The sequence below is a fragment of the Kineosporia sp. R_H_3 genome (assembly GCF_002198675.1).
GTDB lineage: Bacteria > Actinomycetota > Actinomycetes > Actinomycetales > Kineosporiaceae > R-H-3.
On record NZ_MWLL01000187.1, the window covers coordinates 1 to 57671 of the forward strand.

The following is a 57671-nucleotide window of genomic DNA, read 5'->3' on the forward strand; positions in this document are numbered from 1 at the left end:
AGCAGACGCCGGCCCCGGCGCCCGCCCCGGCACCGGAGCCGGCGTCTGCTCCACCTCCGCCGCCGCCCGCCGCCGGAGGCGGGGCGCTCCCCGACGCGGTCGGGACGACGACCGTCCCGTTCATCCCGCCGTGGAAGGTGCAGAAGTAGCCGTAGCTACCTGCCTTGGTGAAGGTGAACGAGAACTTCTGGCCCGGCTGCATCGTCGCGCTGCGGAAGGCGCCGGAGGTCGACGTCACGTTGTGCGGCATGGAGTCGTTGTTCGTCCACGTCACCGTGCCGCCCGGCGCGACGGTCACGGAGACCGGGCTGAAGGCCTTGTTGGCCATGGACACCGTGGCCGTCTTCGGAGCGGCGGGCGCGCCGCCCCCGCCGCCTCCGCCGCCTCCGCCGGAGCCGCCGCCCGGTGCCGACATCGACACCGTCACCGAGCCGGTGAGGGCCTTGTTCCGCTCGTCGGTGTAGGCGTACGACCCGAGGGTGTCGAACGTGTACGACCACGAGCCGGTGAAGTTCCCGGAGTCGAACTCGACCGGGCCGGTCCGGCTGCGCACGCGGTGCTCGCCGCCGTCGCTCTCCCACGTGACCGTCGTGCCCGGCAGGACGGTGAGGTCGGCGGTGGACAGCGTCGCGCCGATCTTCACCGTTCGCGTCGCCGAGGCGGCCGGCCCGGCGACGCCGACGAGCAGCGCGAGCAGCCCGCTCACGAGGACGAGCAGGGCGCAGGTCGCCGCGGCGAGGTGCCGGGTGGACAGGGCCGGCAGCGCGCCGGTCCGCTCACCGCGGCGGAGGCCGGTGGTCCGGCTGGTCTGGGTGGTCATGGTCGCTCCCTGGTGGAGGTGCACGAGCGGGTCAGGCGGACTGGGTGGTGGGCCGGCCGGCGGTGGCGGGCTCGGTGGCGGGCACCCGGCGGACGACGCGCCGGCGGCTCACGAGGAGCACCCGCGCGACGGTCGTGAGGAGGGTGACCCAGACCGCCCCGACGACCGCGAACAGCACGGTCGGGGTCACGGCGCCGACGCCCTCCAGCGGCTTCGGCGCCGCCGGGGTGTAGGCCGAGACGGCGGCGGTGACGTCGACGTCGACGCTGCGCTCGAGCGGGGTGTCCCCCACCTGCGCGGCGTACGAGGCCGTGAACTCGGTCGGACCGACCTGGGTCGGCCGGTAGCCGCCGGAGTGCGCGCCGTCGAGGACCATCTCGGCCACGCCCTTGGTCACCGGCACGCTGCCGAGCGGGACCGCGCGCGGGCCGAAGACCGTCGTCATGACCGAGAACGTCACCGTGCCGGCGGCGGCCGGGGCGCCCTTGGCGTCCTTCACGGACGCCTTGAGGTGGACGAGGCCGTCGGTCTGCGTCCCGGCGAGCTCGATGCGCGGGCCCTTCGGCGCCTGCGCCGCCTGCGCGGGTGCGGCCCGCCCGACGCCGAGCACCCCGAAGGCACCGGCGAGCAGGAGCACCGCGAGTCCGGCGCCGACGGTCCGGGCCGCCGGGGACGACACCCGCGGCTCGCCCGCGGCGCGCAGCGCGGCCAGGGCCTGCGTGAGCGTGCGCCGTTCCTCGAGCTCGACCTCCTCGATCTCGTCGACCGAGAGGATCGGCACGACCCGGAACAGGAGCATGAGCAGCAACGGCACGGCCGCCACGGCGGCCAGCGTGATGCTGGCCCGCACCCAGGTGAGGTGGTAGGCGCCGTGGCCGCCCGTGACGACGTCGTGGTTCGCCGGGGTCACGACCATGAGGTAGCGCTTGAGCCAGAGCATCGGGACGACGAAGCTCGCCGCGACGACCATGCCGGCCGTCGTCCGGGTCGCCGGGATAGCGACGAGCAGCAGCGGGATCACCGCGCCCCCGACGACGAAGAGCCAGAACCAGCCGGCCATCCGGCCGACGAGCAGGTCGGCGAACACCGTGCTGACGGCGTTCTCGCCGACGTAGGCGCCCGGCAGGATGTCCGCGAACGTGAAGTACACGTACCCCGCGCCGAGGGCGGCCATGAGGAAGCCGAGCCGGACGAAGTGCCGCGGCGTGATCCACTGCTGCAGGCCGTACCCGGAGCGGAACCCGGCGACGACGAGGATGACCAGGGCGACGCCGGAGTAGAGCGCCGCGACGACGAACTGCGGGGCCCAGATGCTCTCGTGCCACCAGGGCCGCGAGGTCGTCGCGAACGCCCACGCGAGCACCGAGTGCACCGAGACCGCGAGCGGGATGATCATCACCGAGACCAGCGTCAGCGCCTTGCCGAGCACGTGGTGCTGGCGCGGTGCACCCGTCCAGCCGCGCGCGATCCGGCGGTACAGCGCGGTCCGGAAGCGACCGAGCCGGCCGTCGTCCGCCGCGAGCAGCGCCGCGCTGTCCGGGATCAGCGGCATCGCGAAGAAGGCGACGGAGGCGAAGCCGTACGTGGAGACGGCGATGAAGTCCCAGAAGACGGGGGCGCTCGTGTTCGGGTGCGTCACGAGCTCGTAGAGCCGGACCGGGTTCCCGATGTGCGGCACGATGAGCGCCATCCCGACGAGGACGGTGCAGACCGCGGCGCCCTCGGCGATCCGGGTCAGCGGCGCCCGCCACGTGGCGCCGGTGAGGCGCAGCACCGCGGAGACGACGGCGCCTCCGTAGCTCACCCCGATGAGGGCGATGACGTCCGCGATGTCGGCGGCCCAGAAGGCCTGGTCGTTGAAGCCGGCCGCGCCCATCCCCCGGCGGAGCTGGACGGTCCAGGCGTAGACGCCCAGCGCGACCACGGCGGACAGGACGAGGACGACGACCCACCAGCCGGCGCCGGGCCGGCGCAGCGCGCGCAGGCTGGTGGCGCGCACGGTCTCGGTCGTCACGGTCCCGGTCGTCACGGTGGACATCACGCCCCCTGCAGCTTCTGGCCGTGCCCGAGGATGTACCAGACGCGCGGGTGGGTCCCGAGCTCCTCCTTGAACCGCACGGCGTCGTTGTCGGCGAGGAACTGCGAGAGGACGACGCTCGCGCCCTGGGTGTTCACCGCGACGTCCGCGACGAGGTCGCCGACCCACAGCACGCCCATCGGGCAGGCCTCGACGCACGCGGGCAGCTCGCCGAGCGGCAGCCGGTCGGCGCACAGCACGCACTTGCCGACCGTGCCGCGCCGGGCGACCGGCATCTGCGGGGTGTTGGGCATCCCGAGGTCGACCGGCGGCCTCGGCTCGCGCCAGTTGAAGTAGCGCGCCTCGTAGGGGCACGCCGCCATGCACGCCCGGGACCCGACGCAGGTGTCGGTGTCGACGAGGACGAGCCCCTCGTCGGTGCGGATCGTCGCGCCGACCGGGCACACCTTGAGGCACGGCGGGTCCTCGCACATCATGCAGGGCCGCGGCATGTGGAACGACCCGCCGCGCTCGTCCTCCATCTCGAACACCTGGATCCAGGTCTGCTCGGGGCGCAGCGAGTGCCGCTTCTGGCAGGCCTTCGTGCACGACTTGCAGCCGTCGCAGTAGCGCAGGTCGATGACCATGCACCAGGCGTGCTCCGGTTGCGCCGCAACGGGTCCGGCGGTGTCGTCGGCGGCCGCCGGCGTCGCGCCGTGGCCCGCGTGGTCGTCGGGGGCGGGGGTCGTCGCGGCGTCGGCCCGGTAGGCGACGAGCGGGACGGCGGCACCGCCGAGCGCGGCGGCCGCGGCGAACGCCGCGAGCACCGTCCGGCGGTCGGGGCCGTCCCGCAGGTCCGGGACGGCGGTGGTGGTGGGCATCTGCGGCCTCCTCGGTGGACCGGCCTCGGGGCGGAGGCCGGGGGTCCAGATGACAAGGAGGTCATCACGAGCCGCTTCCCAGGTCGGGGGGACCTGAGTCCTTGGTTGAAACCGCAACGGCATCGCCGTATTGCCCTTTGGTACACCTACCAGGACGTAGGGCCCGGCGCCGTCACGGCGGGCACGGCCGGGTCCCCCGGCAGGACCTACGACCCCCGGGGAAGTAGTTGAAGGATTGATAGACCGGTGCGTGAACGGATGCCCCGCCGGGCGAAGGCGGGGACGTCTGACGCGGAGCCGGGCGAGGCGACGCGATCCCCGTACCGAGGCGGACGTGTTGCGTCCCAGGAGGTTCCCGTGCCCGGCCAGCCCTGTGTCCGTGTCGTCCACCGACGGCCGCTGCGCCACGTCGTCGTGGCCGCCCTGCTCGCCGTGCCCGTCACGGTCGCCCTGACGTCACCGTCGGGCGCCTCGGACGGCGGCTCGTCGTCGTCGACGACCAGGCCGCCGTCGTCGGCGTCGAAGTCGGCGTCCAAGTCGGCGAGCGAGTCGGCGAAGTCGGCGTCGGCGTCCTCGTCCAAGGCGTCCGCGTCGAGGTCGTCGTCCACGTCGGGCGGCGGACACGGCTCCTCGACGACGACCCGCCCCGCCGCCCGGACGACGACCGCTCCCGCGGCCCCGCAGCCGACCGGCCGGTCGGCCCGCGCCGGGACGACGAACCGTGCGAGGAGCACCTCCGCGCGGACCGGGCGCGGTGCCGCCGGCGGGGCCGGCCCGGCCGCACCCGTCGTGGCCGCCGGCACCGGTGCGGGCGCCGGGTCCGGCGCCGGGCCCGGGGCCGGCATCTGGGCCGGCAGCGGCACGACGACGGCCGACGTCCGGGCTCTGGAGGCCGAGCTGCGCCGCCTCGACGCGCGGATCCGCTCCGCCCGCGACGAGCTCGACGCGGCGCGGGCCCGGCTCGAGCGCGCCGCCCTCGTCGCCGGCAAGGCGCTCGAGGACGCGAGCGTCGCGGCCCTCGCCCTGCGCGACGCCGACCTCGTCGCCGCCCGGGAGCAGGCCCGCCTCGCGGACACCGAGGCCGCGCTCGCCGCGGCCCGTGGGCAGATCGGCCGGCAGGCCCGGCAGATGTACGTGGAGGGCGTCGCGGTCGCCGACGACGCGACGCTGCCGGACACCGGCACCGTCGCCGACCTCGAGCAGGCCGTCGCCCGGCAGCGGTCCGCGGCCGACGGCGCGACCGCGGCGGNTCCGCGGCGGCGTCGGCCCGGGCCGCGGCCGAGACGGCGGTCGCCCGGCACCGCACGACCCTGGCACGTCTCGAGACGGCGGTCGCCCGGACGACCGACAAGGCCCGCTCCACCCGGGACCGGCTCACCGGCGCCCGGGCCTCGCTCGCGGCGCAGCGCCGGGCCGCACGGTCGGTGGCCCGCGGCGGACGGCCGCCCGCGCTCGGCCCCGTCGGCCGGTGCCCGGGCGGCCCCGCGAGCGCCTACCCGAACGGGCGCATCCCGCTCGACGCCCTCTGCCCGTTGTCCTTCGCGCCCGGGGAGCACCTGCGGGCGGACGCCGCGCACGGGTTCGAGCAGCTGGCCCGGGCCTACTCCCGGCAGTTCGGCGCGGCCCCGTGCATCACCGACTCCTACCGGCCGCTGTCGGTGCAGGTCACCCTCTCGATGACGAAGCCGCGCCTGGCCGCGCGCCCCGGCACGAGCAACCACGGCTGGGGCACGGCGCTCGACCTGTGCGGCGGCGTCCAGAGCTTCGGCACCGCCGAGCACACCTGGATGCTCGTGCACGCACCGCTCTACGGCTGGTTCCACCCGGCGTGGGCGCAGCAGGGCGGTTCCAAGCCGGAGGCCTGGCACTTCGAGTACGGCGGCTGACGGGGACCGACGGGCTGACGGCGGTGGTCCGCCCGCTCAGGCGGGCCGCTCCCCCGCCGGCCGCGTCCGCCCGTACCCGCGCCGGGTCATCTGGGTCGAGACGGCGGCCAGGTCGGCGGCGGACAGCTCGCGCGGCGACCCGGCCGCGGCCGCCCGCAGCCATACGTCGCAGGTCCACTCGAGGACCTCGGCGAGCATCGCGGCCTCCGCGAGGTCGGCGCCCCAGGTCACCGCGCCGTGGTTCGCCATGAGGGCGCCGCGCCGGTCGCGCAGCGCCTCGACGACGGCAGCGGCGAGCTCGGGCGTCCCGAAGGGCGCGAACGGTGCCACCCGGACCGGGCCGCCGAGCTGCAGGGTCGCGTAGTGCACGGCGGGCAGCTCGTCGACGAGCAGCCCGGCGGCGGTCGAGGCGGGCGCGTGGGTGTGGACGACGGCGCGGGCGGGGGTCCGCGCGTAGACCGCGAGGTGCAGCGCGAGCTCCGACGTCGGCTCGAGCGCGCCCTCGACGACCGCCCCGTCGAGGTCGACCACCGTCACGTCGTCCGGGGTCGCCGTCCGCAGGACCACGCCGGTCGCCGTGACGGCGACGAGGTCACCGTCGCGTGCGGAGACGTTGCCCGCGGTGCCCGGGACGACGCCCTGCTCGGCCAGTCCGCGGCACACGGTCGCGATCTGCCGTCGCAGTGCCGCCGTCCCGCGCGGCAGCCTGCCGCCCGTCCCGTTCACGCCGTCCCCCCGCCCGCACCGTCCCCGGGCCGCCGGCCCGCGGAGACCTCGAGCACCCGGGTCTGGGTGACGAGTGCGGTGACGAACCGGGCCGGGGTCACGTCGAACGCCGGGTTGTGCCCGCGCGTCCCGACGGGAGCGGTCCGGACGCCCGCGTGCACGAGCACCTCGTCGCCGTCCCGCAGCTCGATCTCGATGGCGTCGCCGTCCGCCGTCGCGAGGTCGAGGGTGGACTCGGGGGCCGCGACGACGAACGGGATCCCGGCCTCCCGGCAGGCGAGCGCGACGCCGAGCGTGCCGACCTTGTTCGCGACGTCGCCGTTCGCCGCGACCCGGTCCGCGCCGACGACCGCGACGTCGACGAGGCCGCCGAGGATCGTGCCGGCAGCGGCCGAGTCCGCCTGCACGACGTGCGCGATGCCGTCCTGCGCGAGCTCCCAGGCGGTGAGCCGGGCGCCCTGGAGGAGCGGGCGGGTCTCGTCGACGTAGACCTGCTCGAGCACGCCCCGGCGGTGCAGCTCGCGGACCACCCCGAGCGCCGTCCCCCACTGGGTCGTCGCCAGGAAGCCGGCGTTGCAGTGCGTGAGGACCCGCAGCGGCCGGCGCGCGACGTGTGCGAGGAGCCAGTCCGCGCCGAGCCGGCCGATGGCGTGGTTCGCGGCGCCGTCCTCGGCGACGAGCCGCTGCGCGGCGACCAGGACGGCGTCCTCGCCCTGCGCGACGAGGGGCTCGACGAGGTCGACGGCCCACGCCAGGTTGACCGCGGTCGGCCGGGCCGTGCGGACCCGGTGCACCTCTGCGGCCAGTTGGGCGGCGTCCCAGCCCTCCCGGCGGCCCTGCCGCATCGCGACGAGGACCCCGAACGCACCGACCGCACCGAGCGCCGGGGCGCCCCGGACGACGAGCCGCCGGACCGCGTCGACGAGGGTGTCGACGTCGGTGACGTCGACGTGGACGACGCGTCCGGGGAGCAGGGTCTGGTCGAGCAGCCGCAGTGCCTCGCCGGTCCACCCGACCGGGCGCCCCGGCGGCAGCCCGGCGTCCCCGGTGGTCGACGCGGCGGCAGGGACAGGGTCCATGCCGCAGACTCTGTCAGGCCGAGCGGACGCCGACCATGCCCGGCAGGTCCGCGGGCGCGGCACCCGTGGGCGCACCGGGAGGCGGCAGGGCGAGCCCCGCGGCCGCCGCCGTCCGCCGGGCGGCGTCCTGCGCCGGTCCGGCGTCCCGGCCGGTCGCGCTGCGGAGAGCGGCGACCGCCGTGAGGCGCCAGATCCGTTCGACCGGGCGCTCGCCGTCCGCCCCGAGGAGCTCCTCGTACCGCTCCAGCATCGTGGCGGCACGTGCCGGGTCACCCTCGACCGTCACGGTGAGGGCCGCGACGGTCGCGCACGCCTCGGGCAGGACGAGCCGGTCCGCCCGGGGGTCGCGCAGGAGCCCGCGCAGCAGCCCGAGACAGGCCCGCGGCTCCCCCGCCGCGAGGTGCAGCCGCGCGGTCGCCAGCCGCATGAGCGAACCGTGGAGCGGTTCGGCGTACCCGCCCCAGGTCGCCGCGAGGAGCAGCGCCTGCTCCCCGCGCGCGGTGCGGACGAGGAGCGGGGCGGCGAGCCAGGCCTCGTCCCGTCCGAGCGCCGCGACGACCGCGTCGACGCGGTCCGTGTCGGGGCGGCCCGGTGCGGCGAGCAGGGCGAGCGCGCCGGCACGGGCGCGCAGGTCGGCCGGGCAGCGCGCGCCCCACCGGGCGCACTCGGCCTCGAGCGCGGCCGCGGTCCGGTGGAGGTCGCCCGAGGTGGTCCCGAGCAGGGCGTCCGGCAGGAGCTCCAGCGTCGCGGCCCGCAGCCGCCCGACGGGGTCCTGCGCCGTCTGCGCCGCCTGCCGGGCGAGGGCACGGGCGGCGTCGAGCCGGCGGGCCGCGAGCGCCGCGAGGGCGCGCCGGTAGAGGTCGGCCGCCGGATCGCCGGCAGGGTCGGTCGCCGGGTCGGGGTCGACGGCAGGAACGGCGTCCGGGACGACGTCGCGCGCAGCGGCGGCCCGGGCCACGGCGGCCGTGGCCCGGCGGGCGAGCGCCTCCCGGCGTCGGGGCCGCAGCCACTCGCACAGCGCCCGCCGCAGGACCGGGTCCGCGAGGTCCAGGGCTCCGTCGGCGCGGCCGGCGAGCAGGCCGAGGTCGGTGAGTCGCCCGAGCGCGGCGTCGAGGTCCACCTCGGCACCGGCCAGGTCGCGCAGCTGCCCCGGTGTCAGCGGCTCCCGGGCCGTGGCGAGCAGGTGGAGCACCTCGAGCCAGGCGTCGGGCAGCTCGGCGTGCAGGCGCCGGAGCAGGCCGGTCGTCGCGAACGGGCGCCCCGGCCGGGTGTCCGTGGGGGTGGGCGCGTCGCCCGGTCCCGCGAGCAGCCGGGCGTGCAGCGCGTGCGTCAGCGGCGAGGGGTCGGCCCCGAGCTCGTCGGCGAGCGCCCGGCGGCAGGTCTCGTACGCCGCGAGGGCCAGGCCCGTCTCGCCCAGCGCGGCGTACGCCTCCATGAGCCCGCGGTAGGCCCGCTCGCACAGGGTGTCGTCGAGCAGGTAGGAGCGCAGCAGGTCGACGGCCTGCTCCGGCCGGCCCACCGTGACGGCGGCCTGCCCGGCGTCGAGGATCACGTCGCGGCGCAGCCGCTCGAGGCCCTGCACCCAGTCCCCGACGAGGATGGCGTCGGTCGCGCGCGGCGCCACCGGCCCGAGGTGGAGCGCCTCGGCCTGCCGGGCGAACGTGAGGCACGATGCGGCGAGCCCTTCGGCCGCCGCGTGCCGGGACTGGACGGCGAGCGCGCGGTAGGCGTCGACGTCGACCCAGACGTCGGTCAGGTGCAGGTGCTCGCCGGACCGGACGACGCGCCGCGCCCCGACGAGGCGGCGCAGCTCGAAGACGGCGGTCCGCAGGGACGCCGCGGCGCGCCGCTCGTCGGCGTCCGGCCACAGCGTGCGGGTCAGCTCGTCCACCCGGACCGGCCGTCCGGCCAGGGCGAGCATGCGGAGCACGTCGAGGTTCTTGGCGCTGCGCCACCGGGCGTCGGCGACCGGGACCCCGTCGGCCAGGCGCACGACGAGCGGGCCGAGCAGCCGGACCTCGACGACGTCACCGGACCCGTCGTGCGGCCCCGCGCCGGGCGACCCGCCGGCGTCCGTGCCGTCGTCCGGCTCCGCCGCGTGCCGCAGCCCGCGCAGCCGCCGGTGCCCGGCGGCGACCGCGCCGCCGAGGAGCACCTCGGTCGTCAGGGCGTCGACGAGGGCCGCGCAGGCGAGCCCGCCGGCGACCGCGGTGAGCAGCGTCATGACCGCCAGGGCCGCCGTCCTCGCGACGAGGAAGGTCCCGACGGTGCACCCCGCGACACCTGTCGCCGTGAGGAACCGTCGCGCGTACCGCCGAACCATCGCCGCCCCCGACCCCCGTCGCACCCCGGTCCCGGCCGCGAGCGGTCCCGCCCCGGCGCGGATATGGAGCGAAACGTCGCACACGTACCCTCTTGATCGGCGAAACGGGAATCACGATCAGCCGTTCGTACGACGGCCCGGATCGGCCTCCCGGAGGAGGAGAGAGGTCATTTGACGGGCCGTTGACGCGCCCCTTCCCACGCTCTGCCTGCGGCGCGGATGCACCCGGGGCGAGTGCCCGCCGCGACCGGCACGACCGCCGGCCACCGGGGCGAGGTGAAGGGGACGTCATGACACGACACGCACGACGGGCCGGCAGCGCTGCCGGCCGGAGGCGCCCGGTGCGGGCGGGGATCGGCGCAGGGCTCGTCGCGGCGCTCGCCGCCGGCGGGCTGCTCGCGACGCCGGCCGCGGCCGCGGTGCCTCCGGACGGGGTCCCGGGCGGCTTCCAGCTCGTCGAGGAGGACCTGCGCTTCATCCTCGACCAGATCAGGATCGCCGAGGCCCGCCCGACCGGCGCCCCGGCGCTCGGCACCGGCCCGGGGCAGGTCGTGAGCCGGCTGTCCGGCGACGGTCTGCGCACCGTGACCGGCGTCCACAACAACCTCTACGACGGCCAGAGCACCTTCGGTGCCGCCGACGAGACGTTCCCGCGGCTGCTCTCGCCGCAGTTCCGTGCCGCGGAGCAGGCCTGCGTCGGGCCGCCCTCGGCCGCCTCGACGTCGTACACCCAGACCATCGGCGTCGTCTGCGACAGCGGTCCCCGCACCGTGAGCAACCTCGTCGTCGACCAGACGACGAAGAACCCCGCGGCCGTCGCCGCGGCGACCCGGCAGGGCACGCAGGACGACCTCGTCGACGTCGACGGCGATCCCGCCACGCCGCCGGACGGGCTGTTCATCCCGAACACCGCGACCGACGCCGGCCTGTCCGCGCGCTTCAACGCGTGGTTCACGTTCTTCGGCCAGTTCTTCGACCACGGCCTCGACCTCGTCGGCAAGGGCGGCAGCGGCAGCGTCGTCGTCCCGCTCCAGCCCGACGACCCGCTGTACCAGGACCCGGCGGGCCCGGACGGCCTCCCGAACACCGCCGACGACGTCCGCACGAACTTCATGGTGCTCACCCGGGCGACGAACCTGCCGGGCCCGGACGGCGTCCGCGGCACCGCGGACGACGTCCGCGACCACACGAACACGACGACCCCGTTCGTCGACCAGAACCAGACGTACACCTCGCACCCGTCGCACCAGGTCTTCCTGCGCGAGTACGAGAACGTCGGCGGCGTCCCCGTCGCGACCGGGCGGCTGCTCGACGCCCCCGTCACGGGCGGCGGCCTCGCGACGTGGAAGGACGTCAAGGACCAGGCGCGCGACCTGCTCGGCATCACGCTCGAGGACACCGACGTCTTCGACGTCCCGCTCGTGAAGACCGACCTCTACGGCAAGTTCACGCCGGGGGCCGACGGACGGCCGCAGCTCATGGGCGGCGGCACGCGGCACGCGTTCCTCGACGACATCGCCCACCACGCCGTGCCGGACACCCACGACACGGACAACAACCCGGCGACGCCGGGCGTCCAGAAGGTCCCGGACGCCGACTCCACCCGCGGCGACGACGGCGACCCCGCGACGTACGACGACGAGACGCTCGACCGGCACTTCGTCACCGGCGACGGCCGTGGCAACGAGAACGTCGGGCTGACCGCCGTCCACCACGTCTTCCACTCCGAGCACAACCGGGTCGTCGGCGACGTCAAGGCGCTCGTCGACTCCCTCGAGGACACCGCGTTCCGGAACGAGTGGAAGCTCGCGGGCGGTGCCGACGGCTGGCACGGCGAGCGGCTCTTCCAGGCGGCCCGCCTCGTCACCGAGATGCAGTACCAGCACCTCGTCTTCGAGGAGTTCGCGCGCAAGATCTCGCCGGCCATCGACGTCCTGCCGCTCAACGAGAGCGGCTACAACCCGACGCTCGACCCGGCCATCACCGCCGAGTTCGCCCACGTCGTCTACCGGTTCGGGCACTCGATGCTCACCGAGGACGTGCCGCGGACACTCGCGAACGGCCAGTCCGCCGACCTGTCGCTCTTCGACGCGTTCCTCAACCCGGTCGCGTTCACGAACGACGGCACGCTCACGGCGGCGCAGGCCGCCGGCGCGGTCGTGCGCGGCAACATCCGCGAGGTCGGCAACGAGATCGACGAGTTCGTCACCGACGCGCTGCGCAACCGGCTCGTCGGCCTGCCGCTCGACCTCGCGACGCTCAACCTCGCCCGGGCCCGGGACACCGGCGTCCCCGGCCTCAACGCCGCGCGCCGCCAGCTCTTCGCGGCCTCGGACGACGGCAACCTCGAGCCGTACACGAGCTGGGCCGACTTCGGCGCCTCGCTGCGCAACCCGGAGTCCCTGGTGAACTTCGTCGCGGCCTACGGCACCCACCCGGTGCTCGAGGGCGCCGACACGCTCGACGCGAAGCGGGCCGCGGCCCGGCTGCTCGTGGACGGCGGCGCCGGGGCCCCCGCCGACCGCGAGGCCTTCATGGCCGGCGACGGCGCGTGGTCCGACCCGACCTCGGTCGGCCTCGAGGAGGTCGAGCTCTGGGTCGGCGGCCTCGCGGAGAAGCCGGGCCTGTTCGGCTCGATGCTCGGCTCGACGTTCAACGCCGTCTTCGAGACCCAGCTGGAGAACCTCCAGTTCGGCGACCGGTTCTACTACCTGAGCCGGCTCAACGGCACGAACCTGCTCTCCCAGCTGGAGAACAACTCCTTCGGGGCGCTCATCTCGCGCAACACCGACGCGAAGGACCTGCCGTTCGACGTCTTCGCGACCCCGGACTGCACGATCGACCTGTCCGGCGTCGCCGCGGGCGGCGCGCTGCCGTCCGTCGCGCACTGCGGCGAGGGCGCGAGCCTGGTCCGCGAGCCCAACGGGACGATCCGGTTCCGCGGCCCGCAGCACGTCCACGTCGTCGGCACCTCCGGCGACGACCGGCTGCAGACCGACGAGGGCGACGACACCATCCACGGCACGGGCGGCAGCGACCGGCTGGAGGGCGGCGACGGCGTCGACGCGCTCCTCGGCGGCGACGGCCCGGACTTCATCACCGACGCCTTCGGCGACGACGTCGTCAAGGGCGGGGCCGGCAACGACCGGATCAACCCCGGTCCCGGCATCGACCTCGTCTTCGGCGGCCCCGGGCGCGACTTCGTCGTCCACGGCACGGACGGCGACGAGAGCTTCGCCGGCCTGCACGACGACTTCGTCCGCGGCGGCTCCGGCAACGACGTCATCGCCGGCAACTACGGCGACGACTGGCTCGAGGGCGGCAACGGGTTCGACCTCATCCAGGGCGACAACGCCAACAACATGCAGGACGACCCCGCCGGCGGCGACGACGTCCTGTCCGACACCGCGGGCAACGACGACTACGACGCCGAGGGCGGCGACGACATCATGCTCGCCACGCCGGGCGCCAATCGGAACCACGGCATGCTCGGCTTCGACTGGGTGACGAACGCCCGGCAGACCCTGCCGGCGGACGACGACATGACCCTGTTCGGCGAGCTGCCGTTGCCGGGCAAGCCGTTCGCGGACCGGTTCGACCTCGTCGAGGGCCTGTCCGGCTTCGACAAGAACGACATCCTGCGCGGCGACAACCGCAGCGCGGCGACCGAGGACGAGCTGTCCCTGCGGGGTCACGAGCTCACCGACCCGGCGCGGATCCGCGGGCTCGACTCGGTGCTCCCGGCGGGGGCGACGTCCTTCACCGGCGGCAACATCATCCTCGGCGGGGCGGGTGCCGACCTCGTCGAGGGCCGCGGCGGCGACGACGTCATCGACGGTGACGCGTGGCTCGACGTCCGGCTCGAGGCCGGCGGTCAGCGGTGGACGACCCTGGGCCAGATCCAGTCCGCGGTGTTCGCGGGCACCCTCGACCCGGGGACCGTGGAGATCGTCCGCGAGGTCGTCCGGCCGACCGGTCAGGACGCCGTCGTCGACACGGCGAAGTTCTCCGGCAACCGCGCGGAGTACACCTTCCCGGACGGGCAGAGCCGCACCCTCATGCGGGTGCAGCACACCGGCGGCACCCAGGCCGACGGCACGGACCTGCTCCGCAACATCGAGCGGCTCGAGTTCGCCGACGAGACGGTCGACCTCCTCGCCGGGGCGGCGAACCGCCCGCCGACGGGGACGATCACGATCAGCGACACCACGCCGACCGAGAACCAGGCGCTCACGGTCACGCACGACGTCACCGACCCCGACGGCGTCACGGCGGGCTCGCTCGTCGTCCGCTGGCAGTACGAGTCGGCGCCGGACACGTGGACACCGTTCGCCGAGGGCACGGACTCCGGCCCGCTCGGGGACGCGGTCGTCGGCAGGGCGCTGCGCGTCGAGGTCAGCCTGGTCGACGGGCTCGGGGTCCCCCAGACCCTGGCCTCGGCCGTGACCGCCGCGGTGGCGAACGTCAACGACGCACCGACCGGTGCACCGGTGCTGTCGACGACGGACGTCCTCGAGGGCGAGACGCTCACCGTCGACACCTCCGGGATCGTCGACGCCGACGGCCTCGGGGCGCTCACGGTCCGCTGGCAGTCCAGCGCGGCCGGCGGCGGCGGGGCGTGGACGACGCTCGGCGGGGCGACAGGGACGTCGTACACGCCGGGTGCGGCCCAGGTGAACCGACGGCTGCGGGCGCTCGTCACGTGGACCGACGGCTTCGGCACCGGCGAGCAGGTGGCCTCGGCACCGACGGACGTCGTCGGCGACCTCTACGTCGGCACCACCGCGGCGAACACCTGGAGCGGTACCCCGAGCCGGGACCGGGCCGAGGGCCGGTCCGGCAACGACACCCTCAACGGGCTCGGCGGCAACGACACGCTCGTCGGCGAGGCCGGGAACGACACCCTCAACGGCGGCGCCGGCGACGACCTCTTCCTCGTCGTGGGGACGGGCCAGGGGTCCGACAGCTTCAACGGCGGCCCGGGCCACGACACCGTGGTCGCCGGGGCGCCGGGGACCCGGCTCGGGGTGCTGCTCGGGATGACCGGGATCGAGGAGATCAGCTCCGGCGGCTACGCCGGTGTGACGCTCAACGGCTCGGGCAGCAACGAGGTCATCGACCTCACCGGCGTGACGAACAGCGGCGTCGCCGAGATCCTCGGCGGCGGCGGGTCCGACACGGTCACCGGCACGACGGCGGACGACGTGGTCCGCGGCGGCGCCGGGGACGACACGCTGAACGGCGGGCTCGGCAACGACCAGCTGTTCGGCGACGGCGGGATCGACACCCTCACCGGTGGTGCCGGCGACGACACCCTCACCGGCGGTGCGGGGCTCGACGTCTACCGGTTCACCGGCCCGACCGGCTTCGGCACCGACACCGTGGCCGGGTTCGACTCCAACCCCAGCGGTGGCCAGGAGCGGCTGGACATCTCCGGCCACGGAGTGACGACGGGCAACTTCGCCGCCCGGGTGGCGATCTCGTTCACCCCGGGTGTCGGGACGACCGTCGTCGTCAAGGACGCGGGTGGCGCGGTCCGCGGCACGATCCTCCTTCCCGGGATCGGCGGAACCACGGCCACCGCGGTGACGAGCGCAGACTTCGCCCTCTGACGCTCGGCTCCCGGGCCCCGTGGGGCCGGCCCTGCCCCGGCCGGTCCCACGGGGCCCTCTCCTGTCCCGGCGCGCCGGGATGACGAGGGCTACTCAGGCCCGCCCGGCGGGCGGCCGCGCCGGAGGCCCGGCCGAGGACGCCGACCGTCGGCAGCAGCCGGACGGTGTCGTCGTGGCCGTGCGGGCAGGGTGCGGGCTCGTCGGCCTGCGCCATCGGGCGGGAGACCTCGAAGGTCGTCCCGCAGGCGCGGCAGCGCACGTCGTAGGTCGGCATGCAGCCATCATGCATCGTCCGCGGCCGGTGCGGCACGGGTGCGGCACGGGTGCGGCACGGCTCGGCCGGTCCGGCCCGGTCGGGGGCGGCGGCGCGCTAGCGTGATCGCCTGGTGCCGCAGGCGGGCGCCCCGGGTGATTCGTCGTCCGGGCGTGCAACGTGCGGCACCGGCGCGGCGTCGTCCGGTCGTGAGCGTCGACACCGCGTCCCTCGAGCTTCCGTGGCTCGCCGGCCGTCCGGGACAACCCCGGACGCCCGTCGTGCGTGCCACGGGTGCCCTCGGGGTGCAGGCACCGGACCGGCCGGTGCCCGGAGCGGGAGGTGCGCGCGGCGTGGCGGTCGATGCGGCGGTCGCCGAGGCGTTCAGCGCCTGGGCCGCCGAGCGCGGCCCCGCCCTGGTGCGGCTGGCCCGTGGCCTGCTGCGCGACCCGCACCAGGCCGAGGACGTCGTCCAGGACGTGCTCGCGAAAGTGCTCGTCCAGTGGTCGCGGGTCAGCGGCGCGGACGACATGGACGCCTACGTGCACCGGATGGTCGTCAACGCGTGCACCTCGTTCTTCCGCCGCGCGTCGAGGCGCCGCGAGTTCGCCCACGGGCCGGACACGCTGCCCGACCGCGGCGTCGCGGACCCGACCGGCGCCGTCGACGACACCGACCGGCTCGTCGGCCTGCTGCGCCGGCTGCCGACGAAGCAGCGCACGGTGCTCGTGCTGCGGCACTACGAGAACCTGCCCGACGCGCAGATCGCCGCGATCCTCGGGACCAGCGAGGTGACGGTGCGCTCGAACGCCCACCGCGGGCTCGCGTCGCTGCGGACGATGGTCGAGGCTGACCGTGCGCTCGAAGCCGCGGCGGAGCGCCGGGACGGCACGAGCAGGGACGGCAGCACGAACGGTGACGGACGAGGGGCGGGTGAGCGGCGGTGAGCGGTACGGCTCCTCGCGGCGGTCCGCTCGGCGACGACGAGCTCGAGCGGGCGCTGTCGGCCGGCCTGAGCCGGGCCGTCGACGGCGGTGTCGACACCGCGGCGCTCGTCCGCGGTGCGCACGCCGGTGCCCGGCGGATCCAGCGGCGGCGGACGGCGGTCCGCGGCACCGTCGCGGCGCTGTGCGTCGTCGCGGTCGTGCCGTTCGGGGTCTCGGCGCTCGGCGGCGGCGGCCTCTCGGTCACGGCCTCGGACAGCGCGGCCGGTGGTGCGGCGGCCCCCGAGGCGTACTCGGGCGCGGCCACCTCGGCGTCCGGTGAGTCGGCGGGCGGTGCCGACGGCCCGGCCTCGGTGCCCGGTCCGCTGGACAGCTCCGTCCGTGCCGCCACCGGGGCCACCAAGGACGACGACCTGGCCGGTGCGCCCGAAGGGGAGCAGTTCTCCGGTGCCGCCGGCCTGCGCCGGTCCGGCGGCGAGGTCGTCGTCGGCGACCCGGCGATGCTCACCGCGGGCGACCTCGGCCTGGCCCCGGTCTCGGTGACCGACGACACCGCCGGGGCGGCCTCGACGAGCACGACCGTCGTTCGGCTCTGCGGCGCGGGCACCCCGGGCGAGGCCCTCGCTCGCGGCGGCCGGACCGTCACGTGGGCCGGCCCACCGGTCGGCGACGGGGCCTGGACCGTCGCGACGTCGGTGCGGGTCTTCGCCGGCGACGGCGCCGCCGAGCAGCTGGCCTACCTCGAGCGCAACGTCGGGCCCTGCGCCCAGTCGCCCGGTGTCTCGCGCGCCGGTGTCGACGGGCTGCCCGGGGACGACGTCCTCGTCGCGGTCCTGCCCGAGACCACGGACGGCGCCGTCACCGTCGTCGGTGCGGTCCGGCGCGGCAAGGTCACCGCGGGCGTCGAGGTCGTCGTCCCGCTCGGCGCCGCCGCGACCTCCGAGGCGCGACGGGCCGCCGGGGTGGCCCGGGTCGGGACGCTGCTCACGACGGCGCACGAGCGGCTCGCGGAGCTCTCCGCGGCGGCGGACGAGGACCCGGCGCTGCGCTGAGCCGTGCCGACAACTGCTGCCGGTCAGCAGGCAGGTGGCTCGTCATCATCGGCCGGGGGTCAGGCGGCTGCACGTCACCTCTCGCTCCGTACCGGTGCACCTGGATCTTGTGAGGAAGCCGTGGAGGTTGTCCTGGGCCGGCGCTGAGCCGGAGGACCTCCGGGCTGTCGTCGGCTGAGCTCGCGGTGCGGGCGGGCGCGTGACCGGCCGCGGAGCGCGAGCGGCCCGCTGACTGCGCAGACCCGCGCGGGTCACGGGGCAGTTGCGGCCCCTGGTCCGCAGCATCACGCCCTGCGATCATCGGCCGGTGCCCGAGGCATCCCAGGAGGACGGCGGCACTGCGCCGTCCGAGATCGTCGTGCGACCCGTCGTCAGGCTGCGCGACGTCATCGTGTTCCAGAGCACCTTCGGCGTCCAGTGGCGGGGACGCCTCAGGGCGCTCGCCCGTGACCTGGCGGCGCTCGCCGTCGTCGCTGCCGCTGCGTGGCTCGTGACCCGCGACCTCCCCGGGTTCCGGCCCGTGTACCTCGTCCTCACCGCGGCCCTGCTCGCCGGTGCGATGTCGGTGCGCCTCGGCGTGCCGCTGTATGCGGGGGTGACCCGGCGCGGTGACCTCCGTGTCGGGTCCGCGGACGTGTGGGTCTTCGACCTCTGGGGCGGCCGTCGGAGCGACGGCGACGTCGAGGTCGGTGTCGCGTGGGAGCAGGTCGAGCAGATCGGCGTCTTCGCGGGGGTCCTGTGCATCCTGTACGGAGAGGTGGACTCCGCCGGGTTCAGCGCAGATGTCCTGCGAGCCGGAGAACTCGACCAGTTGCGTGCCTGGCACCGTGCGGCTGGCGACCGGGACCGGGCTGTCCAGAGGACCGTGGTGCTGCCCGCACCCCTCCGTGAGGGGCTGGACACGGCCGCGCAGGCGTCGGCAGAGCGAGCGGATCGGGCCGGTCGCCGTGCTGCTCGCGGCGACCTGCCAGTGATCGTGCGGCACCAGTACCTCACCGCCGTCGACCGTCGCGCTCTGCCCCGCGCACTGCGGGCCTACGCACGTGTGCCCTGGGAGATCGACCACGTGGTCGTCCTCGACCGGCAAGGCGTGTGCGCGGCAGATCCGCTGTGGTTCACCGACGCCCGCTGGCGAGGAGTGAAGCGGGTGCATGTGACAGCCGACTACGTGAGTGTCGTGCTGCGCAGCGGTGCTCGTCGTGCGCGTCTGCTGGCCCGGGACCAGATGTCCTTGCAGGACGTCGACCAGATCGTCGAATGGGCGCGCACCTGCGGCGTCCGGGTGACCGGCCGGCCCGGCATGATCGCGCCGACGTGACCGGCGCCTACGGGGGCGTCAGCGACGTCGTGCAGCCGATCGAGGTCCTTGTCACCCTGACCCGCCGCGAGGCCGTGGCGGTCCGGCGGGCGACCGGGTCGCTCGTGCTGCGGATCCTGCGCTGGGCGGCCATGGTCGTCGTGCCGTCGCTGGCCGTCGGGGGCCTCATCGGGCTCGAGACCCGGGCCGGGGGACTGGTCGTCGGGGGCGCCTGCGCGCTGACGATCGCGGTGACGGGGTTCGGCCCGGTCGTGCTCCGGCCGTGGTGGGAGCCGTGGCGGTCGCCGCGGGCCTGCGGGGTCGGCGTGCCCGTCCGGTGGGTGCTCGGGCCGGACGGTCTCACGCTGGAGTCGGAGCTGCCGTCCGGGTTCATGCCGTGGCGCATGGTGCGGGACGTCCGGGTCGCCGGGCCGCTCCTCGTGCTCCGGCAGCGGCGCGACCGGTGGTGCGCGGGCGTCCCCGTCGCGGCGCTGGGGCCGGGCGGTGCCGAGCGGGTCGTCGCGTGGTGGGAGGCCGGGCGGTCGCGGGCGGCGTCCGTGGTCGGGCCGGTCGCGCAGACGGACGTGCCGCCGGAGCCGGTCGCCGTCCCGGACGGTTCCGGGGACGTCGTCATCCTGCGGGCGCCGGTGACCCGTTCGCTGGCGCGGCTCCTCGTCTGGAAGGACTGGGTCCTGCAGCCGGTCCTGAGCACGGTGATCCCCCTGGGCCTCATGGGCGTCCTCGTGGCCTCGATCGCGTCGCACGAGCCGCCGGCCTCCGTCGGCGTCGTGGGCAGCGGCCTGGGGCTCGGTCTGCTGGCAGCCGGCGCGGTCCTCGGCGAGGTGGGCGCCCGGAGCGCGGCAGCCCGGTCGGCGCCGCCGCAGTCCTGGCGGATCGGCCCGGCCTCGGTCGGTGTCGCGGTCGCCGACGCGTGGAGCCACACGCCGTGGAGCGACGTCGTCGTGGTCGTCGCCTCGCCGTGGGGCGTCCTCGTGCGATGCCGGACCCCGGAGCACGTCCACGTCGTCCCCACGGCGGACCTGCCGGCCGCGGACGTCGACCGCATCGTCGGCTGGGCCCGGGCCGCCGGGGTGCCCGCCGCCGACCGGCGCACCCTGCGGACGGCGCTCGCCGCACGGCGGGTGACCCCCGACCGGTGACGCCGGTGCGTGCGCGGCCGGCGGCGCACGGGACACTGGGGGAGTGCCCCGCAGCAACCAGCCCCGTCGCCGCGGCCGTCGTCCGGCGACGGCGCCCGCCGACGACGAGGCGCTCGCCGACCGGGACCGGCTGCTCGCCGGGGTCGGCCGGCGGGAGACGCACGCGGACGGCGAGTGGTTCGTCCGGACGGTGAGCGGGGCGGCGTCCACGAAGACCTACCGCTGCCCCGGCTGCGACCACGAGGTCGTCCCCGGGACGCCGCACGTCGTCGTCTGGCGGGCGGACGCGGTCGTCGCGTTCGGCGGCCTCGACGACCGCCGTCACTGGCACACGCCCTGCTGGTCGGCACGCGCCCGCCGCGGCCGGCGCTGATCGCTGTCTGCGGGGACTCCCCGACGGCGATCTGCCGCTCAGATCTCCCCGTAGGCGGGAGAAGCCGGGCCCGGCTGCGTGGGAGCGCGGTGTCACCGGGACTAGATTCGGTGGTCGTGAACGGTGACCCGGGGGTGCTGCAGGTCCGGACCGCGACGTACGGCGACGTGACGGCGGACCCGCCGCTGGTGCTGCTGCACGCCTTCCCGCTCGACGCCTCGATGTGGGACGGCGTGGTGCAGGGGCTGCGCGGCCTCGGCCGGGTCGTCACCGTCGACCTGCCGGGGTTCGGTGCGGCGCCGCTGCCGACCGCCGCGCCGTCGCTCGACGCCGTCGCGGACGCCGTCGTCGCGGCGCTCGACGCGCTCGGTCACCCCCGGGCGACGTTCGCCGGCTGCTCGATGGGCGGCTACGTCGCGCTCGCCGTCGCCCGCCGGCACCCCGACCGGGTGGCCGGGCTCGGGCTCGTCGACACCAAGGCGGAGGCGGACGGCGACGAGGCCCGGGCGAACCGGGAGCGGATCGCGCTGGCCGTCCTCGGCGAGGCCGGGACGCGCGCGCTGCTGCCGATGCTCGACACGCTCCTTGGCGCGACGACGCACGCGGGGCGGCCCGACGTCGTCGCGACCGTCGGAGCGCTCGTCCGCGGCGCCGACCCGGCCGCCGTCGCCTGGGCCCAGCGCGCGATGGCGGGCCGCCCGGACTCCACCGCGCCCCTGCCCGGGCTGCGCGTACCGGCCGCCGTCGTCGTCGGCGAGGAGGACGGCGTCACCGGGCCCGACCAGGCCCGTGCGATGGCCGCCGCCCTGCCGGACGCCGTCCTCACGGTCCTGCCGGCGGCCGGGCACCTGTCGCCGGTCGAGCGGCCGGAGCCGGTCGCCGCGGCGCTCGCCGGGCTGCTCGTGCGGGTGCGCCTCTAGGGTCCCCCTGGGGCCGGCCGCCGACGAGCGGGAACGTGGCCCAGCGCTCGGGGGCCATGCAGCGCAGCCCGGGCCGCTCGACGTACCGCGACCGGACGACGTCGAGCCGGGCGGCGGTGAACTCCACCGGCGGGACCGACCGGTGGGCCGCCACCCAGTCGACGAGGCCACGCGGGTCGAGGACGTCGTCCGCGAGGTGCAGCAACGTGCTGTGGACGATCGTGCGCGTGCCCGGCGGCTCGAACGCCCCGTCCGCCCCGAGCTCGGCCGCGAGGTCCGCCGCCATCGTCGCGAACGTGCCGTCCACGGGTTCGAGCTGCGCCATGACCGCGATCGGGGCGAGCGTGACCCCCGTGACCCGCAGCGGCACGGGCGGGGTGCGGCCGGCGACGCGTGCGACGGCCTCGATGCACCTGTGCAGGAACGGGTCGTCGGGGCGGGCCGCCTCGCGGTAGGCCTCGAACGCCCGCACCGTGACGTGGACGGCGTCCGGATGGCCCGTGCGGAAGTGCCCGGGGCCCGCACAGGCGGCCGCCGCCTCGGTGAGGCCCGCGAGCACCGCGGCCGCGTCGTCCGGCACCCGCAGCACGGCCGTGACGCCCCACCGGCCGCCGTCCACGGGTACCTCGTCACGCCGGTGCCGGCCGGCGAGCACCAAGGGGGCGGCGGCCTCGAAGAGCGCGTCGAAACGGCGGACGGCGCCGGCCCCCGAGGGGAGCCGGCGCCGTCCGTCCATCGTCGGTCCGGGCCGGGGCCCGGTGCCTGTCAGAGCGTCACTTGGCCGGGACCGAGTCGTCGGCCGGGAGGACGATCGTCTGGTCGCCGTCCGCGATGTCGCCCGCGGTCGGGACGTCGTTGTTGCCCTGGCCGGGGACGGCCGCGGCGGCAGCGGCCAGGCTGGCCAGCTGCGGAGCCGGGCCGGCACCGAGCAGGTGACGGAGCTGGTCGAGGTGACCGGTGATGCTGTCGCGCTGACGGATGAGCTCGTCGACCTGGCGCTGCGCCGCACGGCGGTTGCGCTCGGCCTCCGCCTTGGCCTCGGACAGCGCCTTGTCGGCGTGCGCCCGGGCCTCCGCGATGACCTGGTCGGCGTTGCGGCGCGCGTTCGAGACGAGCATCTTCGCGTGCTCGTCGGCCTCGCGGCGGACCGTCTCGGCCTGCTCGAGCGCCTTCGCGGCACGCTGCTCCGCCGCGGCCGCACGCTGCTCGGCCTCGGCGACGAGCTGGGTCGCCTGGGCGACGGCCTGCTCGTGGCGCTCGGCGTCGAGCCGCTCGGCCTCCTCGCGACGGGCGGCGAGCTTGACCTCGAGGTCGGTGCTCATCTGCTCGACGCGGGCGCGCGTCTCCTCGTGGTGCGCCTGGGCGGCCGCGCGGAGGTCGTCGGCCTCCTTCTTCGCCGCGGCACGCAGCTCGTCGACCTCGCGCTTGGCGGCCGCACGCAGCTCCGTGACCTCGCGCTCGGCGGTCGCCCGCATCCGCGCCAGCTCGCGGTCGACGGTCGTCCGCTTCTCGCTCGTCTCGTGCTCGGTGACGCTCTTGAGGCGGGCCGCGTCGCGCTCGGCGATCGCGAGCATCTCCTCGGCCTTGCGCGTCGCCGTCGCGACGATCTCCTCGGCCTCGGTGGTCGCCGACTGGCGGACCTCCGCCGACTCCCGCTGGGCGGTCGCCGTCATGTCCGCCGACTCGTTCTGGGCGGCGGCGCGCATCTGCGCGGCCTCCACCCGGGCGGCGGCGATCATGTCCTCGGCGTCCTTCGTGGCCGCCGCGATGACGTCGCTGGCCTGCTCCTCCGCGAGGCGCAGGAGCTGCTCGATGCGGGCACCGAGACCGCTGTACGACGGCCGCTCGACCTCGCGGAGCTGGCGGTGCGCCTCGGCGACCTCCCCGGCGAGCTTCATGGCCCGGGCGTCGACCTCCTCGACCCGGGCACGGGCGTCGCGGAGCGCGGCCTCGAGCACCGAGATCCGCTCGTCGACCTGGATCTTGTCGTACCCGCGCATGACCACGGTGAAGTTCTGCTGGCTCTGGTCGCCGGCCACGTTCGAGACCTCCTCGGCCCGCGCAGTGGGCCTATACGTTCCTGAATCGCATGATGGCCTCGAGATGACGCTCGCGGGTCACCTCGTCACGCACGCCGAGTCCTTCACCCGGCGCCAGGCAGATTACCCCGACCTTGCCCTGGTGGAGGTTGCGATGGACATCAAATGCCGCTTCCGGCGCAAGATCGAGTGGGTATGTCTTGGACAGCGTGGGGTGAACGAGCCCTCTTGCTACCAGATCGTTAGCACGCCATGCCTCTGAGTAGTTGGCGAAGTGCGAACCGACGATCCGCTTGAGGTTCATCCAGAGGTAACGGTTGTCGAACTCGTGCATGAAACCGGACGTCGAGGCGCACGTGACGATGGTGCCGCCGCGCTTGGTGACGTAGACGCTCGCGCCGAACGTCTCGCGTCCGGGGTGCTCGAAGGTGATGTCGACGTCCCGGCCGCCGGTGAGCTCGCGGATCCGGGCGCCGAGGCGCTTCCACTCCTTCGGGTCCTGGGTGTGCTCGTCCTTCCAGAAGCGGTACCCCTCGGCCGCCCGGTCGATCACGAGCTCGGCGCCCATCTTGCGGCAGATGTCGGCCTTCTCCGGGCTGGAGACGACGCACACCGGCGTCGCGCCGGACGCGAGAGCCATCTGGGTCGCGTAGGACCCCAGACCGCCCGAGGCGCCCCAGACGAGCACCGTGTCGCCGAGCTTCATCGCGGCGCCGTTCGTCGAGACGAGCTGGCGGTAGGCGGTGGAGTTCACCAGGCCGGGGGAGGCGGCCTCCTCCCACGTGAGGTGTGCCGGCTTCGGCATGAGCTGGTTGGACTTCACGAGCGCGAGCTCGGCGAGGCCGCCGAAGTTCGTCTCGAAGCCCCAGATCCGCTGCTCCGGGTCGAGCATCGTGTCGTCGTGACCCTCGGGCCGCTCGAGCTCGACGGACAGGCAGTGCGCGACGACCTCGTCGCCGGGCTTCCACATGTGCACGCCGGGGCCGACCCGCAGGACGACGCCGGCGAGGTCCGAGCCGACGACGTGGTAGGGCAGGTCGTGCTTCTTGGCCAGCGGCGAGGACCGGCCGTACCGCTCGAGGAAGCCGAACGTCGAGACCGGCTCGAAGATCGACGTCCACACGGTGTTGTAGTTGATCGAGCTCGCCATGACCGCGACGACCGCCTCGCCCGGGCCGAGCTCCGGCGTCGGGACGTCCTCGACGTGCAGGCTCTTGCGGGGGTCCTTGTCGCGGGTCTTGAGCCCCTCGAACATCCCGGCCTCGTCCTTGTGGACGGTCAGCCCGCGGTAGTGGTCGGGGACGGCGATCGCCGCGAAGTCCTCGCTCGTCGCTGTGCCGGACACGATGGCGTCGCGGATCTCTTTCACGGCAGGGCCTCCAGACGGTCTTGGTGCCGGGCTCGTTCGCGAGGGCGGAACGTTCACGCCCTCCTCTGCGAACGTAGCCAGGGCACGCGGACGGCGACACGGACCTACCGGTGACGAGGGTCACCAGATCGGTGGTTTGCCCGGGGCCCTCAGTCGGCGAGGTGCGGGGCGACCTGCGCGGCGAGCGCGACGAAGGCCTCGTGGTCGGTGACGTCGCCCGTCGGCTGGAGGATCACGGCGTCCGCGCCGGCGTCGGTCCAGCGGCGCAGCCGCCTCGCGACCTCCTCGGCGTCGGCACCGTGGACGCCGACCTCGCCGTCCGGGTCGATGCCGGGCCACAGCCGGGCGTCCGCGCGCAGCCGCTGCTCGGCGTCCGCCCCGACGGCGGCCATGACGAAGACCGTGACCCGGTGCCGGTCCGTCCGGCCGCCGGCCGCGCGGCCGGCGTCGATCGCGGTGCGGGCGGCGCGGACCTGGTCGGGGGTCGTGCCGCCGGTGAGGACCGTGCCGTCGCCGAGCTCGCCGGCGAGCGCGAGGGTCTTCGGGCCGGTCGCGCCGACGTGCACGGGGACGGGGGCGGACGGCGGCCAGTCGAGCCCGACGTCGTCGAGCCGGACGTACGTGCCGGACGTCGTGACGCGCCGCCCGGCGAACAGGTCGCGGTAGGCGGTGAGGTGCTCGCGCATGAGCCCGAGCGGGGACGCCGGCCGGGCGCCGACCTGGGCCATCCAGTCCTGGACGCCGTGCCCGACGCCGAGGACGAACCGGTCGGGGAACAGCCGGGCGAGCGTCGCGACCTCCATCGCGGTGATCGCGGCGTTGCGCAGCGGCAGCGGCAGGATGCCGATGCCGAGCCGGACGCGCGTCGTCCAGGCCAGGGCCGCGGCGGACGCCGTGAGGCCGCCCTCGCGGAAGCAGTCCTCCCAGAGCCAGAGCTCCTCGACGCCCGCGTCGTCCGCGGCGACGGCGACGGAGCGCAGCCGCTCGGGCGGCAGGGCGGGGACGAAGATCGCACCGACGACGGTCATGCCGTCATCGTGTCAGTGCGTGTGCTCCTTCGCCGGTTCGACGAGCTCGACGAGGACGCCGCCGGCGTCCTTCGGGTGCACGAAGTTGATCCGGCTGTTCGCCGTGCCGCGCCTGGGCTCCGGGTAGAGCAGCCGGACGCCGCGCTCGCGCAGGGTCGCGCAGACGGCGTCGACGTCCTCGACCCGGTACGCGACCTGCTGCAGGCCCGGCCCGCTGCGGTCGAGGAACTTCGCGATCGTCGACTCCGGGGTCAGCGGCGCAAGGATCTGGATGCACGAGCCGGACGAGCCGACGCCCATCATCGCCTCGTGGACGCCCTGCTCCTCGTTCGTCTCCTCGTGGAGCAGCTCCATGCCCATGACGTCGCGGTAGAACGCGACGGCGGCGTCGAAGTCGGGGACGGCGACACCCACGTGGTCGATCGCGGTGAAGAGCTCCTTCATGGCTTCACCGTAGCGAGGCCGCCGCGGACCTCCGTGTGACGAACGTCGCTGGGCCGGGCATGGTCGTGGGAGGGCACGTCGTTACGTTGGAGGCAGCTGCCGTCGACGCCAGGAGGACCTCATGACCGACCCCGCCCGCACGTCCGTGATCGTCGCCGGGGCGCGGACCCCGATGGGGCGCCTCCTCGGCTCGCTCAAGGACTTCTCGGCCACCGACCTCGGCGGCGTCGCCATCAAGGGCGCGCTCGAGAAGGCCGGCATCTCCGGCGACCAGGTGCAGTACGTGATCATGGGCCAGGTGCTCGCGGCGGCGGCCGGGCAGATCCCGGCGCGCCAGGCGGCCGTCAAGGGCGGCATCCCGATGAGCGTGCCCGCGCTGACGATCAACAAGGTGTGCCTGTCGGGCATCGACGCGATCGCGCTCGCCGACCAGCTCGTCCGGGCCGGCGAGTTCGACGTCGTCGTCGCGGGCGGCCAGGAGTCGATGACGCAGGCGCCGCACGTGCTCACCGGCTCGCGCGAGGGCTTCAAGTACGGCGACACCAAGCTCACCGACACCATGGCGTTCGACGGTCTGTGGGACATCTTCACCGACCAGGCGATGGGCGGGCTCACCGAGAGCGCGAACGAGGCCGACCGCGCGTTCACGCGCGACGAGCAGGACGCCTTCGCGGCGCGCTCGCACCAGCTCGCGGCGCAGGGGTGGAAGAACGGCGTCTTCGACGACGAGGTCGTCCCGGTCGAGATCCCGCAGCGCAAGGGCGACCCGGTCCTGTTCAAGGAGGACGAGGGCGTCCGCGGTGACACGACCGCCGAGTCCCTCGGCCGGCTGCGCCCCGCGTTCCGCAAGGACGGCACGATCACCGCGGGCTCGGCGTCCCAGATCTCCGACGGTGCGTGCGCCGTCGTCGTCATGAGCAAGGCGAAGGCCGAGGAGCTCGGTCTGACCTGGCTCGCCGAGATCGGCGCCCACGGCAACGTCGCGGGCCCGGACTCGACGCTGCAGGACCAGCCGGCGAACGCGATCCTCGCGGCCTGCGCGAAGGAGGGCATCACGCCCGCCGACCTCGACCTGCTCGAGCTCAACGAGGCGTTCGCCGCCGTCGGTCTCGCGTCGACGAAGAAGCTCGGCGTCGACCCGGACAAGGTCAACGTCAACGGCGGCGCCATCGCCATGGGCCACCCGCTGGGGATGTCCGGTGCGCGGATCGCGCTGCACCTGGCCCTCGAGCTCAAGCGCCGCGGCGGCGGCGTGGGTGCGGCCGCGCTGTGCGGCGGCGGCGGGCAGGGCGACGCGCTCATCGTGCGCGTGCCGAAGGCCTGAGAACCGCTGCCCCGCATGGAAGGGTCGACCTCGTGAGCCGACCCGTCGACGTCCCTGCCCTCGTCGGGGGAGCGCGCGCGGGGAGCCCGCGCGCGCTCGCCCGGCTGCTCTCGCTCGTCGAGGACGCGCACCCCGCGCTGCGCGAGGTGATGGCCGCCCTCGCGCCGTACGGCGGCCGGGCCTGGGTCGTCGGACTGACCGGCTCGCCGGGCGTCGGCAAGTCGACGACGACGTCCGCGCTCGTCGGCGCGCTGCGGGCCGAGGACCTGCGGGTCGGCGTCCTCGCCGTGGACCCGTCGTCCCCGTTCTCCGGCGGCGCGCTCCTCGGCGACCGGATCCGGATGCAGGACCACGCGACGGACCCCGGGGTGTTCATCCGCTCCATGGCGACCCGTGGTCACCTCGGCGGTCTGTCGTGGGCGACGCCGCAGGCGTTGCGGGTCATGGACGCCGCGGGCTGCGACGTCGTCCTCGTCGAGACCGTCGGCGTCGGGCAGAGCGAGGTCGAGGTGGCCTCGCTGGCCGACACGACCCTCGTGCTCCTCGCACCCGGCATGGGCGACGGCATCCAGGCGGCGAAGGCCGGGATCCTCGAGATCGGCGACGTGTTCTGCGTCAACAAGGCCGACCGGGACGGCGCCGACGCCACGGTTCGCGACATCGAGCACATGGTCCGGCTCGGCGGCGACGGCCGGGCGCCCGGGGCGTGGCGGCCGACCGTGGTCAAGACCGTCGCGGCCAAGAACGAGGGCGTCGCGGAGCTCCTCGCGACGCTGCGCTCGCACCACACGTGGGCCGCGTCCTCCGGCGAGCTCGACCGGCGCCGCCGCCGCCGGGCCGCCGGCGAGATCGAGGCGATCACCGTGACCGCGCTGCGGCAACGCATCGGCGACCTGACGACCGGTCACGGGCTCGAGGACCTCGCCGCCGACGTCGTCGCCGGCCGCACCGACCCGTGGGCGGCGTCCGACCGGCTGCTCGCGCACCTCACCGCCGGCTGAGCCGGCGCTGCCCGCACCACCCTCACACGTGAGGGCAGAGCAAAGCGTCCGCACGGTCGACCTGTCGACCGGGGCTCGGCCCGGGCGGTTTGGGGTCAGTCGCCGGGGCGGTTGGCGAGCCAGCGCAGGCCGAAGGCGGAGTCGCCGGGGCCCACGACGCGGTTGCCGCCGAGCTGGCGGGCCTCGTCGAGGGCCGAGTCGGCGGCGATGAGGAGAGTCTCCGCGTCCGTGCAGCGCTCGTCGAGACCGGCGACGCCGACGGTGAGGGCGAGCGGCGGCAGGCGGTCGGCGACCTCGGTGCGCAGGGCGTCGGCGAGCAGGAAGGCGTCGTCCGGGCCGATCCCCGGCAGGACGACGGCGAAGACGTCGCCGCCGAGCCGGTAGACCCGGTGCGGGTGACGCTCGTGGAGCAGGGCGGCGACGTCGGCGAGGAACGCGTCGCTGCGCCGGCGGCCGAGGGTCGAGGTGACCGCCTCGAGGCCGCCGACCTGGGCGACGAGGACCGACAGGGACTGCTCGTCCTGGCGGACGGCGGTCACGACGGCCTCGAGGTCGACCGGGAAGGCCCGGCGGGAACCGGTGCCGGTGAGGTCGTCCGTGCCGGACAGGTGCACCTCGTCGCGGTGCCGGCGCAGCAGCCTGCGACCGCCGAGCAGGAGCATGAGGGGGACGGCGCCCAGGGCGCCGAGACCGAAGACCATGAGCAGGCTGCGGCGCAGCGCCGCGGACCGGCTGCGGGCGTCGTCCTCGTCCAGGGTGACCTGGAGCCCGACGACCTCCGTCCGGAGCCGGACCGGCACCGTGACGACGAGGACGTCCCGGCCGCGGAGCACCGCGGCCCGCACCGACGTCGCGTCGCCCGGCGGGGCGTCCACGACGGTGGCGCCCTCGATGCCGCGCTCGGTGGCCAGATCGGTGACGTCCGCCTCCAGGGCGGCGCGGTCTCCCGGGCCGTCGGCGAGCCGGGCCTCGGCTCCCGCGGCGACGTCGACGACACGGCTCACGGCCTCCCGCTCCATCGCCCGGACCGTGAGCCGGTCGGCGAGGACGGACTGCAGGCCGGCCGTCACGAGCCCGGTCAGGAGCACCGCGAGGACGAGCCGGGTCGCGAAGGACCCTGCCCGTCGTGCCCATGCCGCGTGACGCATCCGGCCCTCCATGGCGATGCTCGTCGCGGACCGTCCTGGTCCGCGGCTCGCGGGCCGTCGTGGCCCGCTCGGTGCGTGAGCCGTCCTGGCTCACGCGAGACCTGTCGGCGGTCGTGACGGTTGTATGAGGGTCCACCTGGGTGGCGCCGAAACACTCACGCAACGTCGAGCACGTGCTCACGCGGCGTCGATGCCCGGCGTCGCGTGGGTCACATCGGCCGTGCTCCTGCCGCCGCGCGCCGAGATGTGGGTCAAGACCGCTCGGTTACTGTCGTGACCATGCTCGTCGCTTTCTCCGTGGCCCCCTCGGGCGTCGGCGACTCGGTCAGCGAGGCCGTCGCCGATGCCGTCCGCGTCGTCCGCGAGAGCGGCCTGCCGCACCGCACCGACTCGATGTTCACGACGATCGAGGGTGACTGGGACGCGTGCATGGACGTCGTCCGGCGGGCGGTCGAGGCGTGCCAGGCCCACGGCGACCGGGTCTCGCTCGTCCTCAAGGCCGACGTCCGGGCCGGGCGCACGGGGGAGATGCAGGCCAAGCTCGACCGGCTGGAGGCCGCGATCGAGCGGCACGGGCCGGCCGCCGAGCGGCAGGGGACCGTATGACGGCCGGCCGCGGGGTCCTCGTCGCACGGCTCGCGGCAGCGGTCGCGGCCCTCCTCGGGCTCGTCCTGCTCGTCGTCGGGGCGACCCGCGGCGGCTCGGACGGCGCGGGCGACCAGGCCTCGGCCGGTACCACCCGCCTCGACGGCGTCGTCGCGGTGACCACCCGCCCCGACGTCCTCGCCGACGGTGCGAGCCGGGTCCGGCTGGGGGCGTCGGCGACGACCTCCGGGGCCACCGTGTTCGTCGGTGTCGCGCGGGCGGACGACGTCGCCGCCTGGGTCGGCGACCTCGCCCGCGTCGACGTGCTCGGCGCCGGCGAGGAGGGCGCCCTCGACATCGCCCGCACCGGCACGACGACGACCGCCCCCGACCCGGCCCGCGCGGACATCTGGGCCGCCACCGCCACCGGCCAGGGCGCGGCCCGGCTCGACTGGACGCCGGCCCCCGGGCAGTGGCGCGCCGTCGTCGTCGCGGGGACGGCGGCCGGCGGTCTCGAGCGGGTCGACGTGGGCTGGGTCCGCCCGGCAGGCGGCTCGTCCGCGCCGGCGTTCGTCGCGACCGGCCTCGTGCTGCTCGTCGCCGGTGCGGTCGCGCTCCTCGTGCTGCGCCGGCGCGGCGGCCGGTCGGACGACGAGTTCTACGACGACTTCAGCGGCTACGACGACGACACCGACGACACCGACGAGACGGACGACACCCGCGGCGGCGGGGGCACCGGCGCCCCGCGCGGGCCGGGAGCCGGCGGCCCGGCCACCGCCCACGACCCGGACGCCACGACGACGATCCCGCGCGTGCACGGCCGGCGCCGGGCCGGGACACCGCCCTGGGCCCGCGTCGTCCCGCTCGCGCTCGCCGTGTCGCTCGGTGCGACCGCCTGCAGCGCAGGGTCGTCCGGCGGGACCGCGACCGCGGCCGGCCCGGCCGCAGCGGCGGGGACGGCGTCCGGCGCGTCCGCCGGGGCCGCGGTCCCCGCCTACCCCGCGGTCCTCGTCCCGCAGGCGGAGAACGTCCTCGACAAGGTCGACGCGGCCCTGGCCGCCGCGAACCGTTCGGGCAAGGTCGCCGACGCCCAGGGCCGGGTCGTCGGCCCGTACGCGCGGCGCCTCGCCGCCGAGCTGAAGATCCGCGAGAAGGCGGGGACGCCGTCCACGAACGCCGCCGCGAGCCCCACCACGAGCGCCTCGGAGAGCGCCACTGCGACCCCGACGTCGACGGCCGGGATGGCCCGCGACCGGCTCGTCCTCACCCGTCAGGCCGGTTGGCCGCGGTTCTTCGTCGTCGCCGGCTCCGCGCCCGGCCGCCCGACGCCCGTCGTCCGGGTGCTCGTGTCGCCCGCCGCCCGGGACCCGTACGGGGTCTGGGCCGAGCCGGTGCTCCTGCCCGGGGCCTCGCTGCCGGGCGTCCCGGCCGCCGCGCAGGGCGCCGAGGTGCTCGCGGCGGACGCGACCGGCCTCGTCGCGACCCCGGAGCAGGTCGCGAAGGGCTACGCGGACGTCCTCACGAACAGCACGAAGAGCACCTCGTCGAAGCTCTTCGCCCCGGACGAGTTCCGCCGGCAGGTGTCGTCGCGGGTCGCCGAGGACCGCCGCGGCGTCGCGGCCGTGGGCACCGTGACGAGCACGCACACGCTCCTGCCGGACGGGGTGCTCGCGTTCCGGTCCGCGGACGGGGGTGCGGTCGTCGTCGCGGCCGTCGAGCAGAAGTACACGGTGACGGTGAAGGCCGGTGCGGGCTCGGTGCGGGTCGACGACCGGCTCGAGGCGCTCGGCGGCAAGCGGTCGTACGCGAAGAAGCTCGAGCGCACGTCCGTCGAGGTCGTCGTCCTCACGGTGCCGCCCGCGGGCGGCGGACTCGTGCGCGTCGTCGCGGCGTCCAAGGACGACGTCGCGGTCTCCGGCTCCTGACCGGGCATCCCGGTCACGGGTCGTACCCGCTCCGTGGCACCATCGTCCCAGCACATCGACGCGGAGCGACGCCGCCGCCGGTCGGACCGGTCCGGCGGCCCGCGTGCACGGACGGCGTGGACGCCGGTAGAGAGGACCCGAGGACCATATGACCACCCAGCCCGGACCCGGACGGCCCATGTCCCTGCGCGGGGCCGTGGACCTGTCGACGCTCGCCAAGCCGCAGCCCGCGGCCGGTGCCACGGGCGGGGGAGCGGCGGGCGGCGGGTCCGCCGCGTCCGGGTACGTCATCGACGTCACCGACGACTCGTTCGTCGCGGACGTCGTCGAGCGCTCCTCGACCGTCCCCGTCATCATCGACTTCTGGGCCGAGTGGTGCGGGCCGTGCAAGCAGCTCTCGCCGATCCTCGAGAAGATCGCCGCGGACCTCGACGGCCGGCTCCTCGTCGCGAAGGTCGACGTGGACGCCAACCGCCAGCTGGCCCAGGCCTTCCAGGTGCAGTCGATCCCGACCGTGTTCGCCGTCCTCAAGGGGCAGCCGGTCGCGCTGTTCCAGGGCGCGCTGCCGGACGCCCAGGTGCGCGAGGTCGTCGCCCAGCTCCTGCAGGCCGCCGAGGCGAACGGCGTCACCGGCCGGATCGAGCTCGCCGCGGGCGACGCGGACGAGGCCGAGGACGCCGAGCCGGTGGAGGAGCCGCTGCCGCCGCACCACCAGGCCGCGTACGACGCGATCGACGCCGGGGACTACGACGCCGCGATCACGGCCTACGAGGCCGCCCTCAACGAGAGCCCCGCGGACGAGATGGCCCGGGTCGGCCTCGCGCAGGTCAAGCTCCTGGCCCGGACGGCGGACGTCGACCCGCAGGTGGCGCGCGCCGCCGCGGCCGCCGACCCGACCGACGTCCAGGCGCAGATCCTCGTCGCGGACCTCGACCTGCTCGGCGGGCACGTCGACGACGCGTTCTCCCGGCTCGTCGACACCGTGCGGGTGACGGCCGGCTCGGACCGCGACACCGTCCGCGTCCACCTCGTCGAGCTCTTCGACGTCGTCGGGGCCGACGACCCGCGCGTCGCCCAGGGCCGGCTCGCGCTGGCGAACGCGCTCTTCTGACCCGGCCTCTGACCCGGCCGGGGCGTCAGCGGCCGAGCGCCGCCCGGAGCCGGGCGAGCAGTCCGCCCTGCGGCCGGTACCGCGGGCAGCGGTCGCACAGCGAGCACTCGCTGCCGGCGCGGTAGTGCTCGTGCGCCGGGCGCGGGTGCCCGCAGCGGCAGACGGCCGCGTCGGCGCCGGCGGGGGTGCTCATGGGCCAAGCCAACCACGCGACCGCCGCGCGACGGACGGCGGCCCGGCGGCGGCGGGGCAGCGTTCCTGCCCGACGTGGTGACAGAAACGGCGTACGCAGGTGCGCTCAGTGACCGAGGATGAGGCATGCGGTCGACAGGATGCAGTGAGGTGCACGTCTCAGGTGCGGCGGGGAACGACGGGACCGGACCGCGGGTGTTGACGACGTCGCCCGACCCGACGACCCAGGAGGGACCCATCACCGACGACCTCGTCCTCACCGGTGCCCCCGCGGGCACCCGGCCGCGCACCGCGCCGCGGCTCATGCGCAACGCGGTGCAGCGGTACGACTGGGGCTCCCGGACGGCGCTGGCGCGGATCCAGGGCCGGGCGCCGGCGGGTCACACCGAGGCCGAGCTGTGGATCGGTGCCCACCCGCTCGCGCCGTCCGCGCTCCGCGACGTCGACGGGCACGAGACGTGCCTGGCCGACGAGGTCGGCGCCGACCCGCTGCGGACGCTCGGTGCCGCGTGCCTGGCCCGGTTCGGGCCCCGGCTGCCGTTCCTGCTGAAGATCCTCGCGATCGACCGGGCGCTCTCCGTGCAGGTTCACCCGGACGCCGCCCAGGCCGCGGCCGGCTTCGCCGCGCAGGAGGCCGCCGGGGTGCCGGCCGGCCCGGGCCGCCGGTTCGCCGACCCGTACCCCAAGCCGGAGCTGCTCGTCGCGGTGACCCACGTCGAGGCGCTCGCCGGGTGGCGGACCGCACCGGAGGCCGCCCGGCTCGTCGACCTCCTCGACGGCGCGCGCGCCGAGCGGCTGCACGCCGCGGTGACGACGGAGGGCCTGCCGGCCGCGCTCGCGCTCCTCGCCGGCTGGCCCGCGCACGACCGGGCCGCCCTGGTGGCGGACGTCGTCCGGGGCGTCCGGGTCGCGCTCGCCGGCAGCGCCGTCGAGCGGGACGCCGACGCGCTCGCGGCGCTCATGTGGGTGCACCGGCTCGTCGGTCAGCACCCGGGCGACCCCCTCGTCCTCGCCCCGCTGCTGCTCGACGTCGTCCGGCTCGCCCCCGGCGAGGGGCTGTTCGTCCCCGCCGGCGTCCCGCACGCGTACCTGTCCGGCCTCGGCGTCGAGATCATGGGCGCGTCCGACAACGTCGTGCGCGCCGGGCTGACGCCGAAGGCCGTTGACGTCCCGCTCCTGCTCGACCTGCTGGCCCCGGACGCCGCCCCGGTCGTCGCGCACGGCCGGCCCGTCACGGCGCACGAGGTGGTGTGGGCGCCCCCCGCCCGGGAGTTCCGCCTCGGCCGGATCGTCGTCGGCCGCGGCGACGTCGTCACCCCCGCCGCGCTGCCCGGGGCGGACGCCGGTCCGCAGATCTTCCTGTGCCTCACCGGCTCCGTGGACGTCCTCGCCGGGACGCACCGCGTGACGATGCGGGCCGGTGAGTCGGTGTTCGTCGGGGCCGACGTGGACGTCGTCCGGCTCGTCGGCGACGGCGAGGTCTACCGCGCGTGCGTCGGGGAGCACGACGCGGTCTGACCGTCAGCTTCCGTGGGACCCCATGGCCGTTCCTCTCCCCGTGCGGCGCCACCGCCTGCCGTGCCGCGCACGGCGGGTGGCGGGGCCCGGGACCCGGGCCCGCACCTCGACGCTAGCCACGGGTGCCGACGGACCGCACCGGTGCGGTGCAGGTCCGTACGACCCCGGACAGCCCGGACGGCCCCGGACGGCTCCGGACGGCTCCTGACGGCTCAGGGGTGCTCGCTGCGGCGGGCGGGACCGGCCCCCGGTCAGGCGTCGACGACGAGGACCTCGAGCGGCTCGACGATGCCGACGGAGCGTTCGAAGTTCTCGATCCGCGTCGCGAGCACCTCGGTGACCTTCTCGCCCTTGCGGACGAGCACGAGGCCGGTCGTCGTGACGATGTCGCAGGCCAGCACCATCCCGGCCCTGATGTGCGCCGCCCGCACCTCGACGAGGCGGCCCTTGGGCTCCAGGCCGTCCGAGGCGACGAGCACGGCGTCGAGCACCGCCTGCGGGAACCGGCCGGTCCGGCCGAGCGCCCGGACGACGTCCCGCGGGGCGAGCCCCGCCTCGTAGCCGGCGAGGAAGCCCGAGACCGCCGCGAAGGCGGCGGCCGCCGTCCCCTCCCGGTCGCCGGCCGGCGGCACCGGTTCCTCGGGGGCCGCGGGGTCGGGCAGCTCGACGAGCTGCGCGCCGACCCAGGCCGCCACGGTCCCCAGCCGGGGGATCCGGGCCAGCAGCCGCTCGGCGAGCGCCGGGTGCGCCCGGTACATGAGGGCGTCGTCCTCGGAGAGCCGGCGGCCGACGACGACGTCGTCGAGGACCGTCGGCGGCACGGCCACGCACCCGACCTGGCTGAGCATCGCGGCAAGCGGCAGCCGCCAGTCGTCCTCGAGGCCGAGCGCGGCGGCGGTCCCCGCGGTGAGCGTCCGCATCCGGTCGGTGCGGGTCGCCGCGGACGGCGTCGCGAGCGACAGCACCTCGGTGAGGACGTCGACGGCCCCGCCGAGGGTGCGCTCGAGGAGCTCGCGCTCGGCCCGGACGAGCTCGTGCTGGCGCAGCGCGGCGTCGAGCGCCCGGGTGAGGTCCGCCGGCTCGCAGGGCTTGGTGAGGAAGCGGAAGAGGTTGGCGTTGTTGACCGCCGAGATCGTCGACGTGAGGTCGGCCTGCCCGGAGAGGATGAGCATGACCATGTCGGCGTCGAGGGTGCGCACCGCGGCAAGGAACTCCGCCCCGTTCATCGCCGGCATCATCATGTCCGACACGACGACGGCGAACGGGCGGCCCTCGGCCTCGGCCGCGCGGACGGCGGCCAGCCCCTCCTCGCCCGAGGTCGCCAGCGTGAGGTCGTACCGGCCGCGCAGCGTCCGCCGCAGCGCGTCGAGGATCCGCTGCTCGTCGTCGACGAGGAGGATGCGTCGTCCCTCGGGGGCGTCCGTGCGCTGGGCGGGCACCGCGGCACCGGCCTGCGCGGGAGGGGTCTGCGGGAGCAGCGTCATAGGTGCTGTCTCGGCCGCCGGGGCGCCGTTCTCAAGGGCCGGGCGCGCGGCCGCGCCCGGACGTCACCCGCGCAGAGGCTCAAGGGGGCTGCACCGTGGGCCGATCCGGGGATGTGGACCACGCCCAGGACCCTGCCCGTGACGTGCCGGCCGACGAGACCGCCCGGCTGGCGCTCGTCGCGCGCCACACCGAGGACGGTGTCGTCATCAACGGCGCCGACGGCAGGATCGAGTGGGTCAACGAGGCCTTCGAGCGGATGTCGGGGTACAGCCGGGAGGCCGCCGTCGGCCGACGGCGGGTCGACCTCGTCCGTGGCCCGTTCACCCGCACCGCCGAGTTCGCCCGGCTCGCCAACGAGCTCGCCGCGCTCGCGCCCGCCACGGCCGAGTTCGCGACCCGCACCAAGGACGGGCAGCCGTACTGGGTCGCGATGTCCGTCAAGCCGGTCGTCGAGGACGGCCGGGTCGTCGGCTCCATCGGCGTCGAGCGGGACGTCACCTCGCGCCGGCAGGCCGAGGAGCGGGCCCGGCAGACGCTGCGCCGCGCCGAGTCGCTCGCGGTCGCCCTCAGGTACGAGAAGACCCTGCTCACCCGGGTGCTCGGCACCATCCCGCACGTCGTCTGGTGGAAGAACGCCGACCTGCGCTACGTCGGGGCCAACACCGCCTTCCTCACGCTGCGCGGCGTCCGCAGCCAGGCCGAGATCGTCGGCCGGCTCGAGGGCCAGCTCGACACGACCGACGAGCTCGGGCCGCAGATCGCCGCCCTGGAGAACCAGGTCGTCGCGACCGGCGAGCCCGTCGTCGACGCGACGGTGACGCTCGTCCCGCCCGGCGGCGAGGTCCGCACGATCCTCGTCAGCGTGCTGCCGAACACCGAGGGCGGCGAGGTCGCCGGCGTCATCGGCATCGGCGCCGACATCAGCCAGGTCACCGAGCTCGAGCGCCAGCTCGCCCAGGCGAGCCGCCTGGAGTCGATCGGCCAGCTCGCGGCGGGCATCGCGCACGAGATCAACACCCCCGTCCAGTACGTCTCGGACAACACCCGCTTCGTCTCCGAGTCGTTCAGCGGCGTCCTCGCCGGGCTCGAGCAGCTCACGGCGCTGACCCAGGAGCCGGACGCCGCCGCGCTGCGCCGCCGGCTCGGCGAGGTCGTGTCGTCCCTCGACCTGGACTTCGTCGCCGAGGAGGTGCCGAGCGCGCTCGCGCAGTCCCTCGAGGGCCTGGAGCGGGTCGCGCAGATCGTCCGGGCGATGAAGGACTTCTCGCACCCGGGCACGGGGCGGGTCCAGACCGACCTCAACAGGGTCGTCGAGACGACGGCGCAGGTCTCGCGCAGCGAGTGGAAGTACCTCGCCGAGCTCACCCTCGAGCTCGACCCCGCGGTCGGGCTCGTCCCGTGCTTCGAGGGCGAGCTCAAGCAGGTCGTGCTCAACATCATCGTCAACGCCGCCCAGGCCATCGACGAGCGCCGCAAGGCCGAGGGCACCGACGCGCTGGGGCACCTCGGGATCTCGACGCGGCGGCTCGGCGACGAGGCGCTCATCGTGATCAGCGACGACGGCACCGGGATGGACGAGGCCACCGTCCTGCGCGTCTTCGATCCCTTCTTCACGACGAAGGGCGTCGGCAAGGGGACCGGCCAGGGGCTGTCCCTCTCGCACTCGATCGTCGTCGTCAAGCACGGCGGCCGCATCGACATCCGGTCCAAGCCGGGACACGGCTCGACCTTCACCATCGCACTGCCCTACGCCGTCGCCGACGACGCCGAGGGCGAGGAGACACCGTGAGCCGCAGCATCCTGTTCGTCGACGACGAGCCCCACCTGCTCGCGGGGCTGCGCCGGATGCTGCGCTTCAAGCGCGGCGAGTGGGACATGACGTTCGCGTCCGGCGGTGAGGAGGCGCTCGCGGTCATGGCGCAGACGCCCGTCGACGTCGTCGTCTCGGACATGCGGATGCCCGGCATGGACGGCGCGCAGCTGCTCGCCGAGGTGCGCCGCCGGTACCCCGCGACGTCCCGGATCATCCTGTCCGGCCACGCCGACCGGGCCTCGATCATCAGCGCCATCGGGCCGACGCAGCAGTACCTGTCCAAGCCCTGCGACGTCGAGGTCCTCGTGGCGGCGCTCGAGCGGGTGCTCGGCGTCCGCGACCTCGTGACCGACGACCGGCTCCGCCGCGTCCTGGGCGACGTCGAGTCGCTGCCGAAGCCGCCGGCCGTCTACGAGCGGATGCTCGCGATGGCGTCGGACCCCGACTGCAGCCTCGACGACGTCGTCGCGGTCATCGAGGACGACGTGGCGACGAGCGCCGAGGTGCTGCGGCTGGTCAACTCCTCGTTCTTCGGGCTGCCCGCGCGGGTCGAGTCGGTCGCCCGGGCAGTGAGCCTGCTCGGGCTCGAGACGATCCAGGCCCTCGCCGTCGCGGGGGCGGTCTTCGGCTCCGGCGGGGGACCGGCGCGCGGCCTCGACCTGCACGCGCTGAGCCGCCGGGCGCTCCACGTCGCCCAGCTCTCCAAGGCCTTCGCGGTGAGCGACGGCTGGTCCCGGGACGCCGTCCACGACGCGTTCTTCGCCGGGCTCCTCCACGAGGTCGGCATCACGGTGCTCGCCGGGGCGCACCCCGACCAGTGGCAGGCCGTGTGCGAGCGCGGGCCGCTCGACCCGTGGGACGCGCACGACGTCCAGGCCGCGGCCTTCGGCTGCTCGGCGACCGAGGCGTCCGCGTACATCCTCGGGCTCTGGGGCTTCGGGGACAGCGTCGTCGCCGCGATCGCCGACCAGCCGGCCCGCCCCGGCGACCTGACGGCGACCCCGGCCGCGCACGTCCTCACGGTCGCCCGGCTCCGCGCGCACGACCCCTCTGCCCCGGTCGTGGCCGACCCGGTGGGCTTCCTCACCGACGAGCGGCTGCGGGCCTGGGACGTCGCGGTCGCCGCCCAGCCCGCCCTCCAGGCCCCCGGCACCCCGGCCCGGGTCCCCGGCCAGGCCGGTGCACCGGCCGGCGAGACCGCGGCCCACGCGCACGGGTAGCCGCGCCGCCGTTTCCGGCGCCCGTCGACCGTCCGGTCGGCGGGCGCCGTCGCGTTCCGCCGTCCGGGTGGAGTCCGTCGCTAAGGGTTCATCCGCGGCGTGCCGATCACCTGGTCAGCCGCAACCCGTACGGGGTGCGGGTGACGACCCCGGAAGGACTGCCATGCCCACCGCTGGAACCCACCGCAGGTGGCGACGCGCGACCCAGGCCCTGGTCCTCGTCGCGATCGCCCTCGGCACGCTGCTGCCCGCCGCCCCGGCCATGGCCGCCGCGATGAAGGTCCGCGACGTGACGATCGACTGCGCCGGTGACACCGTCGCCGGCCACGTGACGATGACGTCCGCCGCGACCGGCACCATGACGGCCGAGCTGTACGTGTCGAACACCTCGCGGACGCCGTCGAAGATGACGAAGATCGGCAGCCAGGTCGTCAAGACCGGCCCGTGGATGAACGAGGTCGCGTACGGCTTCGACCTGACGAAGCTCGGCACCGGCAAGCACTACACCTGGTACCGGGTCAAGGCGACGATCGGCACCTCCAGCCGGTTCTCGGCCGCCGTCGGCGACCCGACGTGCGCACCGCCCGCCGAGGTGCCCGAGGCCGGCGTCGCCGGTCTGGTCCTGCTCGTCATGGGTGCCGCCGCCGGCGGCGTCCTGTGGTTCCGCTCGCGGGCGTCGCGCTCGCAGATGTCGGCCGCCTGAGCCGATGACGCTCACCGCCCCGACGGCGACGCCCGGAGCACCCGCGGCGGTACCGGCCCACCGGTCGGTCCCGCCGCGGGTGCGGGCGGCGCTCGCCGTGCTCGCCGCCGCCGTCGCGTTCGCACCGAGCCTGTCCGGCCTCGTCGCGGACCTGCGCTACGGCGCACCGACGGGTGACCTGCTCGCCGTCCCGCTCGTGGCCGCCGTCATGCTCGACGCGACGGTGCGCTCGGGGCGTCGCGTGTGGTCCGGCAGGCTCGGGCACGGCGACCTCGTCGCGGCGGGCGGCCTCGTGGCCGCTGCGTTCGTCCTGCTCCTCATCCCCGCCGGCAGCGCGTCGAACGGCCGCTGGCTGACCCGGCTCGACCTGCTCGCGCACCCCCTCGCCCTCGCCGCCTTCGCGGTGCTCCTGCTCGGCATGCGGGCGCTCGCGGTCGCCGTCGTGCCGCTCGCCTACGGGCTGCTCGTGTGGCCCTGGCCGGTGACCTGGCTCAACGTGCACGCCGTCGGCCCGCTCGCCCGGGCCACGTACGAGGCGTCCGGCCACGCCGCCCAGTGGCTCGGCGCGGCCCGGATGGTCGACGTCGGTGCCGAGAACACCCTGCGCATCGGCACGGGGGAGCGGGCCTTCGAGGTCGTCGTCGCCCCTGCCTGCTCCGGCATCACCGGCATCGCCGCGTACCTCGTCGTCGCAGGCGCGGTGCTCGCGCTCTCGCACGGCCGGCTGCGGGCCCGGCTGGTCTGGCTCGGCTGCGGCGTCGCGGCGGTCTGGGTCGCCAACGTCGTCCGGGTCACCGGGCTCGCCGTCGCCGGCGACCGGTGGGGCGCACCCGTCGCCCTCGACCTGCTGCACCCGGTGGCCGGCCTCGCCCTCGACGCGGTCGTCGTCGTCGCGCTCGTCGCCTCGATGCAGCGCTTCGGACTGCGCTGGACGCCGTTCGCCACCGAGGCACCGCCCTCGCCCCAGACCCCCGCGGCCGACCTCGCGCCGCCCTCGGCCCGCTCGCTCGCCGTCCGCGGCGGCCTCGTCGCCGCGCTCGCGGCGACGTTCCTCGTCACCACACTGCACGTCGCCGGCCCCGCGGACACCGGGCTCGCCGCGGCACCGCGCAAGACCCTCGTGCTCGCCGACCTCGCGGCGGTCGGCGGCGACGCCGAGTTCCTCGGCCGCGAGGAGTGGTCGAAGGTCTACTTCGGCAGCAGCTCGGTGTGGAACCGGTACCGGGTCAGCACGGCGTCCGGCGGGAGCGTCTGGGTCGACGGGCTCGTCGTCACGGACGGCGACGCGCTGCGGGCCCACGACGTGCTGTCCTGCTACAACTTCCACGGCGCCGAGGTCGCGGCCCAGGAGACGGTCCGGCTCGACGGCCGGGTCACTGCGACCCGCCTCGTCGTCCGGCAGGCCGACGGCGAGCAGTGGCAGACCCTCTGGTGGGAGTGGCCGGTCCTCACCGACGCCGGGCTGCGCCACGAGCGGGTGACCCTCTTCGTCGGCGGGCTGCCGCCCGCCGCCACGCCCGCGGGAGCACCGGCCGGCGCCGGTGCGCGCGGCGGCGCCCCGGTGCTCGTCGACCCGGCCGTGACCCGGACGCTCGTCGAGACCGCGGAGCGGGTCGTCGAGCAGGCCCTCGGCCGCACGGCGGTGGCCCGGTGACCGCCCCGGCGACGACGCGCCCGGTCCGCGGTGCCCGGCGGGCGCCCCGCACCGGCGAGCCGCCCCGCGCCGAAGGGCTGCCGGCGGCGCCGTCGGCCGACGAGCGCTACCTCTACCTCGGCCCGCAGGCCCGGGTCTACCCGCTGGTCCAGGGCGCCATGAGCCTGGCCGTCGGGGTCGCGGTCGTCGTCTTCTTCGGGTCGCACGCGCAGACCGCCGTCTTCGTCGCACCGGCCGTGCTCACCCTCGTCGCCGGGGCGCTCTCGACGTGGTCGACCTCTGCCCGCCGCCGGGTCGAGCTCGACGACCACCGGGAGCTCGTGGCCGCCTGGCGGCCGGCCCGGGTGCCGTCCGTCGACGTCTTCCTGCCGACGGCGGGGGAGCCGGTGGCGTTGCTGCGCAACACGTACGAGCACGTCGCGCGGCTGAGCTGGCCCGGTGAGCTCGCCGTCCTCGTGCTCGACGACAGCGGCCGGCCCGAGGTCGAGCGGCTCGCCGGCGAGTACGGCTTCACGTACCTGTCCCGGCCGGACCGGGGGCGGCTCAAGAAGGCGGGCAACCTCGCCCACGGGTACGCGCACTCGGCGGGCGACCACATCCTCGTGCTCGACGCCGACTTCTGCCCGGCCCCGGACGCCCTGCGCGAGCTCGTGCCGTACCTCGACGACCCGCAGGTCGGCATCGTCCAGAGCCCGCAGTACTTCGACTCCCTCGGCCCCGCGACGTGGCTCGAGCGCGGCGCGGGCGCCGTCCAGGAGCTCTTCTACCGCTGGGTCCAGCCGGCCCGGGACGGCGTCGGCGCGGCGATCTGCGTCGGCACGAACGCCGTCTACCGGCGGGCCGCGCTCGAGGCCGCGGGCGGCTTCGCGCAGATCGGCCACAGCGAGGACGTCCACACGGGGGTCGCCGTGCTGCGCACCGGGTCCGGGCTGCGCTACGTGCCGGTCCTCGTCGCGCGCGGGCTGTGCCCGGACGGTGTCGCCGGCTTCGTCAGCCAGCAGTACCGCTGGTGCACCGGCTCGATGTCGCTGCTCGCCGACCGCGGCTTCCACAACGCCGGACTGCCGCTGCGGCAACGGGTCTGCTTCTGGACGGGCTTCCTCTACTACATCACCACCGGCATCAACGTGTTCGCCGGCCTCGCCTCCGCGGTCGTCATGCTCTGGGTGCTGCCCGAGCACGTCTCCCCGCTGCACTACCTCCCGCTCGTCCTCGCCGTCTGGGTCATGTTCGCCCAGTGGCGCCGGGTGTCCTGGGCGCACTACGACCTCAACGTCCTGCGGGTGCGGATGCTCTACAGCGTCGCGCACGCGCTGGCGGTGTGGCACGCCCTCACCGGCCGCACCCAGGAGTGGGTGCCGACCGGGGCCGCGACCCGCGGCGTCCCGCTGGCACGGTCGATCTGCCGGCTCGCGGCCGGGTGGTTCGTCGTCGCCGAGGTCGGGATCTGGACCGGTGTGGTCCGCGGCCTCGTCGTCGACGGACCGGGCCGGTTCTGGCTCAGCGCAATCCTCGGGGTCGTCGGGACCGCCGTGCTCGGCCCGGTCGTCGCGCTCGTGTGGCCGGAGACCGGCTGGCCGGTCCCGGTGCCCGCGGCGCTGCGCCGCCGGGCCGTGGACGCCGTGGCCGCGGTCGGTGCCGCCCGCCGGCGCCGCGTGACCCCGGTGTCCGACCTCGTCACGTGGCCGGAGGCACTCGCCGTCGCCTGCGTCTTCGGGCTCGTGCTCCTCGTGAGCGGCGGCCTCGTCGACGCCCTGCTGCCGGTGGTCGGGCCGTGACCGCACCGGTCCGGACGACGCCCGCACGTCCGTTCGGGACCGAGCCCGACGTCCCGGAGTGGCTGCTCGTCCCGGCACCGCGGCGTCCGGCCCCGCCGGCACCGCGTCGGCCCCCGGTGCCGCAGCCGCGGCAGACCCCCGAGGCGCCCGGGACCCCCGACCAGCACCGCGCACCCGCGGTGCTGCCGACCCTCGACGACTACGTGCCGCCGCCGCTCCCCGCCGCGCCCGCAGCGCCGCGCCCCGAGCCCCGGGTCGCCTTCCGGCCCGACGTCGAAGGTCTGCGCGGTCTCGCCGTGCTCCTCGTCGTCCTCTACCACGCGGGGCTGCCCGGGCTGACGGGCGGTTTCGTCGGCGTCGACGTCTTCTTCGTCGTGTCCGGCTACGTCATCACCTCGCTGCTCGTCGCCGAGGTGCGCGACCACGCGGGCGTCGGGCTGGCCGGCTTCTACGCGCGGCGCTGCCGGCGCATCCTGCCCGCCGCCGGGCTCGTGCTCGTCGCGACGTGCGCCCTCGGAGCGGTGCTGCTGCCCCCGCTGGCCCGCGTCGACCTGGCCCGCGACGTCCTCGCGAGCGCGCTCTACGGCGGCAACTGGCACTTCGTCGCCGAGCAGACCGACTACCTGCGCGCGGGCGGCGACCCGAGCCCGGTCCTGCACTACTGGTCCCTCGGGGTCGAGGAGCAGTTCTACCTCGTGTGGCCGTTCGTCTTCGTCGGGGCGCTCGCCCTGGCCCGCCGGCTGCGGATCGCCCGGACGACGGCGCTCGCTGGTGCGCTCACCCTGCTCACCGCCGGGTCCTTCGCGCTGAGCCTGCACTGGACGCAGACCTCGGCGCCGCTGGCGTACCTGTCGAGCCCCAGCCGGGCGTGGCAGTTCGCCGCCGGCGCGTGGCTCGCGCTCCTGCTGCCGGTCGTGGCCCGGCTGCGCTCGCGCCCGGCCCTGCTCGCACGCTCGGCCGCCGGTCTCGTCGGCCTGGTGACGCTGGGCTGGGCGGCCGCCCGGACCGTCGACGCCGGCTACCCCGGGACCCACGCGCTCGTCCCGACGCTCGCGACCGCGGCGCTGCTCGCCGCCGGCAGCGACGTCCCCCGGACCCGCGGACCGCTCACCAGCCGGCTGCTCTCCACGGCCGTCATGCGCCGTCTCGGCACGTGGTCGTTCACGTGGTACCTGTGGCACTGGCCGCTCATCGTGCTCGTCGCCGCCCGCTGGGGGGACCTCACGTGGCCCGTGCGGCTCGCCGTCGCCGTCGGCGCGCTCGGGCCCGCGGCGCTGACGAGCCGCTGGGTCGAGCGGCCGCTGCGGCGCAGTGCCGTCGTCTCGGCGCGGCCGCGCAACGGTCTGGCGCTCGGGGTCGCCGCGACGGTGGTCCCGCTGACAGTCGCCCTGCTTCTCGGTTCGGTCGTCCTGGACAGCGCGGACACCGATGGATCGGACCGGCTCGCAGCCGGGCGCGTTGACCGTTCCGTCGTACACTTCGACGACAGTCTGAGCTCAGGGCCGGTGCGACCTCGCCCGTTCGAGGCCGCGACCGACCTTCCGCCGATCGGACCCGGTTGCCACGCCGAGCTGGCCGACTCGCGCAGTCCCGGCTGCATCTCCGGGGCGACCGGCCCGAAAGGTCCTGTCGTTCTCTTCGGCGACTCGCACGCCTCGCAATGGATGACCGCCGTGACCGATCTGGCGAGGACGATGGGCACGTCGGTGCTGCTCCTCACCCACTCCGGATGCCCTGCGGCCCGGATCAGCGTCGCACAGGCTCAGGCGCTCACGCAGGCGTGCGACGCCTGGCGCGAGGACGCCCTGCGCAGGATCGAGGACGGCCCCACGCCGGCTCTCGTGGTGGTCTCCGGCTTCAACGGCTACCTGCGCCACCCGGCGGAACGGGAAGCCTCCTGGCGTCCGACGCTGAGCCGGCTCGTCGACGTGGGTGCGCCGCTCGTCTACGTCGCCGACTCCCCGCACCCCGACCGTGACGTACCCCGCTGCATGTCCGGTGCCGAGGACGACTGGACCCGATGCGCCTTCCCACGGTCGACCGCTCTGCGCACCGACCTCACCGCGGACGAGATCGCGGCGGGCGCGTGGCCGCGGACGTACCTCGTCGACCTCACCGACCTGCTCTGTCCGCCGTCGGGGCGGCGGGCGACCTGTCCGGCGGCCCGCGGGGGCGTCCTGCTGTACCGCGACGGGTCGCACCTGACCGACACGGCCGTGGGCGTCCTCTCACCGCAGTTCGTCGCGGCCGTCCACGCCCAGGTCGACTGAGGTGGCAGTCACCAGTTGGCGTTGCGGGCGAGGGTCAGCGCGTACGACTGCCACCACTTGCCGGCGGCCGGGCCGCCCCGGCACATGCCGTCGGAGTTGCCGGGCGTCTTCACCCAGAGCAGCGCGTCGACGAGCGGGTCGGGGTAGTTCGTCGTCGGAGGCGTGCCGAGGGCCCGGCCGGGCGGGTTGCACCAGCTGAGGGTGCCCTCCCAGCGGCCCTTGCCGTTCCGGCTCGTGTCGACGACGAACGGGACGGGCCCGCCGAGCGCGACACCGATCTTGCGGCCGTACGCGATCTCACCCGGTGTCGGGTCGAAGGCCGCGACGTTCAGCGCGAACCCGCGGGCGCGCTCCACCCCGGCCGCCTTGAGCCGGGCGGCCATGACGGACGCCGGGTGCCAGCGGGAGTGGCCGGCGTCGAGGTAGACCGAGACGCCGGGGTTCGTGCCGAGCCGGTCCACGGCGTAGGCGAGCAGGGCGGTGCGCTGGCGCTGCTGGGCGGTGCTGAGGCAGTCCATGGAGGCGAGCCCGTCCGGCTCGACGATGACGATCGCGCGACGCCCTTTCAGGCCCTTGGAGATGCCGTCCACCCAGGCCCGGTAGCCGGCTGACGTGCCGAGGCCGCCACCGGAGTAGCCGCCGCAGTCGCGGATCGGGACGCCGTAGACGACGAAGACCGGCACGCTGCCGCCTGCCGCGGCCGTCCGGGCCCGGGCGGCGACGTACGTCGTGGCGTTCGAGGGTGTCAGCCACTCGGTGAGCCAGGTGGCCTGCGGCTTCGAGGCGATCTTGCGCAGCAGGGCGGCGTCCCTCGGACGGACGGAGAGCGTGCGGCTGACCGCCGCTGCGGCCGGGCTCGGGTTGACCCACAGCTTCGCCCCGCGCGGTGACGGCGGCTTGCCGCTGCGCAGGATCTGCCCCTGCGGCAGCTTCGGCCGGCTCACGCGCGCCCCCGCGTCCGCCGCCGGGAAGACCCCCGGCACCGCGAGCGCGAAGACGAGCGGCGAGACGACGGCTGCTATGGCCGCTGCGACCTGTCCCCTCAACGCCATGCCCGACCCGTCGGCCGGGCCTGCGCAGTGGTGAGGGGAACTGCCCGGAATCACCCGGCGGGGTCAGGCCCCCACCGGCAGCCGGACGGTGAAGCTGCTGCCCTCGCCCGGCGTCGACGTCACGAGGATCCGTCCGCGGTGCCGGGTCGTCACGATCGCGTGCGCCATGCTCAGCCCCTGGCCGGTGCCCTGGCCGACGGCCTTCGTCGTGAAGAACGGGTCGAAGATCCGCGGCAGGACGTCCGCCGCCATGCCGACCCCGGTGTCCTCGACGACGATCTCGACCTGGCCGCCGTCCGGACCGGGCAGGTGCCGGGTGCGGACGGTGATCGTGCCGCGGGCGCCGGTGTTGCCGACGACGGCCTGGACGGCGTGCGCGGCGTTGACGACGAGGGTGAGCACGACCTGGTTGATCTCTCCCGGGTTGCACGCGACCTGCGGGAGGTCCTCGTCGAGGTCGGTGACGACCTCCGCGACGTCGCGGTACTCGTTGCGGGCGACGACGAGCGTCGTCGTGACGGCCTTGTTGAGGTCGGTGAGGCGCCGGTCGACGTCCGGGTGGGCGAACTCCTTCATCGCCCGCACGATGCTGCTCACCCGCTCCATGCCCTCGAGCGACTCCCGGACGGCGCGCGGGGCCTCCTCGAGGACGAAGTCCATCTCGGCGTCCGACAGCGTCGTGCGGAGCCGTTCGACGTGCTCGGCGAGCCCGTCGGCCTCCGCCGCGGCGCCCGGCCGGGCGAGCGCGGCGTCGACGAGGCCCTCGTACGCCGCGAGGACGCGCTCGACGTCACCGAGGGCGTCGCCGAGGAAGCGCAGGTTGTCCCCGACGAACTGCACCGGCGTGTTGATCTCGTGGGCCACGCCCGCCGCGAGCTGGCCGACCGCCTCCAGCCGGTGCGCGAGGCGCAGGTCCTCCTCGACCTTCTCGCGCTCCCGGCTCTCGGCCCGGAGCCGCTCGGAGAGGTCCTCGAGCTCGAGCGCGTACAGGGCGAGCTTGTCGCGGGACTCGGACAGGCTCCGGGTGCGTTCGTCGACCCGGTCCTCGAGCTCCTGGTTGAGCGTCTGGAGCCGCTGCGTGAGCTCCTGGGCCTCGCCGAGGGACGTCGTCTGCGCCCGCGCCATGAGCAGGAGGTCCGCGACGCCGTCGTGGGCGGGGAAGTCCCGCAGCGACAGGCCCAGGGCCGTCGCCGTCTCGAGGTCGCTCACGACGAGCGCACCGAAGAAGACGACCGCGCTGCGGTCCGCCGAGGGGACGAGCTCGCCGCGCAGCCGCAGCCGGTCGTCGTCCCGGCCCTCGAGGACGGTCAGCCGGGCGCTCGTCGAGGCGGCCCGCAGGTCCTCGAAACGGCGCAGCCCGTGCGGCTTGACGACGCGCAGCGGACCGTCGACGAGCGGGCTGCCGACGACGTCCGGGACGAGCCGGCGCAGCACCGGGCCGGCCTGGACGACCCGGCCGGAGGCGTCCCACGCGAGGTGGAACGGGCAGATCGCGTTGAGCGCCGCAGCGTCGAGGGTGACGGCGGGGGCCGGCCCGGCGGTCGTGTCGCGGGCTGTGACGGGGTCGACGGTCACGCTGGTGCGTCCTTCGGGTCAGGTGTCCGGTGCAGGCTCCGGTCAGGCGTCGAGGTACCGGACCAGGAACTCCTCGTGGTCGTGGCCGTCGTCCCGGCTGCTCGTCATGGTGACCTCCGCCGTCCGGCCGAACCGGGCGGCGGCCGCCCGCAGCAGCCCGACGACGAACGGCGCGAGCCCGGCCCGGTCGCTGCGGTAGTGGACGACGAGGGAGGCGTCGGTCACGTCGCTCACCGTCATGGACGGCGGCACGAGGTCGGGGAACGACAACTTGAGGCGCTCGTGGACGTCGTCCAGCTCGGCGAGGAACGTCGGCAGGTCGTGCCCCATGAGGTCGAGGAGCTCGCCGTAGCCCTCACGGGCGGAGTACTGCATCCAGTACTCGCCGAACGCCTCGAGCACCTGCTCGGCGGGCAGCCCGAGCACCTCGCTGGCCGCACCGACGAGGTCGTAGGTGACGGCGTCCGGGTAGGGGCTCATCGCGACGAACATGCCGACGTCGACGCCGGCGCGGGCCTTGACCTCGGCCCAGGCGTCCGGGCCGAACTTGTTCGTCACGAGGTCCTCGACGGCGCGGTTGACCAGGCCGTACATGGACACCTCCGGTTCGGGCACCGCGGCGGCAGGATGTCTGCGCCGTCTGGGGAGTGTCGGACGGCGCGCGTCCGCGCTGGATGGGCCGACCGGGCGTAGCCGCGTGGCCCGGCCCGCGACCGTGCCATCCGTCGGTGTGACGTTCGTCGGTACGGCACCGGGGGGCGCCCGCCCGGTGCTAGACAGGTCCGGTGGTCGACCTCCCCGCGCCGGACGCCGGCCCGCTGCCGGACCTCGTGCGCCCGTGCGACATCAGCGCGGTCGTCTGCGCCTACACGCTCGACCGCTGGGGCGACCTCGTGCGGGCCGTGGAGTCGCTGCTCGGGCAGGCCGAACCGGTGGGTGAGGTGCTGCTCGTCGTCGACCACAACGACGCCCTCCTCGAGGCGGCCCGCCGGCAGTGGCCGGACCTCGCCGTCGTCCCGAGCACGGGCGCCCAGGGGCTGTCGGGTGCCCGGGACACCGGGGCCGCCCTCGCGACCCGGGCCGTCGTCGCCTACCTCGACGACGACGCGGCCGCCGCACCGGACTGGTCGCGCCACCTCGCCGCCGCCTACGGGGCCGACGTGCTCGGCGTCGGCGGCCGCATCACGCCACGCTGGCCGGACGGCGCCCGCCCGACGTGGTGGCCGCCCGCCTTCGACTGGGTCGTCGGCTGCTCCTACGACGGTCTGCCGGTGCAGCGCACCCGGGTCCGCAACGTCATCGGCGCGAACATGAGCGTGCGCCGCGACGTCCTCCTGCGGGTCGGCGGCTTCGACGGCCGCGTCGGCCGCGTCGGCACCGCCGCGACCGGCTGCGAGGAGACCGAGATGTACATCCGCGCCGCCGCCGCGACCCCGGGCTCCGGCGTCGTCTACGAGCCCGCCGCCAGGGTCGAGCACACCGTCGCCCCGGCCCGGGTCACGTGGCGCTACTTCCTGCGCCGCTGCGTCGGCGAGGGCCGCTCCAAGGCCGTCGTCGCCGGCCTCGCGGGCGCCGACAGCGCCCTCTCCTCGGAGCGGACCTACACGACGAAGGTGCTGCCCCGGGCCTTCGTGACGGGCCTGCTCAGCCGCGACCCGAGACGCGGCCTGGCCGTCGTCCTCGGCCTCGCCTGGACGACGTCCGGCTACCTCGCCGCCCGCCTCCGCACCCGCTGACCGCCCCGCCCCCGCTGCTCATGCTCGCGNAGAACGTACCGGCCGGGTGCCCGACCGCCGCCCCCGCTGCTCATGCTCGCGCCGGGTACCGGAGTCGCCGCTGCCAGAGCCGGTTTCCGGTACCGACCGCGAGCATGAGCGGTGGGGTGGACGGCTCGCGGCCGCGCGGGGGCGGCGGTCGGGCACCCGGCCGGTACGTTCTGAGTCCCGTGGTTCGCCCGCGAGCGTCCAGACCGGGTGCCTGACCGAGCGGGCCCGCGGACCCCGCCCGCCGGGGTGCCCTCGGCACTCAGCCCCGTAGACCCGCTCATGCTCACGGCGGGTACCGGAATCCCCTCTTTCGGAGCCGCTTTCCGGTACCTACCGCGAGCATGAGCGGTGACCCCGGCCCTCCGTCCCGACCACGGCCGGGCCCGAGCGCAGAGAGCCGGAAACGTCAGGCGTCAGGGACGAGCCACACCGCCCCGAGCGGCGGCACCCGCAGGACGGCGGACGCCGGCCGCCCGTGCCACTCCTCGACCGTCGCCTCGACCGCCCCGAGGTTGCCGACGCCCGAGCCGCCGTACTGCTCGGCGTCGGTGTTGAGCAGCTCGCGCCACCGCCCGCCCGACGGCAGGCCGACGCGGTAGTTCTCGTCCGGCACCGCGGAGAAGTTCACGATGCAGACGAGCGGGTTGCCGGCGGAGTCCTTGCGCAGGAACGAGAACGTGTTGTGCGGTGCGTCGTTCGCGTCGATCCACTCGAAGCCGGCGCCGTCGTTGTCGACCTCCCAGAGCTGCGGGTGCTCCGTGTAGCGGGAGTTGAGGTCGCGGACGAGCTGCTGGAGCCCGGCGTGCCAGGGGGTCTCCTCGAGCCACCAGTCGAGGCTCCGCGACTCGGCCCACTCGGCCTCCTGGCCGAGCTCGTTGCCCATGAAGATCAGCTGCTTGCCCGGGTGCGCCCACATGAACGCCAGGTAGGCGCGCACGTTCGCGAGCTGCTGCCAGCGGTCGCCGGGCATCTTGCGCAGGAGCGAGCCCTTGCCGTGGACGACCTCGTCGTGGCTGATGGGCAGCACGAAGTTCTCGGTGAAGGCGTACACGAGCGAGAACGTCATCTGGTGGTGGTGGTACTGCCGGTGGATCGGCTCCTTGCTCATGTACTGCAGGGAGTCGTGCATCCAGCCCATGTTCCACTTCATGCCGAACCCGAGGCCGCCGAGGTGGGTGGGCCGCGTGACACCCGGCCACGCCGTCGACTCCTCGGCGATCGTCACGATCCCGGGGACGCGCTTGTACGCGGTCGCGTTCGTCTCCTGGAGGAAGCTCACCGCCTCGAGGTGCTCGCGGCCGCCGTAGATGTTCGGCACCCACTCGCCGTCCTTGCGCGAGTAGTCGAGGTAGAGCATCGAGGCGACGGCGTCCACCCGCAGGCCGTCGATGTGGAACTCCTCGAGCCAGTAGAGCGCGTTCGCCACGAGGAAGTTGCGGACCTCGGTGCGGCCGAAGTTGAAGACGTGGGTGCCCCACTCGGGGTGGTCGCCCTTGCGCGGGTCGCCGTACTCGTAGAGCGCCTCGCCGTCGAACTTGGCGAGCGCCCACTCGTCCTTGGGGAAGTGCGCGGGCACCCAGTCGACGATGACGCCGATGCCGGCCTGGTGCAGCCGGTCGACGAGGTACCGGAAGTCGTCGGGGTGGCCGAACCGGGAGGTCGGCGCGTAGTACGACGTGACCTGGTAGCCCCACGAACCGCCGAACGGGTGCTCGGCGACCGGCATCAGCTCGACGTGCGTGAACCCGAGGTCGCTCAGGTAGCCGGTGAGCTGGTCGGCGAGCTCGCGGTACGACAGGCCCTGCCGCCACGAGCCGAGGTGCACCTCGTAGACGCTCATCGGGCCGTTGAGCGGGTCGCGCGCCGCCCGCGCGGTCATCCAGGCGTCGTCCTGCCACGTGTAGTCGGAGACGGTGACGACGCTCGCGGTGGACGGCGGGACCTCGGTGCCGAACGCCATCGGGTCGGCCTTCTGCCGCCAGTAGCCGTCCTTGCCGAGGATCTCGAACTTGTACCGGGTGCCCGCGCCGATGTCCGGCACGAAGAGCTCCCAGACGCCGATCGAGCCGAGGCTGCGCATCGCGTGCCCGCGGCCGACCCAGTGGTTGAAGTCGCCGACGACGCGCACGGCCTGCGCGTTCGGCGCCCAGACGGCGAAGGACGTGCCGGTGACGTCGCCCATCCCGCCCGGGTAGTGCCGCACGTGCGCCCCGAGCACCTCCCAGAGGTTCTCGTGCCGGCCCTCGCCGATGAGGTACTGGTCCATCTCGCCGAGCGTCGGGAGGTAGCGGTACGGGTCGTCGACCCGGGTCGTGCCGACGCCGTCGTACTCGACGTCGATCCGGTAGTCGCTGACCTCCGCGGTCGGCAGGACGGCGGTCCACACGCCGTCCCACTCGTGCTCCATCGGCACGACGGAGGCGTCGGGCAGGACGACGGCCACGGACGCCGCGAACGGGCGCAGCGTCCGGACGGTCACGTGCCCGTCGTGCGGGTGCGCCCCGAGCACCGAGTGCGGGCTGTGGTGCGAGCCGGTCGCGACGCGGGACATGGCGTCCGGGTCGACCGGGGCGGCGCTCGCGGCGGCGGCGTGGTTCGGCGTGATCCGCGGGATGCCGCCGGCCGGGGTGTGCGCGGCGCCGTCGTCGGGCGCGGGCGGGGTGGTCTCGACGGGCTCGTCGGCCCCGATCGCCCGGCCGGGGCCGGAACCGCCCGGCGCGGTGCCGTTCGCCCCGGCCGGTGCGGCGGGGTCGGTCGTGGGGGCTTCTGCAGCGCGGGGCTCGTCGGGCATGCCGCCAGTCTTTCGCCTCCGGGACCGCTGCGCCAATGACCCCGGCACGGCGCCCCGCGCGTCGTCCCGCTCACATCCCCTTCCGCCCGGGGTCGCGGCTTCCTACGCTCCGGGCATGCCCGAGAACAGCGCCCCGGCAGGCCCCCCGATCCCCGTCGTCGACCTCGCGCCGTGGCGTGCGGGCACACCGGCCGGGCGGGCCGCGGTCGCCGGGGCGCTCGACGCGGCCCTGCGCCGCTCCGGGTTCGTCCTCGTCACCGGTCACGGCGTCCCGCCCGAGCTGACGGCCGCGGTCCGGGCCGTCGCCCGGGAGTTCTTCGCCCTGCCCGCCGACGTCAAGGGCCGCTACGCCGCCGGGGTCGACGGCCGTGGCTGGCTGCCGCCGGGCGTGGAGGCGAACGGCTACAGCGAGGGGACGCCGACGCCGCCGGACCTCAAGGAGTCGCTGAGCTACGGCGCCGACACCCCGACCGGGGACGCCGCGCTCGACGCCCGCTGGTTCCAGCCCAACCCCTGGCCCGCCGAGATGCCGGACGTCGAGCGGCTGTTCGCCGGGTACGGCGCGGTGATGCGCGCGCTCGCCGACGACCTGCTCGCCGTCGCCGCCGTCGCGCTCGGCCTGCCCGAGGACTTCTTCGTCCCGCACACCCGGCACCCCACGTACACGTTCAACGCCAACCACTACCCGCCGATGACGGTCGTGGGGGAGCCCGCCGAGGGCCAGTTCCGGATCGGCCCGCACACCGACTTCGGCACCTTCACCCTGCTGGACCGCGAGCCGGGTGCCGGTGGCCTCCAGGTCTTCACGACGGACGGCGAGTGGGTCGACGCGCCCTACGTGCCGGGCGCCCTGACCGTCAACGTCGGCGACCTGCTCTCGCGCTGGACCGGCGACCGCTGGCTCTCCGCCCGGCACCGGGTGCTGCCGCCGCAGCCGCACGCCGCCGAGGAGGACCTCGTCTCGCTCGTCTGGTTCGCCGAGTGCGACCCGGGCGCGGTCGTGGAGTCGGTGCCGCCGCCGGTCGGCGTGCGGGTGCACGAGCCGGTCGTCGCCGCCGACTACCTCGAGGAGAAGTACCGGGCGATCTCGGTCGGCTGACGACGCTGACACGCCGTTCACCTGTGCCGGGCCCCGGGCACGGCACCATGGTCGCCGTGGAACCCGGTCAGCCGCCCCCGAGCGTGCTCGTCGTCGAGGACGAGCCGGCGATCGCCGACCTGATCCGCACCTACCTCGAGCGCGAGCGGTTCGCCGTCCGCGTGGTGGGGGACGGCGTGACCGCCCTGGACGCCGTCCGGCGCGGGCGGCCCAGCGTCGTCGTCCTCGACGTCGGCCTGCCCGGCATGGACGGCAGCGAGGTGTGCCGGCGGATGCGGCAGGACGGCGACTGGACGCCGGTCCTGTTCGTCACCGCCCGCGACGACGAGGTCGACCGGGTGCTCGGTCTCGAGCTCGGCGCGGACGACTACGTCACCAAGCCGTTCAGCCCGCGCGAGCTCGTCGCCCGGGTCAAGGCGGTGCTGCGCCGGCACGGCCACGCCCCGGACGCCGCGTCCGCCGGCAGCGGGCCGGCGGCCGCCGGTGCGGCGCTGCGCGCAGGCGCGGTCGTCCTCGACGCCGACACCCGGCGGGCGACCGCGCACGGTGCCGCGGTCGAGCTGACGACGACGGAGTTCGACCTGCTCGCGCACCTCATGCGCCGCCCGGGCCGGGTCTTCCCGCGCGAGGAGCTGCTCGCCGACGTCTGGGGCTACCCCGCGGGGACGCCGACCCGCACCGTCGACGTCCACGTCGCCCAGCTGCGGGCCAAGCTCGCCGGTGCCGTCGAGGTCCGCACGGTTCGCGGCGTGGGCTACTCGGTCGAGCCGTAGTGCGCAGCCTCGCCGCCCGGGTCGTCGCGCTCGTCGCCGTCGTCGCCCTCGCGACCGCGCTGCTCACCGGCGCGATCCTCGTCCGGGCGATCCGGGCCACGAACGGCGAGCAGGCCGGCGCGCTCCTCGCCTCGCGCGCCGACACCGTCGCCGAGCGGCTCGTGACCCGGCGCCGTGCGGGCTGCGCCCCGGTGCAGGACGCCGCCGTCGTCCGCATGCTGCGCACGGTCGCCGGTGCCGTCGTCCGCTGCGCCACCCCCGGCGCCGCGACCGCCGTCCCGGCCCCGTTCACCCCCGACGACGTCACCGGTGCCGCCGCGGACGCGCCCGCGGTCGAGCGCGCCTCCGGCGGCACGCGCTACCTCGTCGTCGCCCGCCCGGCCGGCACCGGCCGGGTGCTGCTGGTCGCCCAGCCGGAGAGCGACGCCGCCCGCCTGACGAGCGGCCAGCGCACCCGGGCGCTGCTCGGCGCCCTCGCCGGGCTCGTCGGCGGCGTGCTCGCCGGGTTCGCCCTGGCGAGCACCGTGACGCGCCCGCTGCGCCGGCTCGCCGACGCCGCCCGGGCGCTGTCCGCCGGGCGCCGCGACGTCCGGGTGCCCGCCGAGGGGCCCGAGGAGGTCGCCGACGTCGCCCGGGCGCTCGACGGGCTCGCCACCGCGCTCGCCGGCAGCGAGGAGCGGCAGCGGCAGTTCCTCCTCGCGGTGTCGCACGAGCTGCGGACCCCGCTCACGGCGGTCACCGGCTACGCCGAGGCGCTCGCGGACGGCGTCCTGCCGCCCGCCGAGGCGGCCCGGGCCGCGGGCGTCGTCCGGGACGAGGCAGGCCGGCTCCAGGGCCGGGTCGCCGACCTGCTCGCGCTCGCCCGGCTCGAGGCGGACGACTTCCGGCTCGAGGTCGGGCCGGTCGACGCGCTCGCGGTCGTGCGAGCCGCGGCAGCGGCCTGGCAGCCCCGTGCCGCGGCCGCCGGGGTCGCGCTGCGGACCGAGGCGGACGCCGGCCCGCACACAGTCCTCGCCGACGGCGAACGGCTCAGGCAGGCGGTGGACGCCCTGTGCGACAACGCGATCCGGATCCTGCCCGGGGGAGCCCCGCTCGTGCTCGCCGTGCACGGTGCGGGCAGCCAGTACGTCCGGGTGCAGGTCCGCGACGGCGGTCCGGGGCTGGCACCGGAGGACCTCGCCGTCGCCTTCGAGCGCGGCCGGCTGACCCAGCGCTACCGGGGCAGCCGCCCCGTCGGGTCCGGGCTCGGGCTCGCCCTCGTCGGTGAGCTGACGCACCGGATGGGCGGGCTCGCGGAGGCGCTGCCCGCGCCCGAGGGCGGCGTCGCGTTCGGGCTGTACCTGCCGCGCGCGTGACCGCCGTCCGCGGCGTCGCGGGCGGGCCGGGCGCGGTCCCGAACACTGCCCGAACATTTCGCTGACGCCGCCGCCACCCGCGCGCGGGAGGTTTCTCGTGCGGCGCCCGACGGGGGCGCCCACGAAGGAGGAAACACCATGGCACGACGGGTTCTCGGGCTCGCGCTCACCGCTGCAGGGGCGTCGGCGGTGCTCGGCCTCGGTCTCGGGCTGGCGGCGGGGCCGGCGTCCGCGGCCCCGGCGGGGTCGGCGGTCGGGATCGACGCGGCGCTCATGGCCGACGGCACGGGGGAGCCGACCGACGGGGCGGACGACCCGTCGGTCCCCGGCGCCAAGGGCGGCCGGCTCATGCTCCGCCTCCAGCGCGCCTGCGACCGCATCCCGAACCTGCTCGTCCGCTCCGAGCGTCTCGAGGACCGGCTCGCGGCCGACGCCTCGACGCGTGGCTCGATCGCCCATCTCGAGGCCCGGATCGCCAAGGCCGAGGCGGCCGGCGACACCGAGCGCGTCACCCTGCTGAAGAACCGGCTCACGGTGCGCGAGGACCTCCAGCAGCTCCTGCCCGCGCGGATCGACCAGCTGAAGCAGGCCCAGTCGGGCCTGTGCGTCGACGTCGCCGCGGTCACGGGCGCGAAGTGACCGGGCGTCCCGGCGCCGTCCGCGGGACGGCGCTCCTGCTGGGTGCGGCGCTGCTCCTCACCGGGCTGACCGGCTGCGGGCTGCGCGAGCGCGGCGGTGCGGCGGCCGACCCGAGCGGCACGGCCGGTGTCGAGCAGCCGGCGGTGCCGGCGGACGACGGCGCGGCCGGGTCGGACGACGCCGCGCCGGGGGCGGGGTCGTCGGACGGCGGTGCCGCGCCGGCCGCGACGGCGGACCCCGCGGACCCGGCGGACCCGGCGGCCGGCGCGGGGGTCTCCGCGTCCGACGTCGCGGCGGTCGAGTCGCTCGTCGGTGCGGCCGCGGACACCGTCGCCGCGGGCGAGGCCGCCGTCGCGTCCGACGGCTGATCCGGGGCACCGGAACGGGACAGGGGCGACGCGCCGGGCCACGGCGCGTCGCCCCTGCACCGTGCGGGCCTACCCGGTAACGATCTCAGCCGAGGTGCAGGGGGAGCAACCTGTTCACCGCATGCATCGGGACGGCGACCCAGCCCGGCCGGTTGCGCGTCTCGTAGACGACCTCGTAGAGCGCCTTGTCGAGCTCGAGGGCCAGGAGCAGGGCGGCGTCCTCGCACGGGTCGTGGCCGGTCACCGCGCCGTACCCGTCGAGGAAGGCGGCCCGGCAGCCCTGCGCCCAGGCCGAGGCCGCGG

General features: G+C 75.5%; 45 protein-coding genes and 1 pseudogene (1 of these 46 running past the window's edge). 26 read left to right on the forward strand and 20 right to left on the reverse strand.

Features of this window, described 5'->3' with window-relative positions; genetic code table 11:
• The 3 genes from ECOMGDLI_RS21160 to ECOMGDLI_RS21170 form a co-directional block, all read right to left on the reverse strand.
• On the reverse strand, positions 1-820 hold an 820-nt coding region (locus ECOMGDLI_RS21160), incomplete at its 3' end, for a plastocyanin/azurin family copper-binding protein (RefSeq protein WP_198955065.1).
• 31 nt (positions 821-851) lie between these two features.
• A complete protein-coding gene (nrfD, locus tag ECOMGDLI_RS21165) occupies positions 852-2858 on the reverse strand; it encodes an NrfD/PsrC family molybdoenzyme membrane anchor subunit (RefSeq protein ID WP_143447827.1) in 2007 nt (668 codons plus the stop codon).
• Complete coding sequence (locus ECOMGDLI_RS21170; protein WP_088318847.1) at positions 2858-3718, reverse strand: 4Fe-4S dicluster domain-containing protein; 861 nt, start codon at positions 3716-3718, stop codon at positions 2858-2860. The genes nrfD and ECOMGDLI_RS21170 overlap by 1 nt, the downstream gene beginning before the upstream one ends.
• A gap of 1424 nt (positions 3719-5142) precedes the next feature.
• Here ECOMGDLI_RS21170 and ECOMGDLI_RS36915 point away from each other — a divergent pair.
• Positions 5143-5604, forward strand: a complete 462-nt coding sequence (locus ECOMGDLI_RS36915; protein ID WP_198955066.1) for a M15 family metallopeptidase — start codon at positions 5143-5145, stop codon at positions 5602-5604.
• Between the two features lie 36 nt (positions 5605-5640).
• On the opposite strand, the gene ECOMGDLI_RS21185 is transcribed toward ECOMGDLI_RS36915, so the two are convergent.
• Genes ECOMGDLI_RS21185 through ECOMGDLI_RS21195 form a run of 3 tightly spaced genes read right to left on the reverse strand, consistent with a single transcriptional unit; the run spans position 5641 to position 9732 of the window.
• A complete protein-coding gene (locus tag ECOMGDLI_RS21185) occupies positions 5641-6330 on the reverse strand; it encodes a class II aldolase/adducin family protein (RefSeq protein ID WP_233153569.1) in 690 nt (229 codons plus the stop codon).
• Positions 6327-7409 carry an S-methyl-5-thioribose-1-phosphate isomerase gene (mtnA, locus tag ECOMGDLI_RS21190; protein WP_088318850.1) on the reverse strand — a complete coding sequence of 361 codons (1083 nt, stop codon included), beginning with the start codon at positions 7407-7409 and terminating at the stop codon, positions 6327-6329. Before mtnA ends, ECOMGDLI_RS21185 begins: the two co-directional genes overlap by 4 nt.
• Before the next feature lie 13 nt (positions 7410-7422).
• A complete protein-coding gene (locus ECOMGDLI_RS21195; RefSeq protein WP_143447829.1) occupies positions 7423-9732 on the reverse strand; it encodes a BTAD domain-containing putative transcriptional regulator in 2310 nt (769 codons plus the stop codon).
• A 290-nt stretch (positions 9733-10022) separates the two neighbouring features.
• Between ECOMGDLI_RS21195 and ECOMGDLI_RS21200 the strand changes: the two genes are divergently transcribed.
• Positions 10023-15344 carry a peroxidase family protein gene (locus ECOMGDLI_RS21200; RefSeq protein ID WP_088318852.1) on the forward strand — a complete coding sequence of 1774 codons (5322 nt, stop codon included), beginning with the start codon at positions 10023-10025 and terminating at the stop codon, positions 15342-15344.
• Between the two features lie 97 nt (positions 15345-15441).
• Here the strand turns inward: ECOMGDLI_RS21200 and ECOMGDLI_RS36920 are convergent.
• Positions 15442-15618 (reverse strand): annotated as a pseudogene (locus tag ECOMGDLI_RS36920) (zinc ribbon domain-containing protein); the annotation flags it as partial.
• A gap of 332 nt (positions 15619-15950) precedes the next feature.
• On the opposite strand from ECOMGDLI_RS36920, the gene ECOMGDLI_RS21210 reads away from it, so the two are divergent.
• The 6 genes from ECOMGDLI_RS21210 (at position 15951) to ECOMGDLI_RS21235 (ending at position 21343) form a co-directional block, all read left to right on the forward strand.
• Positions 15951-16544: a SigE family RNA polymerase sigma factor gene (locus ECOMGDLI_RS21210; protein WP_088318930.1), complete on the forward strand. Its 594-nt coding sequence runs from the start codon at positions 15951-15953 to the stop codon at positions 16542-16544.
• The gene (locus tag ECOMGDLI_RS21215; RefSeq protein WP_088318854.1) at positions 16541-17593 is read left to right on the forward strand and encodes a hypothetical protein; all 1053 of its coding nucleotides are present in this window, start codon (positions 16541-16543) and stop codon (positions 17591-17593) included. The genes ECOMGDLI_RS21210 and ECOMGDLI_RS21215 overlap by 4 nt, the downstream gene beginning before the upstream one ends.
• Positions 17594-18113: 520 nt before the next feature.
• A complete protein-coding gene (locus tag ECOMGDLI_RS21220) occupies positions 18114-18911 on the forward strand; it encodes a hypothetical protein (protein ID WP_143447830.1) in 798 nt (265 codons plus the stop codon).
• Positions 18908-20050, forward strand: a complete 1143-nt coding sequence (locus ECOMGDLI_RS21225) for a hypothetical protein (protein ID WP_088318856.1) — start codon at positions 18908-18910, stop codon at positions 20048-20050. The genes ECOMGDLI_RS21220 and ECOMGDLI_RS21225 overlap by 4 nt, the downstream gene beginning before the upstream one ends.
• Positions 20051-20093: 43 nt before the next feature.
• A complete protein-coding gene (locus ECOMGDLI_RS21230; protein WP_088318857.1) occupies positions 20094-20423 on the forward strand; it encodes a hypothetical protein in 330 nt (109 codons plus the stop codon).
• 116 nt (positions 20424-20539) lie between these two features.
• A complete protein-coding gene (locus ECOMGDLI_RS21235; RefSeq protein ID WP_198955067.1) occupies positions 20540-21343 on the forward strand; it encodes an alpha/beta fold hydrolase in 804 nt (267 codons plus the stop codon).
• Here the strand turns inward: ECOMGDLI_RS21235 and ECOMGDLI_RS21240 are convergent.
• The 5 genes from ECOMGDLI_RS21240 to mce all read right to left on the reverse strand — a co-directional run bounded on the left by ECOMGDLI_RS21240 (position 21246) and on the right by mce (position 26223).
• Positions 21246-22079 carry a 2'-5' RNA ligase family protein gene (locus ECOMGDLI_RS21240; RefSeq protein WP_088318858.1) on the reverse strand — a complete coding sequence of 278 codons (834 nt, stop codon included), beginning with the start codon at positions 22077-22079 and terminating at the stop codon, positions 21246-21248. The two genes, ECOMGDLI_RS21235 and ECOMGDLI_RS21240, sit on opposite strands and share 98 nt — an antisense overlap.
• Before the next feature lie 37 nt (positions 22080-22116).
• Positions 22117-23382 carry a cellulose-binding protein gene (locus ECOMGDLI_RS21245; protein ID WP_088318859.1) on the reverse strand — a complete coding sequence of 422 codons (1266 nt, stop codon included), beginning with the start codon at positions 23380-23382 and terminating at the stop codon, positions 22117-22119.
• Positions 23383-23413: 31 nt separating this feature from the next.
• Positions 23414-24751: a crotonyl-CoA carboxylase/reductase gene (gene ccrA, locus ECOMGDLI_RS21250; protein WP_088318860.1), complete on the reverse strand. Its 1338-nt coding sequence runs from the start codon at positions 24749-24751 to the stop codon at positions 23414-23416.
• Positions 24752-24900: 149 nt separating this feature from the next.
• Complete coding sequence (locus tag ECOMGDLI_RS21255) at positions 24901-25779, reverse strand: LLM class flavin-dependent oxidoreductase (RefSeq protein WP_088318861.1); 879 nt, start codon at positions 25777-25779, stop codon at positions 24901-24903.
• 12 nt (positions 25780-25791) lie between these two features.
• Positions 25792-26223 carry a methylmalonyl-CoA epimerase gene (gene mce, locus ECOMGDLI_RS21260; protein WP_088318862.1) on the reverse strand — a complete coding sequence of 144 codons (432 nt, stop codon included), beginning with the start codon at positions 26221-26223 and terminating at the stop codon, positions 25792-25794.
• A 121-nt stretch (positions 26224-26344) separates the two neighbouring features.
• On the opposite strand from mce, the gene ECOMGDLI_RS21265 reads away from it, so the two are divergent.
• Both ECOMGDLI_RS21265 and meaB read left to right on the forward strand, forming a co-directional pair.
• The gene (locus ECOMGDLI_RS21265) at positions 26345-27547 is read left to right on the forward strand and encodes an acetyl-CoA C-acetyltransferase (RefSeq protein ID WP_088318863.1); all 1203 of its coding nucleotides are present in this window, start codon (positions 26345-26347) and stop codon (positions 27545-27547) included.
• 32 nt (positions 27548-27579) lie between these two features.
• A complete protein-coding gene (gene meaB / locus ECOMGDLI_RS21270) occupies positions 27580-28548 on the forward strand; it encodes a methylmalonyl Co-A mutase-associated GTPase MeaB (protein ID WP_088318864.1) in 969 nt (322 codons plus the stop codon).
• A 95-nt stretch (positions 28549-28643) separates the two neighbouring features.
• Here the strand turns inward: meaB and ECOMGDLI_RS21275 are convergent, their stop codons facing one another.
• On the reverse strand, positions 28644-29696 hold the full coding sequence (locus ECOMGDLI_RS21275) for a diguanylate cyclase (RefSeq protein ID WP_143447831.1): 1053 nt from the start codon (positions 29694-29696) through the stop codon (positions 28644-28646).
• Between the two features lie 279 nt (positions 29697-29975).
• Between ECOMGDLI_RS21275 and ECOMGDLI_RS21280 the strand changes: the two genes are divergently transcribed.
• From ECOMGDLI_RS21280 to trxA, 3 genes are all read left to right on the forward strand, one after another.
• Positions 29976-30302, forward strand: a complete 327-nt coding sequence (locus tag ECOMGDLI_RS21280) for an MTH1187 family thiamine-binding protein (RefSeq protein WP_088318932.1) — start codon at positions 29976-29978, stop codon at positions 30300-30302.
• Positions 30299-32206 (forward strand): hypothetical protein, encoded by a 1908-nt coding sequence (locus ECOMGDLI_RS21285; RefSeq protein WP_088318866.1) that lies wholly within the window; start codon positions 30299-30301, stop codon positions 32204-32206. The genes ECOMGDLI_RS21280 and ECOMGDLI_RS21285 overlap by 4 nt, the downstream gene beginning before the upstream one ends.
• Before the next feature lie 178 nt (positions 32207-32384).
• Entirely contained in the window at positions 32385-33317 is a 933-nt protein-coding gene (gene trxA / locus ECOMGDLI_RS21290) for a thioredoxin (RefSeq protein ID WP_198955068.1), read from the forward strand.
• Positions 33318-33342: 25 nt separating this feature from the next.
• Here trxA and ECOMGDLI_RS34795 read toward each other — a convergent pair whose 3' ends face one another.
• Entirely contained in the window at positions 33343-33510 is a 168-nt protein-coding gene (locus tag ECOMGDLI_RS34795) for a hypothetical protein (protein WP_158221094.1), read from the reverse strand.
• A 194-nt stretch (positions 33511-33704) separates the two neighbouring features.
• On the opposite strand from ECOMGDLI_RS34795, the gene manA reads away from it, so the two are divergent.
• The gene (manA, locus tag ECOMGDLI_RS21295) at positions 33705-35027 is read left to right on the forward strand and encodes a mannose-6-phosphate isomerase, class I (protein WP_158221095.1); all 1323 of its coding nucleotides are present in this window, start codon (positions 33705-33707) and stop codon (positions 35025-35027) included.
• A 251-nt stretch (positions 35028-35278) separates the two neighbouring features.
• Here manA and ECOMGDLI_RS21300 read toward each other — a convergent pair whose 3' ends face one another.
• On the reverse strand, positions 35279-36511 hold the full coding sequence (locus tag ECOMGDLI_RS21300) for a response regulator (RefSeq protein WP_088318869.1): 1233 nt from the start codon (positions 36509-36511) through the stop codon (positions 35279-35281).
• 143 nt (positions 36512-36654) lie between these two features.
• Between ECOMGDLI_RS21300 and ECOMGDLI_RS21305 the strand changes: the two genes are divergently transcribed.
• The 6 genes from ECOMGDLI_RS21305 (at position 36655) to ECOMGDLI_RS21330 (ending at position 45950) form a co-directional block, all read left to right on the forward strand.
• Positions 36655-38301: a PAS domain-containing protein gene (locus ECOMGDLI_RS21305; protein WP_158221096.1), complete on the forward strand. Its 1647-nt coding sequence runs from the start codon at positions 36655-36657 to the stop codon at positions 38299-38301.
• Positions 38298-39545 (forward strand): response regulator, encoded by a 1248-nt coding sequence (locus ECOMGDLI_RS21310; protein WP_088318871.1) that lies wholly within the window; start codon positions 38298-38300, stop codon positions 39543-39545. Before ECOMGDLI_RS21305 ends, ECOMGDLI_RS21310 begins: the two co-directional genes overlap by 4 nt.
• 163 nt (positions 39546-39708) lie before the next feature.
• Positions 39709-40248, forward strand: a complete 540-nt coding sequence (locus ECOMGDLI_RS21315; RefSeq protein ID WP_088318872.1) for a hypothetical protein — start codon at positions 39709-39711, stop codon at positions 40246-40248.
• A 4-nt stretch (positions 40249-40252) separates the two neighbouring features.
• Entirely contained in the window at positions 40253-41902 is a 1650-nt protein-coding gene (locus tag ECOMGDLI_RS21320) for an archaeosortase/exosortase family protein (RefSeq protein ID WP_088318873.1), read from the forward strand.
• Positions 41899-43680, forward strand: a complete 1782-nt coding sequence (locus ECOMGDLI_RS21325) for a glycosyltransferase (protein WP_088318874.1) — start codon at positions 41899-41901, stop codon at positions 43678-43680. Before ECOMGDLI_RS21320 ends, ECOMGDLI_RS21325 begins: the two co-directional genes overlap by 4 nt.
• Positions 43677-45950: an acyltransferase family protein gene (locus ECOMGDLI_RS21330; RefSeq protein WP_158221097.1), complete on the forward strand. Its 2274-nt coding sequence runs from the start codon at positions 43677-43679 to the stop codon at positions 45948-45950. The genes ECOMGDLI_RS21325 and ECOMGDLI_RS21330 overlap by 4 nt, the downstream gene beginning before the upstream one ends.
• Positions 45951-45958: 8 nt before the next feature.
• Here the strand turns inward: ECOMGDLI_RS21330 and ECOMGDLI_RS21335 are convergent, their stop codons facing one another.
• The 3 genes from ECOMGDLI_RS21335 to ECOMGDLI_RS21345 form a co-directional block, all read right to left on the reverse strand.
• Positions 45959-47002 carry a glycoside hydrolase family 6 protein gene (locus ECOMGDLI_RS21335; protein WP_088318875.1) on the reverse strand — a complete coding sequence of 348 codons (1044 nt, stop codon included), beginning with the start codon at positions 47000-47002 and terminating at the stop codon, positions 45959-45961.
• A 63-nt stretch (positions 47003-47065) separates the two neighbouring features.
• The gene (locus ECOMGDLI_RS21340; RefSeq protein ID WP_088318876.1) at positions 47066-48577 is read right to left on the reverse strand and encodes a sensor histidine kinase; all 1512 of its coding nucleotides are present in this window, start codon (positions 48575-48577) and stop codon (positions 47066-47068) included.
• A gap of 42 nt (positions 48578-48619) precedes the next feature.
• Positions 48620-49171, reverse strand: coding sequence for a heme NO-binding domain-containing protein (locus ECOMGDLI_RS21345; RefSeq protein WP_088318877.1), 552 nt, complete (start codon positions 49169-49171; stop codon positions 48620-48622).
• A 191-nt stretch (positions 49172-49362) separates the two neighbouring features.
• Here ECOMGDLI_RS21345 and ECOMGDLI_RS21350 point away from each other — a divergent pair, with 191 nt between their 5' ends.
• Positions 49363-50313, forward strand: a complete 951-nt coding sequence (locus tag ECOMGDLI_RS21350; RefSeq protein WP_198955069.1) for a glycosyltransferase family 2 protein — start codon at positions 49363-49365, stop codon at positions 50311-50313.
• Between the two features lie 436 nt (positions 50314-50749).
• On the opposite strand, the gene glgB is transcribed toward ECOMGDLI_RS21350, so the two are convergent.
• Entirely contained in the window at positions 50750-52894 is a 2145-nt protein-coding gene (gene glgB, locus ECOMGDLI_RS21355; protein WP_198955080.1) for a 1,4-alpha-glucan branching protein GlgB, read from the reverse strand.
• A 355-nt stretch (positions 52895-53249) separates the two neighbouring features.
• On the opposite strand from glgB, the gene ECOMGDLI_RS21360 reads away from it, so the two are divergent.
• From ECOMGDLI_RS21360 to ECOMGDLI_RS34800, 5 genes are all read left to right on the forward strand, one after another.
• Positions 53250-54233, forward strand: coding sequence for an isopenicillin N synthase family oxygenase (locus ECOMGDLI_RS21360; protein WP_088318879.1), 984 nt, complete (start codon positions 53250-53252; stop codon positions 54231-54233).
• Positions 54234-54280: 47 nt separating this feature from the next.
• On the forward strand, positions 54281-55006 hold the full coding sequence (locus tag ECOMGDLI_RS21365; protein ID WP_088318935.1) for a response regulator transcription factor: 726 nt from the start codon (positions 54281-54283) through the stop codon (positions 55004-55006).
• A complete protein-coding gene (locus ECOMGDLI_RS21370; protein WP_088318880.1) occupies positions 55006-56361 on the forward strand; it encodes a cell wall metabolism sensor histidine kinase WalK in 1356 nt (451 codons plus the stop codon). The genes ECOMGDLI_RS21365 and ECOMGDLI_RS21370 overlap by 1 nt, the downstream gene beginning before the upstream one ends.
• A gap of 138 nt (positions 56362-56499) precedes the next feature.
• Positions 56500-57000, forward strand: a complete 501-nt coding sequence (locus ECOMGDLI_RS21375) for a hypothetical protein (protein ID WP_088318881.1) — start codon at positions 56500-56502, stop codon at positions 56998-57000.
• Positions 56997-57368, forward strand: coding sequence for a hypothetical protein (locus tag ECOMGDLI_RS34800; protein WP_088318882.1), 372 nt, complete (start codon positions 56997-56999; stop codon positions 57366-57368). Before ECOMGDLI_RS21375 ends, ECOMGDLI_RS34800 begins: the two co-directional genes overlap by 4 nt.
• 85 nt (positions 57369-57453) lie before the next feature.
• Here ECOMGDLI_RS34800 and ECOMGDLI_RS21385 read toward each other — a convergent pair whose 3' ends face one another.
• A protein-coding gene (locus ECOMGDLI_RS21385) for an aminoglycoside phosphotransferase (protein WP_088318883.1) crosses the window boundary here: on the reverse strand, positions 57454-57671 show its 3' end. The gene runs 1204 nt beyond the window's last position; only the last 218 of its 1422 coding nucleotides appear in the window; its start codon lies beyond the right edge, outside the window — the gene reads right to left on this strand; it ends in the stop codon at positions 57454-57456.

Excerpts from the sequence above, each read along its gene's own strand:
- nrfD (WP_143447827.1), bottom strand. The coding sequence starts at position 2,858 with ATGTCCACCGTGACGACCGGGACCGTGACGACCGAGACCGTGCGCGCC.
- ECOMGDLI_RS21170 (WP_088318847.1), bottom strand. The coding sequence starts at position 3,718 with ATGCCCACCACCACCGCCGTCCCGGACCTGCGGGACGGCCCCGACCGC.
- mtnA (WP_088318850.1), bottom strand. The coding sequence starts at position 7,409 with ATGGACCCTGTCCCTGCCGCCGCGTCGACCACCGGGGACGCCGGGCTG.
- ECOMGDLI_RS21195 (WP_143447829.1), bottom strand. The coding sequence starts at position 9,732 with ATGGTTCGGCGGTACGCGCGACGGTTCCTCACGGCGACAGGTGTCGCG.
- ECOMGDLI_RS21200 (WP_088318852.1), top strand. The coding sequence starts at position 10,023 with ATGACACGACACGCACGACGGGCCGGCAGCGCTGCCGGCCGGAGGCGC.
- ECOMGDLI_RS21240 (WP_088318858.1), bottom strand. The coding sequence starts at position 22,079 with ATGGACGGACGGCGCCGGCTCCCCTCGGGGGCCGGCGCCGTCCGCCGT.
- ECOMGDLI_RS21255 (WP_088318861.1), bottom strand. The coding sequence starts at position 25,779 with ATGACCGTCGTCGGTGCGATCTTCGTCCCCGCCCTGCCGCCCGAGCGG.
- mce (WP_088318862.1), bottom strand. The coding sequence starts at position 26,223 with ATGAAGGAGCTCTTCACCGCGATCGACCACGTGGGTGTCGCCGTCCCC.
- ECOMGDLI_RS21265 (WP_088318863.1), top strand. The coding sequence starts at position 26,345 with ATGACCGACCCCGCCCGCACGTCCGTGATCGTCGCCGGGGCGCGGACC.
- ECOMGDLI_RS21275 (WP_143447831.1), bottom strand. The coding sequence starts at position 29,696 with ATGCGTCACGCGGCATGGGCACGACGGGCAGGGTCCTTCGCGACCCGG.
- ECOMGDLI_RS21280 (WP_088318932.1), top strand. The coding sequence starts at position 29,976 with ATGCTCGTCGCTTTCTCCGTGGCCCCCTCGGGCGTCGGCGACTCGGTC.
- ECOMGDLI_RS21285 (WP_088318866.1), top strand. The coding sequence starts at position 30,299 with ATGACGGCCGGCCGCGGGGTCCTCGTCGCACGGCTCGCGGCAGCGGTC.
- trxA (WP_198955068.1), top strand. The coding sequence starts at position 32,385 with ATGTCCCTGCGCGGGGCCGTGGACCTGTCGACGCTCGCCAAGCCGCAG.
- ECOMGDLI_RS34795 (WP_158221094.1), bottom strand. The coding sequence starts at position 33,510 with ATGAGCACCCCCGCCGGCGCCGACGCGGCCGTCTGCCGCTGCGGGCAC.
- ECOMGDLI_RS21300 (WP_088318869.1), bottom strand. The coding sequence starts at position 36,511 with ATGACGCTGCTCCCGCAGACCCCTCCCGCGCAGGCCGGTGCCGCGGTG.
- ECOMGDLI_RS21315 (WP_088318872.1), top strand. The coding sequence starts at position 39,709 with ATGCCCACCGCTGGAACCCACCGCAGGTGGCGACGCGCGACCCAGGCC.
- ECOMGDLI_RS21320 (WP_088318873.1), top strand. The coding sequence starts at position 40,253 with ATGACGCTCACCGCCCCGACGGCGACGCCCGGAGCACCCGCGGCGGTA.
- ECOMGDLI_RS21335 (WP_088318875.1), bottom strand. The coding sequence starts at position 47,002 with ATGGCGTTGAGGGGACAGGTCGCAGCGGCCATAGCAGCCGTCGTCTCG.
- ECOMGDLI_RS21345 (WP_088318877.1), bottom strand. The coding sequence starts at position 49,171 with ATGTACGGCCTGGTCAACCGCGCCGTCGAGGACCTCGTGACGAACAAG.
- glgB (WP_198955080.1), bottom strand. The coding sequence starts at position 52,894 with ATGTCCCGCGTCGCGACCGGCTCGCACCACAGCCCGCACTCGGTGCTC.
- ECOMGDLI_RS21360 (WP_088318879.1), top strand. The coding sequence starts at position 53,250 with ATGCCCGAGAACAGCGCCCCGGCAGGCCCCCCGATCCCCGTCGTCGAC.
- ECOMGDLI_RS21365 (WP_088318935.1), top strand. The coding sequence starts at position 54,281 with ATGGTCGCCGTGGAACCCGGTCAGCCGCCCCCGAGCGTGCTCGTCGTC.
- ECOMGDLI_RS21375 (WP_088318881.1), top strand. The coding sequence starts at position 56,500 with ATGGCACGACGGGTTCTCGGGCTCGCGCTCACCGCTGCAGGGGCGTCG.